Below are 57,671 nucleotides of genomic sequence, written 5' to 3' on the forward strand. Positions count from 1 at the left end.
GCAACACCTTTATCTAAATTACGTGCGTATGTTCCACCACCTATTGTGTAAGGTTCGGTTTGGTCACCAGTTTGATTACGATATGCTGTCACTAACGTTTGCACGAAAGGATCATTTTTATCCACATAGTGAGGTGTTTGGTTTTTACCTAATTCAATAGAAAATCCAAGTTGTTGAATCTCACCTTTAAAACGAGTCATGGCTTCTTCAAATTCAAAACCTTGCGGATATCTTAAGTTAATACCAAATCGGCCACCATTTTGATTATCGTATGAAATGATACCAATATTTGTAGTTACATCTCCCATGACATCTGTATGGAATTTCATCCCCATTTTTTCACCGAAATGAGAGTTGAATAAATACTGTTCACTAAATTGAGTGAAATTTTCAGCAGTTTTATCTAAATTTAATTTGGCTAAGAAATTCAATAAGTATAACCCTGCATTCACACCAATAGATGGATCCATACCATGTACAGCTTTACCATAAACCTTAAGTACTAATACACCGCTATCAACGATACTTTCACCATCAATATTATTATCAGATAAAAACTGTTCAAATTTTTGAATGACGTCAGTCATGTTTTCTTTAACTGCAAGTTTAGCAATTGCTTCATCAGGCACCATGTTATAGCGCTGACCGGATGCAAAAGAAATAAGTTCGTATTCTGGCTCATCTTTATCCTCTGCTTTGTCATTTTGAACCACATCAAATGTACTTATACCTTTTTCACCATGTATTGCTGGGAATTCAGCATCAGGTGCAAAGCCTAAAGTTGGCATTTCTTCAGTTTTAAAATAACGCTCTGTACATTGCCAATCTGACTCTTCATCAGTGCCTATAATGATATGTATACGTTTTTTCCAATTGACCTTCATATCGTTCAATATTTTCACTGCATAATATGCTGCTATTGTTGGCCCTTTATCATCAAGGGTACCTCTTGCAATAATCTTATCTTCAGTTACAACAGGATCGAAAGGATTAGAAACCCAACCATCGCCAGCCGGCACTACATCAACATGACATAAAATTCCCATAACATCTTCGCCTTCACCAACTTCAATACGTCCTGCAATATGTTCAACATCATGCGTGTTAAATCCATCACGTTCAGCAATACCATACATATAATCTAATGCCTTACGTGGTCCAGGTCCAACCGGATTTTCTGAAGAAATTTTATTATCGTCTCTCACACTTTCAATAGATAATAAGCCATTTAAATCGTTTATAATATCTGTTTCGTATTCTTTCACTTTATCTTTCCACATTTAGCATCAACTTCCTTTTTAATACTTATATATTTAATATTTTACATGAAGTAGTACAGAAACTACAGTGAGATGTGATTATTATTTTAAAAAAATTCACTGTATAATTAATTGAAAAACAGATTGAAGCCTTTCACATACATGTCTTTCAAAATCTGTATTAATATAAAAAAACCTAGTTCAAAACTATGAACTAGGTTAAAAAACTAAATTAATAATTGCTTATTTGTTTTTATTGTTTTTGAGTTCTTCTTCAGTAACGACGCGAAGATTATTTGAAGGATCAGCTGCACCTTCATCAGTAAATCTCGCTTCTTCAACATGTTCTTCTTCTTCAGATTCGCCTTTAAAACGATCTTTTTGTTCGTTAATGAAACCTTTAGGATCTTGTTTTACTTTTGAAGCATAACCTTTAGGGTCTTGTTTTACTTCATTATAAGTTTCATTGGCTTTTGAACTGATTTGACTAGCGATGTCTTTTGCGTTTTGCTTATAGGACTCAGGATTTGATTTATATTTACTATATTCATCCTTTAATTTATCTCTATTCTCTTTTTTAGAAAGAACAACTGCAGCAGCTGCGCCTCCAACACCTATAATTGCTTTTAATAATTTTGACATAATAACACCTCTTTATTATTTTAATCCTAATTGTTTAAAATCTATTTGAGTTAAGTGGCGATATTCACCCGGTTCTAAAGATTCATCCAGTTTTAGTTCACCAATGCTAATACGTTTCAATTCCAGAACTTCATTATCTATAGCATGAAACATACGCTTAACTTGATGATATCTTCCTTCATAAATTGTGACAAATGATTTATATGCCTCATCACTTTTTACTAAAGTTGCAGGCTTCGCCAAACCCTCATTGAATTCAATACCCATTTTAAATGATTTTATATCATTATTTGTAATATTTTTTTTAGAAATTACCTCATATGTTTTAGAAACATGCTTAGCAGGGCTCATTAGTTCATGATTAAAAGTTCCATCATTCGTAATTAATAACAAACCCTCAGTGTCTTTATCTAATCGCCCCACTGGAAAAACTTCTAAAAACCGATATGGTTCAACCAAGTCTACAACTGTTTGATGTTGGTCATCCTCTGTTGCAGATACATAGCCTTTAGGCTTATTTAACATTAGATAGACTTTATCTATATAATGAATCGTTTCATTGTTTTTTTGAACTACATCATTTTCTGGGTCTATTTGCTTTTTAGGAGATTTTTCTATTTTATTATTAACTGTAATCGTACCTTTTTTCAATAACTGTTTAACTTCTGTACGCGTTCCGACACCCATATTAGCTAAAAATTTATCTAATCTCATTTTATAAGACCTAATTTACGTCTAAGTTTATTTGGAATATCTCCTAAAAATTGATCGGCCAGTTTTGTCTTCATCGTAATTCCACCGTAAACAATCATACCTATAATGACACTAATAATTAAAATTGCTAAAGCGCCAAATTTAGTTTGTGGTGAAATAACCATTTGTAATAAAAATGATGATAATTCAACTACGACCATCATTAAGAAGCCGTATAAGAAAATTTTACCAAAATGTAGCCATGTTTCTGAGAAATCAAAATTAGCATATTTTTTAAGTATATAAAAATTACAGATAACAGCAAATAGCAATGCTATTGCCGTACTTAAAATTGCTCCGGCAGTATGGAAAGCCATAATCAATGGCGTGTTTAGTATTACTTTTAATACTACTGCCGCTAAAATTACAAACACTGTTAATTTTTGTTTATCAATGCCTTGTAGCATAGATGCTGTCACACTCAATAATCCTATTAAAATTGCCACAGGTGCATAATAAAATAACAATTGACTACCATCGACATTGTAACTATAAAAGACAGTATATAATGGTAAAGCTAAGGCCATAATACCCAGACTTGCTGGGACTGTAATATACATTAGAACCCCTAAAGATGTTCTGATTTGTCTGTGCATTTCTTTTAATTCACCCGATTCATACGTCTTAGTGATAAATGGGATTAAACTCACTGCAAAACCAGCAGATAAAGACGTTGGAATCATCACTATTTTATTTGTCGTCATGTTTAAAATGGTAAAGAAATAGTCATGTAAACGGCTTGGTACACCAGCCAAATCTAAGGCACCGTTATGTGTAAACTGATCTACTAGATTAAACAGTGGGAAATTCAAACTAACAATTACAAATGGGATACTATAAGAAATAATTTCTTTATACATTTTTCCATAGGAAACTGTGATATCTGAAGTATCCGTTGCTACCATTTTTTCAATGTTAGGTTTTCTCTTTCTCCAGTAATACCATAATGTAAATATCCCTGCTATCGCACCTATTGCAGCAGCAAATGTTGCTATACCGTTGGCTTGTAGCACACTTCCACCAAAGACATTAAGTACTAAATAACTTCCTACTAAAATAAATAATATACGTGCGATTTGTTCTATGACTTCTGAGACCGCAGTTGGCCCCATTGATTTATAACCTTGGAACACACCACGCCACGTAGCAAGTAATGGTATGAATATGACCACCATACTGATTATTCTAATAATCCATGTAATATCAGCTACTGACCAACCACCTTTAGTACCAGATTCATGTGCTAAAGTAATTGTGGCGATACTTGGTGCTAATAAATATAAAATGAAAAATCCAATAAATCCTGTTATAGTCATAACTATAAAGCTAGATTTATATAACTTTTCACTTACTTTATAAGCGCCTAAAGCATTATATTTAGACACATATTTAGACGCCGCTAATGGCACACCAGCAGTTGCGACTGCAATGGCAATATTATACGGCGTATATGCATAGTTAAAAGGTGCCAATTTTTCTTCTCCACCAATAATGGAGTAAAAAGGAATAATATATATAACACCCAAGACTTTAGTAATCAATATACTAAGGGTGATTAAAAAGGTACCCCTAACTAATTCTTTACTTTCACTCATTCAGATCTTCCTATCTCAAATTAAATTTTTACAATCATAACTTTAATCATAACGTTATAAACACTTTTTTTCAAAACTATATTACTATAAACTATAAAATAACACTATTTAGTAAAGTGAGGCAATCAAATGTACCAAACAATTATTATTGGCGGTGGCCCTAGCGGTTTAATGGCGGCTGCTGCCGCAAGTCAACATAGCGATAAAGTCCTTCTCATAGAAAAGAAAAAAGGACTCGGTCGCAAATTAAAAATCTCTGGTGGCGGACGTTGCAACGTCACAAACCGTTTACCATATGAAGAGATAATTAAAAATATACCAGGAAATGGAAAATTTTTATATAGTCCTTTTTCCGTATTTGATAATGAATCTATTATTCGCTTTTTTGAATCACGTGGTGTTGCACTTAAAGAAGAAGACCATGGACGTATGTTTCCTGTTTCTAATAAAGCACAGGATGTTGTAGATGCATTAATTCGTACAATTGATAAGAATAATGTAACTGTAAAACAAGAAACTTCAGTGCATGCTATTGAACATACACCACAACAGACTTTCAAAGTATTTTTAGATAATCAACAAACTGTTGAAGGTCATAGTTTGATTATCGCTACAGGTGGTACGAGTGTGCCAAAGACTGGATCAACTGGTGATGGTTACAAATTTGCTGAACACTTGGGACATACAATTACAGAACTTTTCCCGACTGAAGTCCCAATTACGTCATCCGAACCTTTTATAAATAATAAAAGATTAAAAGGATTGAGCTTAAAAAATGTTGCACTATCTGTATTAAAGAAAAATGGTAAAAAACGTGTTACACATCAAATGGATATGATATTCACTCATTTCGGAATCAGTGGCCCTGCCGCTTTAAGATGTAGCCAATTTGTATATAAGGAACAAAAAAATCAAAAACGCCAAGATATTGATATGCAATTAGACGCTTTTCCAGAACTAAGCTTTGCACAATTAGAAGATAAAGTAAGTGAATTATTAAAGAATACACCAGATAAATATGTAAAAAATAGCTTACATGGTTTAATCGAAGAACGTTATTTATTATATATGTTAGAATTAGCAAATATTTCAGAAACATTAACAGCACATCATATGTCTAATGAACAATTTAATAAATTGATTACTTTATTTAAAGGCTTTACGTTTACAGTTAATGGAACTTTATCAATTGAAAAAGCTTTCGTAACTGGAGGAGGCGTTTCTCTTAAAGAAATCGAACCCAAAACGATGATGTCAAAATTAACTCCGGGATTATTTATGTGTGGCGAACTGCTAGATATCCATGGTTATACTGGTGGCTATAATATTACCAGTGCTTTAGTTACAGGTCATATATCAGGAACAAATGCAAGTAAATTTCAACGTTAAACATATCAATTTATATAATTTGTCACCTATTAGATCCACTACTTACGTTTAAAACAAATTCACTATTTATCAATTTTAATGATTGATACTTTCTATGCGAGTGACACACGTAATGTTATAATATTTAAGTCGCCTACTCTCAGGCGTCAATAGACGTAGGGAGGAGGTGTATTTTGTGATTGATATCTTTGTTCATATTATGACTACTGTCATCAGTGGTTGTATCGTTACGTTATTTGCGTACTGGCTGCGCAATCGTAATGACAAGTAAAATAGGCGACACTTAGCTAACACCAAAAAACCCCCTCACTACTCGCAATAGTGAGGGGGTTTGGTGTATCTGTATTGATATCTTTGTTAAACGTATTATAACACTATATTTGCATAAAATGCAAAATCATCGGCTTATTTTCACTCTGTCTAAAGATTAAATACTTTTAATTTCTAAACCTTCATCTCCCCATGCATCCATGCCACCTTCAACATTGACTGCATGAACGCCATTACGTTCTAAATACTGAACGACTTGTGCACTTCTGCCACCAACTTTACAAATAATATAATACGTATCTTCTGAGTTGAAGTGATTTAAATTATCAGGAATTTTATCCATAGGTATCGTTTCCGCTTCTGGTATCACGCCCATTGCTGTTTCTTCATCGGTTCTCACATCTACGATATGAATAGGATTAGAATTTAAAATTTTTGATTTCAATTCATCTATAGTAATAGTTTCCATAATATAAACGCCCCTTTTGTGTTATTTGGCAACAATATTAACAAGTTTTTGAGGTACCGCAATCACTTTTTTAATATCTTTGCCTTCTATTTCAGCTTTAATATTTTCATTACCTAATGCTGCTGTTTCCATTTCTTCTTTTGAAATATCTTTAGAAACATTGATTTTGGCACGCACTTTGCCATTTACTTGAACGACAATTTCCACTTCATCATCGACTAATAATGTTTCATCATATGATGGCCAAGGTTGATAAGTAATTGTCTCTTCATGTCCTAAGCGCGCCCATAATTCTTCACCTATATGTGGTGCAATTGGCGCTAACATTTTAATAAACCCTTCAATATATGGTTTATAAATCTCATCAACTTTATAACAATCATTAATGAAGACCATCAATTGACTAATTGCCGTATTGAAGTTTAATGTTTCAAAGTCTTCCGAAACTTTTTTCACAGTTTGGTGGTAACTTTTATCTAAAGCTTTATTATTAGTATTGACTACTTTATCTGTGATTAAACCGTCTTCTGTAATTAAAAGTCTCCAAATTCTATCTAAGAAACGTCTTGAACCATCTAATCCTTTATCACTCCAAGCAATTGCAGCATCTAGAGGACCCATGAACATTTCATATAGTCTTAAAGTGTCAGCACCATGCGATTTGATAATATCATCTGGATTGATAACATTACCTTTAGATTTACTCATTTTTTCATTACCTTCACCTAAAATCATACCTTGGTTAAATAATTTTTGGAATGGTTCTTTGGTAGGTACTACACCTAAATCATACAAGACTTTGTGCCAAAATCTAGCGTATAACAAGTGTAACACTGCATGTTCAACGCCACCAATATATAAATCTACAGGCAACCAATGTTTTAACTTTTCTGGGTCAGCTAACATCTGTTCATTATCTGGATCAATAAAGCGTAAATAATACCAACAACTGCCTGCCCATTGTGGCATTGTATTTGTTTCACGACGACCTTTCATTCCAGTTTCTTTATCCACGACATTAACAAATGCATCTATATTAGCTAATGGTGATTCACCTGTACCTGAAGGCTTAATTTCGTCAGTTTCCGGTAGGAGTAATGGCAATTCATCTTCGGGAACAGTCGTCATAGTCCCATCTTCCCAATGAATTACAGGAATAGGTTCACCCCAATAACGTTGACGACTAAATAACCAATCTCTCAGTTTATAATTAACTTTTCTAGTTCCAGCATTGTTTTGTTCTAATAATGTAATTGCTTTTTCAATCGCTTCATTATTATATAGACCATTTAACTCTCCTGAATTAATATGAGGTCCATCGCCGTCATAAGCTGCTTCAGATATGTCTCCACCTTCAATGATTTCTATAATTGGTAAATCAAAAGTTTTTGCAAATTCATAGTCTCTTTGGTCTCCACTAGGGACAGCCATAACTGCTCCTGTGCCATAAGAAGATAAGACATAATCTGCTATCCAAATTGGCGTTTTCTCACCAGATAAAGGATTAATTGCATACGCTCCAGTAAAAACTCCAGATTTTTCTTTAGCTAGTCCAGTACGTTCTAAATCTGATTTCATCGCCGCTTCTTGTTGGTATTTCTCAATACTTTCTTGATGTTCTGATGTAGTGATTTTGTTAACGAGTTCATGTTCAGGGCTCAACACTAGGAATGTAGTACCATAAATAGTATCAGGACGTGTTGTAAACACTTCTATTTGATCATTAATATCTTCTACATTAAATGTTATAGATGCACCTTCTGAACGTCCAATCCAATTTCGTTGCATATCTTTTAAAGATTCAGGCCAATCTAAGTCATCTAAATCTTCAAGTAATCTGTCAGCATATTCAGTAATTCTAAGTACCCATTGTTTCATCGGTCTTCTATAAACAGGGTGTCCGCCACGTTCAGAAACACCGTCGACAACTTCTTCATTTGACAATACAGTGCCTAAGGCAGGACACCAGTTCACTGCTACTTCATCTATATAAGCAAGCCCTTTATTATATAATTGGATAAATATCCATTGTGTCCATTTATAATATTCTGGGTCTGTTGTATTAACTTCTCGATCCCAATCATAACTAAATCCTAACTCTTTAATTTGACGTTTAAACGTTTGGATATTTTGTTTAGTGAATTCACGAGGATCATTCCCTGTATCTAGCGCATATTGTTCAGCTGGTAAACCAAATGCGTCCCAACCCATAGGATGTAATACATTATATCCTTGCATACGTTTGTATCTTGAAATAATATCAGTAGCTGTGTAACCCTCAGGGTGTCCTACATGTAATCCTGCTCCAGATGGATAAGGGAACATATCAAGTGCATAAAATTTTTTTTGGCCTAAATTATCTTCAGTTTTAAATGTTTTATAGTCTTCCCAATAATCCTGCCATTTTTTTTCAACTTCATTATGATTGTAATTCACTTCATTTCCTCCTGTTCAATAATAAAAAGACACCTCAAACTATTATATAATAGGGACGATTTTTCACCGCGGTACCACCCTGTTTCACTTAATGTGCACTCATTTTAATTAATAGTAAGAGATGTCATTCATTCATTTTAAGTCCTGGTAAGTTCACTAGATGCTTCACGCTAAGTTCCACCAACCTTAGCTCTCTGTGGAAAAGCTTTCAAGTTACTACTCCTATACTCTTCTTATGATATTTGAAAAAGCCCTTTATTTCAAGTATAAAGTTGATTTTCAAGCTTCATCTTAATGCATATATAAATTTATTAAAATAATACGTAAAAATATTGTTAATTCAATAAGCATCACTTGCTGAATTAACAATACTTGTCCTTTTTATCATATAACAACAATTATCTGGGTTTAAAAGTTAACTAAATCTACTATTGTTGACTACAATATTGCCACAATTTTATGCTAAATATCTTTTGGTAATTTGTGATCATAGAATGTTAAAAATACGAGTGATAAAACTAACAATGAAATCATGCTTAAAAACATAATTTGCATGTTAAACATATCAACAACTACGCCACCAATAAGTGGTCCGAATGCTTTACCTACTGTCGCTGCAGAATTTACATAACCTTGAAATGAACCTTCTTTCCCATTAGGCGCAAGTTGATTTGCGATAGTTGGAACAGCTGGCCAAACAAACATTTCTCCCAATGTTAATATAATCATACCTACCATAAATACAGAAAATTGTTCAGCAAAACTTGTGACAAAAAAAGATATGATAAAAATACCTATTCCAACATACATTTGATGTTTCAGATTACCTTTTAATAATCTGATTATCGGAATGATTAATGGTTGTGCTACTAATATCATGATACCATTGACAGTCCATAATAAACTGTATTGGCTCATAGAGATATTTAGCTCTTGTGTAAATGAAGCTATTGTACTTTCCCATTGAATATAAGCAATCCAGCAAATACTAAACATCACGCATAACAATGTTAATGCAATGAATTGAGGTCTATACGCTTTATCTAATAAACTCATGGCATCATTTGATTTTACTTTAACGTCCAATTTAATATTAAATTGACTAATTGCAACTATGCCAAATGCAATATACATGAGCAAATTAGCAATAAATATATAATTAAAACTTAATTCCGCCACAAAACCGCCAGAAGCTGCGCCAATCGCCACCCCTAGATTTTGAGCTAAATATATCGCATTAAAAGTTTGTCTACCACCTTGCGGCCAAATTGCACCGGCTAGTGCGTAAATTGCTGGTACAATCATGCCACCACCAAAGCCAAGACAAACCAACCAAACTGCATACCATGGCCATCCGTGAAAAAAATTTAACAAGGTAGTACTACTTAAGCAGATCACTGTACCAATCATAATTGTTCGATAGCCACCCAATTTATCAAATAGATTACCACCTAGTAAATTCCCTATGACCATGCCAAATGAATTAATCATCAAAACTAACCCGGCCATAGTTAAACTTTTATCTAATTCTTCATTCATATATATTGTATTTAATGGCCATAAAAAACTTGAGCCTGTGATATTTAATGCCATACCAATAACCAACCACCACACTGATTTTGGCATATTCATAACCATAAGCTCCCTTCTTTTTTTAAATTTCTGTTTTTACTCTAAACACTATATCATTAAAATATGTTAAAATCTTTAACTAGAATGAATTTAGAAAGGAAAATGTTATATGGGACAATTCTTCCCTTACGCATTCGAGAATAAACGATATCATACTTGGAATTATCATTTAAAAAATAAATTTGGACAAAAAATCTTTAAAGTTGCAATTGACGGAGGATTTGATTGTCCAAATAGAGATGGCACGGTTGCACATGGTGGCTGTACATTTTGTTCTGCAGCAGGAAGTGGAGATTTTGCAGGAAATCGTGTAGATCCGATAGATGTTCAATTTCAACAAATCAAAGATAGAATGCATGAAAAATGGCATGAAGGTCAGTATATTGCTTATTTCCAAGCATTTACTAATACACATGCACCAGTAGAAGTATTAAGAGAAAAATACGAAACTGCATTAAAAGAACCCGGCGTTGTCGGATTATCTATTGGAACGCGGCCTGATTGCTTACCGGATGATGTTGTAGAATATTTAGCTGAATTAAATGAACGTACTTATTTATGGGTTGAATTAGGTCTACAGACAGTACACCAAAAAACTTCAGATTTGATCAATCGTGCACATGACATGAAAACGTATTATGAAGGAGTGGCCAAGCTACGAAAACATAATATAAATGTATGTACACATATTATTAATGGGCTTCCTGAAGAAGATTATGACATGATGATGGAAACAGCTAAAGAAGTAGCACAAATGGACGTCCAAGGTATTAAAATACACTTATTGCATCTCCTTAAAGGCACACCAATGGTAAAACAATACGAAAAAGGTATGCTAGAATTCATGTCACAAGATGATTATACAAATTTAGTTTGTGATCAGCTAGAAATTTTACCAAAAGAAATGATCGTTCATCGAATTACTGGTGATGGTCCGATTGACTTGATGGTTGGACCAATGTGGAGTGTCAACAAATGGGAAGTGCTTAACGAAATTGATGAGGAATTAGCACGAAGAAATTCTTATCAAGGAAAATACTATGAAACGACGGTTAAATCATGAAACTAGAACGTATTTTACCATTTTCCAAAACGCTACTACAGCAACACATCAACAAGGATAGTATTGTTATTGATGCCACATGTGGTAATGGTAATGATACCGAATTTCTAGCACAACAAGTACCAAATGGTAAAGTCTACGCTTTTGATATTCAAGAAATTGCAATTCAAAATACAAGCAAAAAGACAGACGCATTTAAAAATGTACGCTTAATTCAAGATAGTCATGCTAAAGTAAAGCAATATATACAAAGTAACGAAATTGGACAAATTGATGCAGCCATTTTTAATTTAGGGTATTTGCCTAAGGGTGACAAATCAATTGTAACAAACTCTAGTAGTACATTAGCAGCGATAGACGAAATATTTGATATATTAGCGACAGAAGGTATTATAGTACTAGTTATATATCATGGGCATGATGAAGGTAAAATCGAACGTGATGCATTATTAAATTATCTACAACATTTTGACCAAAACAAAGCGCACATATTACAATATCAATTTATTAACCAAAAAAACAATGCACCATTTATCTGTGCAATTGAAAAAAGATAATATATATAATAAAAATGCATCTCCTTTTAAGCGGAGATGCATTTTTATTTTAGTATAGATATTAACTACCTATTACTATTTTGAGTCTAACTTGTCATTTTGTAACTATAATTATTCCCTATAATTTTAAGATAGATTTAAGACTAGATTGTATAGTAGATGATTTTTCGTTTATTTCCGCTTTAAAACAATTTAAAAGTTCTTCCCTTTGATCTTTTAAATCCTCATTGAAATGTATAATTACTGTACGTTCGTCATTAACGGGTCTTTCTTTAATAATCCATGCTTTCTCAACTAAATCGTTATATGTTCTTGTACGTTTATATGATTTAATTTTCACATAATTATCCATTTCTTTAAGCGTCATTGATCCTTCTTCCCAAAGTGTTAAAAGAATTAATATTTCTTCTTTTGACATTTTATATTGTTTCTGTACTTTTCCAAAGATATCTTCAATATCTTTAAGTACATGTTCCAATCTAAGGACACTATCTACCATATCAGCAATTGTCTTCCCCATAGAAATATCCCCCAATCATAATATAAAGTTAAACATGTAAAATTAATTTACCAAAAAATCATTCAAAGCAAAATTTATTCATATCAGAATAAATTTTGATATTTTCAATAAAATTAATCTTATATACAGTTTAAAATTAAATTATGAATTATGCAATTAGTTGTTTGATTTTATTTTGCATATCTTTCAAAATTATGGCAGAATTTTCAAACTTTTCACTTTCTTCACTATTTAATTGCGTTTCATATACTTTAATTGCGCCATTTCTATTAATTAATGTTGGAACTCCAATATAAATATCATTTTGATTATACTCACCTTCTAAGTAACTTGAAACAGGTAATACTACATTTTGGTTTTTTAAAATAGCTTGTGTTATACGAACTAAGCCCATTGCTATACCATAATACGTTGCACCTTTTGATTGGATAATATCATATGCAGCATCTCTTGTGTTAGTAAATATTTCATCTATTCTATGTTGTTTATCAGGGTTATCTTTCAATGCATGGTATATTGGTTGACCAGCAATATTAGCTTGTGACCATACTGCTAATTCAGAATCGCCATGTTCACCAATAATTTGTGCGTCCACACTCCAAGGTGACACACCAAATTCTTGTGCTAGTTCAAATTTAAATCGTGCAGTATCTAGTATCGTACCAGATCCAATAACTTGTGATTTCGGTAAGCCTGAAACTTTTTGTGTTACATATGATAATACATCTACTGGATTAGTTGCTATAAGAAAAATACCATTAAATCCTGTGTTCATAATTTTTGTGACAATGTCTTTAAATATTTTTGTGTTTTTTTCTACTAAATCTAATCTAGTTTCACCTGGCTTTTGCGCAGCTCCTGCAGTAATAACAATTAAATCAGCATTACCACAATCTTCATAATTACCAGCTTTTACTTTAACAGGTGAATCACCATATGGTGCACTATGATTTAAATCTGCAACATCGCCTTTAACTTTCGCTTCATCTAAATCAATAATTACTAATTCATCAGCTAAGCCTTGTGCAACTAATGCAAATGCATAACTTGATCCAACTGCTCCATCACCTATTAAAACTACTTTATTCCCTTTTTCAAATTTCATGTTAAATCGCTCCTTTTATTTCAAAGTAAATATTTCTAAAATTTAATGTGATTTTTTTCACAATATAAATATAACAATTATTATTTTAAAAATCAATGTTTATTGTGATTTTTTTCACATTATTTCTTAATAATAAAAAGAGTGTGAATAAAATCAACGTTAGATCACATTTATACACTCTTTTTATAAGCAATTATTTAGTCATAATTTGAATAAATTAGATTTAAGTTAACTTACTTGTTTCCATAAAATGATATTCATCATTTATTAAACGAATTATGACGGTTCATTTTCATCATGTACAATAAAACCAATGTTACTGGCACTATTATTAAGAAATGCTAGAATATAGCGCATTACTTCATCTCTTTCAGGTTCATTATGTATTTCATGATTTAATCCTTTCCAGGCTTTAAAATACAGTTCTTCTGTTGCAATTTTTTCTTTAATTAAATACATCGTAGAAACATCTGAAACTTTATCTTCAAGTCCATACATTAATAATAAAGGAAGTGGTTTAATATCTTTTAAATGTGTAACGGTCTCTTTCATGATTTCTATGACTTGTTTATACCAATGATAAGTAACTTTCTGCAGCATCAGTTGATCCTCTTTTGCTTCTTCAATAACTTCTTCATTTCGTGTTAAATCTTCAATCGTAATACCTATTTTAAACCTTGTATCTTTTGTTAATTTCCCGACATTCGATACAATTTTATCTTTTCTAGTTTTATTACTTTTCTTAAATTCTAACAATGGAGAAATCAACATTATTCCTTCAATAGGCACATCCACTTTTTCAAGTAAATTTAAAATGATAAGCCCACCAAGGCCCACACCTAAAACATAAGTCGGCAGTTTATACTCATTAGCTATTCTAATCCACTCAAGGACATGCTCATGATATACTTCAAAGTTTGATATTTGTCCTTTATTCGCACGCGTCGTTTGACCTTGACCAGGCAAATCACCCATGATTACATGATAACCATTTCTACGTAGCATTGTTATAACATATGCATACCTACCTGTATGTTCGAGCATGTTATGGGCAATTACAATGACGCCCTTTGCTTCATTTTCTGTTTCCCATTTCCACATATTCCATACTTCCCCTTCTACAATAATTTCAATAACTACATTGTATCAAAATATGATGTACTTTTTCCATTTTTAACGTATAAATCTTACCGTTATATGTTACTTCAACTTTATCATTAAATGTCGTATCTAAAGCGTGAGTCAATGTTATCGTGTAGTATATAATATTTAGTGTAATAAATTTTATTGTAAACGATTTCATTACTATTCGATTCATGCTACACTATTATTGAAAGAACAGCTATTAGCAGAATGGGAGGAATTAATATGCCAATTGTGAAAAATTTTTTTATAGGATTATCTAACAATCCTTTTTTAAATAAAACAGCTAAGGAAATAGGACCTATGTTCGGCGCTAGAAAAGTAGTCGCAGGGAATACTATTCCAGAATTAGTTGACACAATTGAACGTTTAAATAACAAAGGAATTACTGTCACAGTAGATTGTCTCGGTGAATTTGTTTTAAATGAAGGTGAAGCAATACAATCAAAAGATCAAATATTAGAAGTGATGTATGCTATCTACAATCATAATTTAGATGGTCACATGTCTATTAAAATCAGCCAATTAGGTTCTGAATTTGACCTTGATCTTGCTTATCGCAATTTACGTGAAATATTACTTAAAGCTAACGAATTTGGTAATATGCATATTAATATAGACACTGAAAAATATGATAGCTTATTTGATATTACTCAAGTTTTAGACCGATTAAAAGGCGAATTTAAAAATGTGGGAACTGTTATACAAGGATATTTATATAAAGCAGATGCACTCGTTGATAAATATCCAGAATTACGATTACGTATGGTTAAAGGTGCATACAAAGAAAATGAAAACATCGCTTATCAAACTAAAGAAGAAATTGACGATAATTACATACGCTTAATTAAAAAGCGACTGTTAAATGCGAAAAATGTCACTTCTATTGCTACACATGATGATGCTATCATCACACATATTAAACAATTCATTAAAGACAACAATATTGAAAAGGATAGCTATGAATTTCAAATGTTATATGGTTTCCGCTCAGAATTAGCAGAATCATTAGCGCGAGAAGGCAACCATTTCTGTATCTATGTGCCATATGGTGATGATTGGTTTAGTTATTTTATGAGAAGATTAGCAGAGCGTCCTCAAAATTTAAATCTGATGTTTTTAGAACTTATGAAACCTGAAGTGTTGAAAAAAGCTGGGATAGTAGTTGGAGCATTATCAACTATTGGAGCAATTAGTGGATTGTTATACAAAAAATTTAAAAACTAACAAATTTTCAAATTAAAAAGTATGTAATTAAAATCGTTTTAAACATTATTTTAGATTAATGAAATGTAACACCAAGACTGTGAATAAAAGATTACAAACACGTACTAAGTAAATCTTATCCACAGAAATGCATATAAGAACAAAAACATAAAATATTAAGCTAAAAGAGAGCTCACCCGTAGAGGTAAGCTCTCTTATTTTGAGCATAAATAATTATATTTCATACTATGTCATATTTTTAAAATTTTAAATTGTACTATTTCTATAACTACTGCAAACATTAAATTTCTTTCAATAAATTCGCCATTTCTATAGCACTTACCGCTGCTTCAGAACCTTTGTTGCCTGCTTTTGTACCTGCACGTTCTACAGCTTGCTCGATATTCTCAGTAGTTAAAATTCCAAAAATAACTGGTGTATCCGAAACATCATTCGCTTTTGAAACACCCTTTGCAACTTCATTACATACATAATCATAATGTGACGTTGAACCTCTTATCACACATCCTAAAGTAATTACTGCATCATAATCACTTTTTTGAGCTAATTTTTTAGCTACTAATGGAATTTCAAAAGCACCAGGAACATATGCAACATCAATATTTTCTGCTGGTACTTCATGTCTAACTAAGGTATCTTTAGCACCGTCTAACAAACGATTCGTAATGAAATCGTTAAATCTACTTACTACAATCGCTACTTTTAAATCTGATCCTATTAATTTACCTTCAAAATTCATGTTTTTTCCTCCTATATTAAATGACCCATTTTCTCTTTTTTTGTTTGCATATACGCTTGGTTATATTGATTTGTAGGTATCACTAATTCAATTCTTTTAGCGATATCAATACCGTAATTTTCTAAACTTCCAAATTTTTTAGGATTATTACTTAATAAATTTACACGTTTGATACCTAAATATTTTAAAATTTCTGCAGCATATCGATACTCTCTTAAGTCTTCATCAAAACCGAGCGCAATATTTGCTGTAACAGTATCATAACCTTGTTCTATCAATTCATAGGCTCTTAATTTATTAATTAAGCCGATTCCTCTACCTTCTTGTGGCAAATAAAGGATAACGCCTCCATGTTCATTAATATATTCCATAGATGCAGCAAGCTGTTCACCGCAATCACATCTTTGACTATGGAATATATCTCCAGTTAAACAAGCAGAATGTATGCGTACATTCTCTGTTTCATTAATTTCACCATTCGCGATTGCTACAATTTCCTCGTTATCATTCGTTCTAAAACCATACATGTCAAAATCGCCAAATTCAGTAGGCATCTTTATTTTCGCTTTAGCTTCAATAGACGAAACAGATTGCTTTCTATATTTTTCTAAATCTTCGATAGATATCATTACCAAATTATGTTTACTTTTAAATGCTTCTAAATCGTCACCTTTTGCCATTGTGCCATCATCATTCATTATTTCACAAATGAGTGCTGCAGGTTGTGCGCCAGTTAGATTAGCTAAGTCGACAGAGGCTTCAGTATGACCACGTCTAGCCAACACACCATCATCTTGAGCTATTAATGGAAATAGATGGCCTGGCTTATTAAAATCTTCTGCTGTTGTACTATCATCGATTAACGCCTTCGCAGTGAGCATTCTTTCATCAGCACTGATACCTGTTGTTGTTTTAACATGATCGATACTTACAGTAAATTGAGTACCATAAACATCTGAATTATGATTAACCATTGAATGAAGTTCTAAATCTTCAGCTATTTTTTTACTAATAGGCGCACAAATTAACCCTCTACCATATTTAGCCATAAAATTAACTGTATTATCATACATCCATTCTGTAACTGCTACTAAATCGCCTTCATTTTCTCTATTTTCATCATCTACTACAATGATACTTTTACCTTCTTTAAGTGATTCAAGTGCTAATTCTATACTATCTAATTGCATTTTACCCCTCCTAGAATCCAAAAGCGCTTAGTTTTTCTAAACTTAAACCTTTTTCGCTATTGCCAACTATTTTTTCCACATATTTAAACAACATGTCTGTCTCAATATGTACAGGATCACCCACACGTTTTTGATTTAAAATAGTTGATCTTCTTGTTTCTGGTATAAGATGAATATCAAATTCTGTATCTCTTAATTGAAACACTGTCAAACTTACGCCATCTACAGTAATTGAACCTTGTTGTACCATTTGATTTATAATAGAAGTAGATGGTTTAATAGTTACAATTTTAGAATTATCTGAGTTTTGTATTTTAGTGATTCTAGCTACTTCATCTGTGTGGCCGAGTACAAAATGGCCACCAAATCTTCCCGTACCACTCATTGCTCGTTCTAAATTTACCTCAGTAGCTTGATTTAATTGATTCAGATAGGTTTTATTCTCAGTGCCTTTAATTACTTGGACTGAAAATGACTGATTATCAAATTGTATTACAGTTAAACATACACCGTTTACACTAATAGAATCACCAATATGCATGTCAGATAAAATTGTCTTACAATCAATTGTTAAATTAACAACGGATTGTTGTGTTGCAACTTTTTTTATAGTGCCTATTTCTTCGACAATACCAGTAAACATAGTTATTCACTTCTTTCGCAATTCTAATTTAATATTTTGCTCAAGCATTTTGGAATTTACAATTTCAAATTGAGGTACGTCTGATAAATTAAAGACATTTTCTGTTTTGAAAAATTGATAATCACCAGAACCACCTATTATTTTCGGGGCATAATATAAGATGAGTTCATTCGTATAGTTAGATTGAAGAAATTCTGAAGTAATCGTAGGGCCTGCTTCAACCAAAGCACTTCCAATCCCATATTGATATAACTGTTTTAAAATATTTTCAATCGTGCAATTCGAACAATATATAATTTCTATATTTGTATCTTCACTTTTTAAATTTTTATTTTCTGTAAAAATCCATATTGGTGTCACCGGTTGTTTAAATATGTCTAAGGTAAAATCTACCTGGCCAGATTTTGAAAGTATCACACGTATCGGTTGCTTACCTTCTTCAATCCTTGTAGTATATTGCGGATTGTCTGCATTTAAAGTACCAGTACCAGTGATAACTGCATCATGTTTATGTCTGAGCATAAATACATCTTGTTTAACAGTTTTGTTAGTAATCCATTTACTTTCACCATGATCAGTAGCTTGTTTACCATCTAAACTACAAGAAACTTTTACAGTAACTTCAGGGACGCCTTGTCGTTTAGTAATAAAAAAGTCTTTATACAATGCTTCAGCCTCTGGCTTATGATGAAACTCAACTTTTATTCCAGCATTGTGCAAAATATCGTCACCTTTAGTCGATAATGTCGTATCTTTAACAGCATAAACAACTTTTGAAATACCAAATTCAATAATTTTGTTTACACATGGTGGTGTTGAACCATAATGTGAGCAAGGTTCTAAAGATATATAAATTGTTGCTCCATTTGCAGCTTCTTTAGCCATATCTAAAGCTTGCACTTCAGCATGTTTATCACCTTTTCGTAAATGTGCACCGATGCCAACGATTCTACCTTGATTTACTACAACTGCACCTACTGGCGGATTTACACCTGTCTGGCCATCAACCATTTGTGCCAATTGGATTGCATAGTTTAAATATTGACTCATATAATCACCTCTTAATAATAAAAAAACACCTGAAATTGATTTCAGGTGTGGGATGTATTTAGATATAACATAAATTACTTAAATTTGAATACACTTCTCCAATTTTCAGAAAAATGTATGTTAAATAAACACTAAAAAAGTGCTTTTTTTGTTATACTTCATTCTTTCTCCCATCCAGACTATACTGTCGGCTCTAGAATTTCACTAGATCAGCCACACTTGTCAAAAACAAATGCAGGTCGCAGGCTTAATTTACTGCCGGTTGGGAATTTCACCCTGCCCCGAAAGAATATTTATGAAATTGTAATTGATGATTGAGTCAAAGTAACTTTATGAAAGTTACATCGTTATCGTACTATATATTTATACAAAAAACAATTCATATTATCTAAGTCGGCTTTATTTATAAACAACCACTTTCTTATATCCTTTGATTAGCAATGCTTATAAGCAATTTTTACAAAACCATTTTTAAAATATATTTTTCCAAATGATTTCCTAAATAATTAACCGTTAAAACAATTTAAATGATTTCGTTTTTAGTTTGAATTATAAAAATAACCGCTTATCCAGCTATATAAAATCGATAGTCTTACTTCATAATGTATGCATATTTATATTCACTTAAAAACATATTTCACTTACGGCTTAATTATGTAAGCAATGTTCGTTTGAATGCTACACTACAAAATTAATCATGCTTAGTGTTTAATAATTTTTCTACTACACTAACGGCTTGTTTTACTATCATCATAACGCCGTTACGTGATTGGTTAATCCCATTTGTAACTTGGCCTAAAGCAAACATGTTCTGTAAAGTACCGTAACGCGGACTTATAATTTGATTTGTTTCTGGAATGATTTGAATACCACCAAGTGGGTGTGCTTGGACAACTTGTCTATTTTCTAAATTTAGAATTAGTTGATCATCTTGATCTAAATCTGATAAATGTGATTTTGAACCAGTAGCATTAATAACAATATCAAATTTATCGATCGCTTTAAAATCATCCTCATATTTAAAACAAAACTGCTGTCCGTCATGTTTTACATCTTCCAACCCTTTTTTGATTTCAATTTGCCCATTTTCAATATGGTCGATAATTAGTTTTGCTGTACGTGGGGGCATTGGATTTGAATTTTCTTTTAATATAGATTGGTATTTTTCTAAAAATATCTTCTGATCCTGTCTACTGAAACTATTCCAAATCCAATTAAGATTTTCTTTTGTTAATTCTAAAATACTTTGAAATTTCCCTAGCTCATCGGCATGTTGTAAATCATATGTTAAATCTAAAATTGGATCACCTTGTCTTCTGTGGACTAATTTCTCTACTGGAATATCATAATATTCACAGTCCTTTTTAAATAATGCTAATGCTTCCTCCAAAGGTACATTCCCAAAATATTCTTTTTTGATTTCATTAAAATTTTCTGGTGTAAGATATTTAAATTGAATTTCTGGCATATCTCCCCTAACACTAGGTAAATGACCTTTACGACTCGTCACAGTAATAGGTAAATTTGGATGATGTGCCGTTACAAATCGAATTACATCTAAACTTGCTAGTCCTGTTCCAATGATAGCAATTCTATCAGTACTATCAACCTCATTTAATGTGTCATATGTTGGGTAAGGTGTTTTTATGTAACCTGGTGTTCCTTTTAAATGATATGGGTCATGATAAGACATCGTACCAATCGTTAAAAATACGATATCATAACGTCGGCGTTTCTCTAGATTTTCAGAAGTACAAACAACATATTTAACATGCGTATCACCAATATTAGATTCTATAAACACTTCCAAAACCTCTTCTTTGATCATATGAATATTATTATAGCGATTATGATAAGTTTCCAAATAGTCTTTCATATAATGTCCAAAAATAAATCTAGGTAGATACTCTGGGTTAGAAAATTTAAATATGGATTGTTCTTGATACCATTCATAAAATTCCCGTTCATTATTCAAATTTAAGGACATTTGACTTGCGGGCAAATTGATTAATAATTGGTCGCTGTCATTTTGAAACGGCACGCCTTGTCCCATATTTTTAGGATTATCATAAACGTCTACTTCCATTTGTTTGAATTCCTTATATTTTACCAATTCTTTCAACAAACTAACACCTGCAGTGCCCATACCAATGATAGCTAAACGCATTTCACTCATCCTTACTTTAATTAATTTATACTTAGTATATCAAGTATCGAATTAATATTACATATTAATGGATTATGCCACCATTATACAAAATTAATAAATATGTTAATATAAAAATGTTGTATCAAAAAATATTTCTAAAACATATAAGGGGTTAAAATATGAAATTTTTTAAAAGAATAATCTATTTATTGATTGCAAGTTCACTTTTATTAGCAAGTTGTGATTTACCTGGTTTAGGTGGCGGTCAATCTAAAAACTCAGTTAAAATTTCTGCTTTAGCTACGAGTGAATCTCAAATCATGGCTTATATGCTCAAAGATTTAATTGAACATGATACAAAAGGGAAAACTACTGGCTCCATTATTAACAATTTAGGTTCAGCTACAATTCAGCATAATGCATTGCTCCGTGGAGATGCTGATATATCAAGCACTCGCTATACTGGCACTGATTTGGTTGGAGCTTTAGAACAACAACCCATTACAGATACTAAAAAAGCAATGTCTGTTACTCAAAAATTATTTAACCAAAAATTTAACCAAACGTTTTTCGACTCTTATGGATTTGAAAATACTTTTGCTTTTATGGTTACTAAAGAAACCGCAAAAAAATATGATTTACATACTGTTTCAGATTTAAAAAAAGTAAAAGACAAAGTTAGAGTTGGTACGGATACTACATGGATTAAGCGAGGCGGCGATGGTTATGCACCATTCCGTGAACATTATGGGTTTGGATTTAATGATTTAAAACCTATGCAAATTGGACTTGTTTATGACGCATTAAAAAATAACAAACTTGATGTTGCACTTGGTTACACAACAGATGGAAGAATTGCAGCATATGATTTAGTTGTACTTAAAGATGATAAAAACTTTTTCCCACCATATGATGCTAGCGCCGTTGCACCAAATGAATTACTACAAAAAAATCCACAAATTAAAAAATCCATTGCTAAGTTAAATGGTAAAATTAGTACTGAACAAATGCAAAAGCTCAACTATGAAGCAGATGGAGAGGGTAAAGAACCAGCAATTGTAGCCAAAAGATTTTTAGAAAAACATAATTATTTCGAAGATGAAAACTAAATTTAAACATTGCTTTTTATGTGATATTAATCAATTAATGTTACTATAGTTACATAGTTAAGGAAGTGATTAAATGAAATTCATTTTAAAAGTCATATTATCGACAATCTTACTTTTTATATTATATGGACAGAAAAACAAAGCAAAATAATGTTAAGCACTCTAGTGGTCTATGTCCTCAATGAATAATGCATTCACATTGTGCTTAAGTATACTTATATATTTTTAAAATATAACTGCGCTATTAATCCAATATCTAAATCAATAATTAAAGCATTCAAAAAGGACTAATCCATTTTTCAACGGATTAGTCCTTCATTTGTTTGAATAACAAAATTAATCTTTAATTATTATTTTTTATGTTTATTGTCATCTTTATATACAAAATATTTATAATATTTACCTTCTGTTTTCATATCTTTATAAAAGTTTGACATTAGACTTGCGTTACTTTCAGCCCATTTAATATCTGTAGCATATTGATGTTCACCAGGATTTTTAGGATTCCAGCGCATGCTATACAATGTGTTCTGATCTTTATTTGATAAAAAATGTTCATGTATAAAATTAGCGCCACCAGTAATTGCTTTTTCTGGCGTATCCCAACCGTGTTTTTTAGCATATTCGGCACCAGTTTTCACTGGATCTTCATCTAGTGCGCCAACTCCAAAAAAGTTATAATATTTCTTACCATCAATTTCAACACCACTAGATAACTCACTTTTAGCTGAGCCTGTTTCAAGTAATGCATGTGATATTAAGTATACTTCGTTTACATGCTTTTCTTTCGCTGCTTTTATGAAATCATCTGAATGTTCTAATAATATTGGATTATCAATTAACATTCTTTTTATTCTATTTTCATCAATACCTTGATATTTATCTAATTCTAAAAATTGGTATTTTTGCGTATCACTTTCGATAAATTCTTTACTATCCATCGCTGCTTTAATCTCTGTTGAAGATGCATCTCTCCACGAATCATTATTTTTATTTGAAATTTGTTGGCTAGTATAATTATCGATTTGTTTTTTTGATGCTTTATTTAAAGAAATATTGAGCTGTTCTACTTTTTCTTGTTGATTAACTTTTTTAAAAAAGATTTGATCTGAAATCATTGAAAATACAACGATAACAGCTATCACTAACACTACCAATAAGCCAATAATCGATAGTATTGAGCCTTTCTTATGCTTCGTCATGTCCACACCTCATAGGTAATAATAAGAATATTAAGTTCTCTATTTATACAAATATATTATAAGAGACTATCTAAATTTAAATTCTAACACTAAATAGTTTAACGTACAATTTAATATGTTTGTTGTTACATATTCATAAAAAAAGTAATGAAATTTTAATTTCATTACTCTTGACTTTTATTATATTCCATCATTACAAAGCTTACTGCTTGAGATCTGTTTTTATAATAATAACGATTTAAATCAATTGTTCCTTCAATTTCACCATCACGGTACATCATTTCTTTTGTTAGATTATTTATCATAACAAAATCTGATTTATCTTTAATCATATCTAAATCATCATGTCTTGCAAAAAAATGTTCTAAATTTAAATGTGCGTAATCCATATAAACCTCCTGATTTGTTGTCCGAAGATAATACTAAAACTCTAAAGTGTTATATCTTTAAGTTGAATACGCGTTGATGTTATAAAACTTAAATTTTATCTATCTTATTAACTCTATTTAACACCTATTATCATTATTTAGCAAATGAAAATTACTATAATTTAAAATAAAATGATTTCATCCGGAAATCAAAGTTATATATATAACATTGGAGCTACAGCATGTCTTTCGAACAAACTTATTTTCAATTCAAACATATTATTTTTGTGTTATTAAAAAAATATCGTATTGAATATAATCGAGAAGAATATACTCAATTACTCACTATCAAAATGTGGGAATTAACACAGAAATATTCACCACATCATTCTACAACGCTACAACAATTTCTATTCTTTCGTTTAAATTTCTATTTGATTGATTTGTTTCGCAGTCAAAAACAAACAGAAATCACAATACATTCTCAATATTTAATAGAACAGCAAATTAATGTGATTGATCATAGTAACTATCAACTCATGTATGAACAGTTTTTACAACTATTAACTACTAACGAAAAAAACTGGCTTAGATTAAAATTGCTTGGTTATAAACAATTTGAGATTGCTTCGATGTTAAACTGCTCTATTTCTACAATAAAAAATTATCGAAAAAAGGTTCAAGTAAAATACATTAAATATTACGGACTAAATCAAAAATAGGAGTTGGAAAATGACACAGTTTACAAAATTATTATACTTAAAATCAGTTGCTGGAAATGAAATCATAACAATAGGACAATATACCACACATCAATTTCACTATCCTACTTCAATAATGCCTACAATTACTTATCTACTTGAAACCTATGGCTTATCTCTTTCTTATCAAACAAAACAGGCTAAACAAATTTTAAAAATAAGAAAGATGGTCCCCATATTTATTACTCCACAAATCACTTTATTTCCTCTTAAAGCGAGGCGTGCGCCCTTGCAATACTACATTAATGCAAATGCGATTGTTGGCATTAAATCAAATAATGATCAAACAACGATTTATTTTGAAAATGCTACATTCATCATCGTTGATGCTCCCTACACTTTTGTATATAAAAAATGGCAAGAAAGTATTACACTTTCTCACCTTTTAATTTAACGCATCATAATGCCCTATTGTGTTTATATTCTAATAGTTTTTTCGTAAAATAACCTGTTACTACCTTAATTAAATACAGACTAATTATCAATAATAATACTGCACCAATAAGTGTCAATATAACTATAACACTAGATAAATCAACTTCTGGTTTAATAAAAAATTGGACTGATGACAAACTTGTCAATAAAGCAAATAAGAATAATCCTAATAAAATAATATATGTAAATAAAATACTAATTAATAACATGAAGAAATACGTTGATGACACTACTTTTTCTTCAAAGATATAATTTTTCAAAAATTGATTGGAAAACGCAATCGGTCGATTGAGTTCTTCTTCATGGTGTTTATCCAAGACATTTGTTAATACTTGGTCTAGTTGATGTTTTTCTTTTTTATTTAAAAACCATAAATGCTTTTTAACTTTCTGTTTAAAAATATTTGCCTTCATTAAAGTTTCTCCTTAAATGTATAACACTTATACTATCATTATAAAGGATAAGTTATTTATCTCATGGTTTCAATGAAATTATAAAATTTTTTTAATCAAATTACATTTTCTTAATCTAAGTGGACTATCCAATAATTTTTGTTTCCATTGTGACCAGAAAACTCAATTAACTCAAATCAACTCAACAATGTATTATTTAATACAACTTTTCTGTGCACTCATCGTCATTATTTCAACAAACGGACTTTAAATTTTACAGTGTGTCAGCAATGTTGATAAAAATTAAAACACTTCCGTATCAATTCATTAAGCGATGAATTCTACGAAAGTGTTTTTCTCTTAGATTAGCATTAACCCAGAAATGAACTTACTGAGCTTACGATTATAAAATAGAAAGTCCAGAACTTTGGATGTCTTTCGCAAAGCCTTTGACTGTATCTACTGATAATTCGTTAACGTCACGTCCTAAATTATTATTCACTTTTTTAACTACATCTGCAGGACATGTAATAATATCAGCACCAATTTCATCAGCTTGGATAACGTTGATGACTTCACGACAACTTGCCCATAATAATTTCACACCTTTTTTACTGTGTGTAACCTCAACCGCTTCTTTCATCAATGGAATTGGGTCTACACCTGTATCTGCAATACGTCCAGCAAATACAGAAACATAAGTTGGCACACCTTCAGTTACAGCGTCAGTAATTTCTTTAACTTGATCTAATGTATAAACAGCAGTAATGTTTAAACGAACATTGTTTGCTGATAATTTTTTAATTAGAGAAATAGTTGATTCGCCTTTAGTGTTTACAATTGGAATTTTAACAAAAACATTATCTCCATATTGTTTTAAAATTTCTGCTTCTTTTTCCATTGTTTCTAAATCATCTGCAAATACTTCAAATGAAATTGAAGCATCAGGAATTTCACGCACAGCTTCTTCAGCAAATGCTTTATAATCTGTTACACCTGCTTTTGCCATTAAACTTGGGTTTGTAGTAAACCCATCTACTTGTTTATTTTTATAAGCAGCTTTCATTTCTTCAATATCTGCACCATCTGCAAACACTTCAACATTTAAATTTGCCATTACTAATTCCTCCTGACTAAAATAAATAATTCTATAAAGAATTATTTTTTTAACGGTTTAAACCATACACTTTATTTATACCACCTTTATTTCATAAATTCTATTTTTCTGCTTATAGATGATGGCTTATTAAAAATACAATAATTGATAATTTCTCTAGATTCACTATAGACAGGCCTTATAAGCTATATTATTATTCATTAATTTTTTTTCTTATTGTAAATTTAGTTAACTTTAAGTTAATTTATGGTATTATTACATAATGAATTGCATTAGGAGGTTATTATGGCACGTTCAAAACTTTATTTTTATTTATCATGCATTTTAATTATTATTAGCTTTTATTTTAATACTAGAAACCCTCTATTAAATATGCACTTTAATTCAATGATTAAACTTATTTTTGTTTGTAGTATTATCAATGCTATTATTTTAATAATTGCTATTATCTTTTCTGATAAATCTATTAAGCATTTACATGAAGATTCAGGCTGGATTCGACCAGTTAGTAAAATTTTACCTTATATCATATTAATTGTGATCGCAATTCATATTATAGCTTCTCTTTCAACATTTGGTATTATTTTCTAATTTTTACTACAAAAGTTATACTACTTTTGTAGTTTATTTTTTTGAAAGGAAGAAATCATCGTGCAATATTTATATATTTTTATTGGCGGTGCCCTTGGTGCATTCATTCGTTATCTATTATCTTTTTTAAATACTACTAATGGATTTCCATCTGGCACGTTTATTGCAAATATTATAGGTGCATTTTTAATGGGCTTGTTAGGTTCCTTAGCGATACAGTATTTTAGAAACAGTCCACTACTTAAAAAAGGAATGACTTCTGGGTTTCTTGGTGCGCTTACCACTTTTTCAACGTTTCAATTCGAGCTTGTCGGCATATTACAACAACAAGCATATGTAATGTTCATAACCTATGCTTTACTCAGTTACATCATAGGTATATGGGTTTGTTATGTCGGAGTTAAAATGGGGGAACGTTTATCATGAGTCAAATATTTTTAATTATGTTAGGTGGCGGAATAGGCGCAGTTATTCGTGCTGTTGTTACTAACTTCTTTAACAATAAAATTGATAGTACATTACCTATTGCAACACCTGTCGTAAATATTTTAGGTAGTTTTTTGATTGGTTTGCTCATGGGACTTACTTTAAATATTTCTTGGATTAACGCATTTTTAATTGTTGGCGTTCTAGGTGGACTAACAACTTTTTCAACTTTGTCATCAGAGTTAGTTCAAATGTTAACAGTAAACAAGCACGTATTTCACTTTATTGTTTATTCAATTTTACAATATGTAGTGTCCTTCGTCGCATGTTTATTAGGATATTTAATGATTTAACTCACATACTTACATAACAAAAGACCGTAGATATAGGTATAAACCACTATACTTACGGTCTTTTTCAATATTTTATTTCTGATTTTAATGGCCACTATATTCTGAAGGATTTGGGCCTATTCTTTTATCTTCGTTTAAACTATCTAATCGCTCTATGTGTGCTTTAGTTAACTCAAAATCAAATACATTTAAATTTTCTTCAATTCTAGTTGGTGTGACAGATTTAGGTATCACCACTACATCATGTTCAATATTCCATCTAATTATAACTTGTGCAGGTGTTTTATTAATTTCTGATGCTATCGCCTTAACTGTATCATCTTCTAAAATCTGTGCATTCATTAATGGTGACCATGATTCTGCATGTATATTCTGAACTTCTAAATATCTTCTCAATTCTGACTGAGTGAGATAAGGATGAAATTCAACTTGATTAATTACAGGCTTAATCGAAACTTGAGCTAATAATGCTTCTAAATGTTCTGCATTGAAATTACTAACACCAATATTTTTAACTTTATCATTTTTATACAAATCTTCCATACCTTGCCAAGTATCTATCATTAATGCTTCATCTAGACCTGGCCAATGCATTAAATATAAATCTAAATAATCTAATCCAAGTTTACTTAAACTAGTCTCATAAGCTTCAGCTACATTATTACGACCGTAATCATCGAGCCATAATTTAGATGTAATAAAAAGATCGCTTCTATCTAAACCTGTAGAAGCTAATCCTTCTGCAATACCCTGTCCAACCATTTCTTCATTTTCGTATATCATTGCAGTATCAATATGTCTATATCCATTTTCAATTGCATGTTTAACTGCCTTCTTACATTCATCATTATTTTCAACTCGGAAAGTACCTAAACCTATGATAGGCATTTCATTACCATTATAAAAAGTTACAAATTCCAAATTTGAGCTCCCCTTTACTATTAAACTAACTATAATAATAATCAAAATTGGCAAACTATTAAATTAAAATGCCTAAATTTTAATTAATTTGTTTAAAATAGTTATTTATGTCATTAATTTTCGACTAAAACTTAAAAAATATAGACTTAAAAGACTAAAATATCTTTAATCACTTTACTTAAACAAAAACACCTTAAAAATTTAGTTTAAGCACATTTATTCTAAGATTCATGCCTCTATGGTGTTGTACATAATTAGAATAACATTAATAAATAGTGTATTGGATACACTACTACTGTTACGCAAGTAAAACTGAAACACGATAAATTGAAGCTTGTGTTAAAGAAATACAAGCTAATACGTATGAAATTTTGATATAAAAAAAGCCCATAAATAAATTTTCAAAAAATTCATTTATGAGCCTATTGTATCTAGATTTATATTCTTGATACTTTATTAGTTAAATGTTTCAATTTCATCCATCACACGTTGTAAATCTTCAACATTGTACTGGATACGACCATGAAAAACAAACTTATTAAAGTATTCATCAAGTTGTTCTGGTCCAACTAACACTTTAGAATTGGTACTTTGTGCATAATTTGAAATAGTCACAGCACCTTCATCTTTAGGGTTGAAATATAGGATTGATGTCGGTGTGAACTTCAAGTTTAACTCTGTTTGTAATTCACCAGCTAGTTTTTCAATTTCATTTAAATAATTTGTATAATTCACAAATGATAAAGAATCTTTATCATCATTTTGATCCATTACTAATGTTTGTGCCGTTTGTTTATCAAGGTTTAACGTGTCAAACACTTGTTCCATCATCGGTTGTTCTTTGAATTGGTTAGCATTAATGCCATTAAACACATGACCTTTTAACAACTGAGAATCAATGAGATATAGTCCTGTACGCGTAAGTACTAAATGACTTATACGACGTATATCACTGAAGTTATTTTTAGGTAAGAAAATATTTGCCATGATATGCATATCTTCTGGTCGAATGCGTTTCTCATTAACTAGACGCTCACGAATACCAATTAATCTCATATCCGTTACGTACTCACTTTTATTTTTAGAGAAAAGTTTCAATGCATCTATTTCTTGATCTTTCGCATTTACTGTAGCTTCGTAGTCCTCTTTTTGTTTAGTAACTTGCTTTTTATTTTCAATTCTTTCTTTTTCTAACTCTTCATCATGTTCATCGCTAAGTTTTTGTTCTCTTGATTTATATTGCTCCTCGATGGTTTGCTGTGCTTTTTTCTTACTTTTCAAAGCAACTAAAAATAGGATTAAACAAATAACTGCTACGACTATTGCCACGATTAAACCTATTTCTATCGGGCCAAATGAATTCATAACAACAACGCTCCTTTATGTGTTCAGTAACTTAATTATAATAGATATGAGCTCATCATTCGATAGTAAAGTTAAAAAATAAATACTTCGCGCTTATATTTCTACGCTATCTTTTAATAAATTAACTTTATCTAATTTTTCCCATGGTAACAGTATATCTGTTCGTCCAAAGTGGCCATACGCAGCCGTTTGTTTATAAATTGGATGTTTTAAATCTAACATTTTAATAATGCCTGCTGGTCTTAAATCAAAGTGTTCTCTAACAGCCTCTACTAGTTCTGTTTCACTTACCTTTCCTGTTCCAAAAGTATCTATCGCAATCGAAACTGGTTCCGCTACACCAATTGCATAAGCGAGTTGAACTTCACATTTATCAGCTAAATCAGCAGCAACAATATTTTTGGCTACGTAACGAGCAGCATAAGTTGCTGAGCGATCTACTTTTGTAGGGTCTTTCCCGCTAAAACAACCTCCTCCATGACGTGCATAACCACCGTATGTATCTACGATAATCTTACGACCTGTTAAACCAACATCACCTTGGGGTCCGCCGATTACAAATCGTCCAGTCGGATTAATATAAAATCTTGTATTTTCATCGATTAATCCTTCAGGTACTGTTGGATATATAACATGTTCTTTGATATCAGCTTGAATTTGTTCTAAAGTAGTATCTTCTGCATGTTGAGCTGAAACGACAATTGTATCTATACGATGTGGTTTATCTTGCTCATCATATTCCACTGTTACTTGAACTTTTCCATCTGGGCGCAAATATTTTAAAATATTATCTTTTCGCACATCTGATAATCGTTTAGCTAATTGATGCGATAAAAATATTGGTAACGGCATATAAGTATCCGTTTCATTCGTCGCATAACCAAACATTAAACCTTGGTCACCAGCACCAGTTGCTTCAATTTCTTCTTCTGATAAATTGTCACGATATTCTAAAGCATTATCGACACCTTGTGCAATATCAGGTGATTGCTCATCAATTGCTGTTAATATAGCCATCGTTTGGCTATCATATCCATATTTCGCACGTGTATATCCGATATTTTTAATTGTTTCTCTTACAACTTTAGGTATATCTACATAAGTAGCAGTAGAAATCTCTCCGGAAATTAATGCCATACCTGTAGTTACCATTGTTTCACAAGCAACCCGCGCATTAGGATCGTCTTTCAAAATTTCATCTAAAATTGCATCAGACACTTGGTCAGCGATTTTATCTGGATGCCCTTCTGTAACCGATTCTGAAGTAAATAATCTTCTATTATAAGTCATAAATTAACTTGCTCCTTTGTCTTTGATTACGAAAATTCTCTTTGATTGAGCTCATTAAAAAAAGCCTTCTTCACTATATGAATAGAGAGAAGGCCCTTATACGTCCATTCGCTCTTATCGTTCAGACGCTATTTGTCCGCAAACGGTTTGGCACCTTTCTTCATTGTAAGAAGAGGTTGCTGGGCTTCATTGGGTCCATGTCCCTCCGCCACTCAGGATAAGAGAATCCGTTAATCACTATAGTACCGAAACTAAGTAGTAATGTCAATTTGATATTTATTTAATTTCCTTTAAAAATGGTGTGGACTAATCAATCATATGTGTTATACTCTGTAATTGTAAAGGCTTACATTAATTTAATAGCGTTGGAGGGATTTAGTATGGCGGTAGATACATACACTTACACAAAAAAAGTCCAAAATATTTTGGACAAGAAGTCTTCATTATTTCAACAATCCACAACACAGTTGTATAAGAAAATTCTTAATAACAATGAAGGAGAATTAACTGAACTAGGTGCAATTAACGCTAAAACAGGTAAATACACTGGTCGTTCACCGAAAGATAAGTTTATTGTTAATGAACCATCATACAGAGATGACATTGATTGGGGAAATATCAATCAACCTATTGAAGAGGACACATTTTTAAAGTTATATGATAAGGTATTAAATTATCTAAATGAAAAAGATGAATTATATGTATTTAAAGGATATGCCGGTAGTGATCAAGATTCACAACTTAAACTAACAGTTGTAAATGAATTGGCTTGGCATAATCTATTCGCACAAAATATGTTTATTCGTCCTGAAACAAAAGAAGAAGCAGAAGAAATCAAATCTGACTTTACTATTGTATCGGCACCATATTTTAAAGCTGATCCAAGTAAAGATGGTACAAATTCAGAAACATTTATTATTACTTCATTTAAACACAAAGTCATTTTAATCGGTGGAACAGAATACGCTGGTGAAATGAAAAAAGGTATCTTCTCCGTAATGAACTACTTACTACCTAAAGATAATATTATGAGTATGCACTGCTCCGCAAACGTTGGTGAAAAAGGTGACGTAGCTCTATTCTTTGGACTTTCTGGAACAGGTAAAACCACGCTTTCAGCAGATTCAACTCGAAAGTTAATTGGTGATGATGAACACGGATGGAATGAAAATGGTATTTTTAATATCGAAGGTGGCTGTTACGCAAAAGCAATCAACCTTTCTTACAAAAAGGAACCTCAAATTTATGAAGCAATTAAATACGGTACGATTTTAGAAAACGTTGTTGTAGATGAAGAAGGCGATGTCGACTTTGATGATAACTATTATACTGAAAATACGAGAGCCGCTTATCCAATCAATCATATAGATAATATCGTTACACCTTCCAAAGCAGCACATCCAAATACGATTATTTTCTTAACTGCTGACGCTTTTGGTGTGTTACCACCTATCTCAAAACTCAGCAAAGATCAAGCAATGTATCACTTTTTAAGTGGATTCACAGCTAAACTTGCAGGAACAGAAAGAGGTATAACTGAACCTGAACCATCTTTCTCAACATGTTTCGGTTCACCTTTCTTACCATTACACGCAAAAGTTTATGCAGACTTGCTAGGCAACTTAATAGATAAACACGATGTAGATGTATACTTAGTAAATACCGGTTGGACTGGTGGTAAATATGGCACAGGACGCCGTATTAGCTTAAATTATACGAGACAAATGGTTAATCAGGCAATTACTGGTCAGTTAAGAGATACAGAGTATATTCAAGATGACATGTTTGGATTAAATATACCAGTGGAAGTTGATGATGTACCTCAAACATTACTAAATCCTATAAATGCTTGGAGTAAGCCAGAGGCATATAGAGAACAAGCGCAAGATTTAAAAGACAGATTTAAACATAATTTCGAAAAATTTGGCGATGAAGTTTCTGATTTAGCACAAAACGGCGGATTTTAAATAAAATACTAAATAAAGCACATGGACCACATTACAATTGTGGTCCATGTGCTTTATTAGTGACTGTTTTATTTTTTTCCACTTTTACCATCCATTGTTTAACTGTAGATAATGCTTTTTTCATCGCAAATGGCCTTGGTACATGGCCTTCATCCATTTGATAAAATGTTTGATAAGTTGTGCCAATATGTTTCAATTGTGTTTCCAAATAATAGGCTTGGTGAATCCCAACTTGTTTATCTTTCCCTCCATGTACTATAAGTATCGGAGGACTATCGGCATGTATATTAATTAACGCATCTCTTTGCTTATATGCTTTTTCTTTTTTCTTTGGATGTCCAACCATCCTTCTCAACATACCTCTTAAATCTATTCTTTCCTCGTACATGAGACGAATATCGGACACACCACCCCAAATAATATAACTAGCTATAGGCAAATCCTGAAATGTAAGTAACCCCTGTAATCCACCTCTAGAAAAGCCTATCATATGAATATAAGCTTCTGGATAAAGTGTATTTAATATTCGAATAGCAACCGTAACATCATTTAAATCTCTACCATAAAATTCATCTTTGCCTTCACTACCATTGTTACCTCTATAATACGGTCCAAATACAAGTGTTTGCGCATCTGAAAATTGCATTAGTCGCCCTGCTCTTACTTTACCGACTTGCCCTTTACCACCTCGCAAATATACAACAATTCGCTTTACACTTTTATGTGGTTGCATTAATAAACCTCTAACATTAATGCCATCTACTTTATAAGTGACTTCTTCAAAAATATGGTCAGGTACTTCTATAGGCATTCTTTTTTTATGCATAAAATCCAAGCTCGATCACTCTCTCTAAACATTGTAAGATTGCAGTATCCTTCAATAAATAACTTTTACGTTCTTCTGCAATGTCTGAAATACTATTGAAAATTAATGGTCCGTCAGTTTCTAAATAATCATTTTTGGTTTGTAATCGATCTACTTTAACCATAAAAACATCTTTTGTGAACGGTATACCATTTTGACGATTAACACAATATTGAGCAATATAATGTTTGTCTTTAATATTTATAAGCGCCCCTGTTTCTTCAAACAATTCCCTTTCACACGCTTGTTCACTCGATTCTCCTTCTTCTCTTTTGCCTCCTGGAAATTCTATGCCCCTTAATTTATGTTTGGTGAAAAGCAATTGTCCTTGATATATAGGAATAACCAAGACATGATCACCATCTGGGATGTCATTTTCATCCTTAAATGATAAATAGACATCATCATTTTCTTTATCTTTAAACTTCACAAACATCAAACTCCCTTTATATATGTTAAACTATCATTGCTATGTAAATTGTTGGAGGCAAAATTTTATGAAAAAAATCTTTCTAGGACTTATCTATATATATCAACATTTCATTTCTCCGATGACCCCGGCTACTTGTCGTTTTTACCCCACTTGTTCTGAATATACTAGAGAAGCCATAGAAGTTTTCGGACCCATCAAAGGTACTTGGTTAGGTGTTAAACGTATTTCAAAATGTCATCCACTCCATAAAGGTGGATTTGATCCAGTACCTTTAAAAAAAGATAAAAAGCATAAACATTAATTAATCTGAGTTAAATTAAACTTGTTTACAAAAGGAGGTTCAAAATAAATTGAGCCTCTTTTTAATATGCCCGAATGCGCTACAATATCATTTTCAAAATAAAATCCGTGTGGTGTAATATCGCTTGGATAAGTAGCATACCGTGCTAATAAAGCTGTAAAATAACGACTTAATCCATATTCATACATACCACCAATGACAAATTTCACATGTTTTTGTTCTAATATTTCAATTATTTCCAAGACTTTATCAATGCCACCTAGTCTGAATGGTTTTAATACCACAACATCAATTTTATAATTTTCAACATAATATAAAATTGCTTTCAATGATACTGCCTTCTCATCAATAGCTATAGGAGGTAATTCAGAATCTTTAAAATCATTTACTTTTTCTATATCTTTAAAAGGTTCTTCTAAATAAAGTATATCGCTGCTTGAAAGGAGGATAACTTTCTCAACTTCACTATTTTTAACCGATTCATTAGCGTCAATGACGATCTGAGGTTTAAATGGCAATCTCTTCAATTGTTTTACATCTTCTAAAATATTTTCAGACCATTTTATTTTTATGCGATGTGGTTGTGTGACTTTTAAGTTGAAAATATGCTTATATGTTAGACCACTAACTGTTGCACCATAGGGTACATTAAACGTTTCTAATTCGTAAAAAGCCTGATAACAGGCCATCACAATCATACTTCGTGTAGCAGGATATATCTCCAAACATTGAAGTGCATTTTGTACATCCGAAAAGCGTTCAAACTCATGGTTTTTAAATGTTTCAAACCACTTTATTGCTTGGTCATAAACTACTTCTATCGTTTCATCTGCATACCAATCTGTTTCAAAAGCGTTACACTCTCCAAAATAATGTATATGTTTATCAGTTATAAACTCAACAAAAAGTGCTTTACGCTTGTCCATTTTTACTTTAGGAGTAACGATTGCATGCTTAAAATAATTATTACAAATATAAAGTTTCATTTCGCTCAATTTCATAATTGCTCACGCCTAATTTCTTAAATGTTTTCGTTGCAATTTACCTGTTGATGTATAAGGTAATTCTGTTACATGTTTAAAATATTTGGGGATTTTATACTTCGCTATATGCGTTTTAAAATGTGCCAATAATTCTTCATTTGATAATTCTGTTTTTGAAACATAATATAAATAAGGTACTTCTCCCCATGTACTGTCATGTTCCCCAATACACATTGCATCAATAATTGATGCATGAAGTTTTGCCACAGATTCTATTTGATATGGATATATATTTTCGCCACCGCTAATGATTAAATCTTTTCGTCTGTCATAAATCATTACATAACCATCTTCATCAATTTCTGCAATATCTCCCGTTTTAAAATAGCCATTTTCAAAAGTATCCATTAAATTCTCAGGATATAGATACCCATTCATAACATTTTCACCCTTGATAAGCAGTTCTCCATGTCCTTGATTGTTAGGGTCTTTTATTTTAACAAAAACATTTTCACTTGGTTTTCCGACAGTATCATATCGCTTAGCTAACATATTTGGTGATGCTGTTAAAAATTGAGAGCACGTTTCAGTCATTCCGAATGAATTATAAATCGGCAATTCTGATTTCAAAGCATTTTCAATTAATGTACTAGAAAGTTTAGACCCACCCAACAATATCTTTTGTATATTAAATGGTTGATCCAAACCTTCATCAATTAACCATTTTAAAGTTTGCGGAACCAATGACACATGTGTCGGTAATTCTTTTTGGATTATTTCAAGAATTACTTGTGAATTGAACTTCGCTGCAATACGTACTGTAAAACCTTCCATAAGCGCTCTTAGTATGACACTTAAACCAGATATATGGTAAATAGGTAACACAGATAACCATTTTGTGTCTTGATCAAATCCTAAACTTTCTTTACAGCCAACTGCACTTGCATAATGATTGCTAAATGTTTGAGGAACTGCTTTTTGTGGTCCAGTTGTTCCAGATGTAAACATAATTGAAGCAATTCGATCCAAATTGAATATAGCCTCATACGTGTTGTCAGAAACCTCTTTTTTTAATTCATTAAAGTCAATTATGGCTATATCTTGTAACATTAAATTGTTAGTAGTAATAACTGTATCGGTTTCAATAGAGTATAACTGATTTTGCATTTCTTCTTTGGTTAAACGCGTGTTTAGCATCACTATTTCTACACCTGCTAGCCACAACGCATTAATCAAAGTAATAGATTCAATTTGATTTTCTATATATATACCTATACGTTTTTTTTTCAATTGTTTTATTTGATAAGCTAATCTACTTGCCTCGTAATACATTGAAGCAAAGGTAATTTTATTGGTACCATCATCAATAAATATTTTATCTCCATTTTGTTTTGCTTGTGTTTTCAACCAAAATTCCAATCTGTCATTCCTCCATCTCATTGACTATTATAACGTTTTTACTCTGTTTTAACAGTGTTGATGCATCTTCTTGTGTGTTTAACCTAAATTGTAGTGAACGAATTATAAGCTATTAAAATTTATAAATTCAAATAAATACTTAGTAGTGAGCTTAAAGCATAAACAAAAGTTAACGAAAAAGTAACTTATTTTATCGTATAAGCAAAAAAAATAACAAAACATAAAATTGAGCTATATACAAAAAAGCAAAATCTTAAAAATTGAATAAGTGCATGACTATGAGAAGCCAAAAATTCGTGTTTTGTAACCTACTGATAATACAAAACTAATATTCACACTAATTGATATCAAATCATGTATAAAATTGTGATAATTTATATTGTATACCACAAATTATGATGATATGATAATGAAAACGAATTCATTTTCAGATAATAACAAATGCTTAAACATAACTTTCTCTACGAAAGCACTTTTCAATATCTTATTGCAATCATCCATTGTGGGTTCGAATCCCTCACTCTCCGTTTACTTAAATCTTGTTAAATGAAAAGGAAAAGTAAGCGTTTTTAATTTTATATATGATGAAGGAGTTAAAATAAAATGAAATTTATTAAATACGAAATTGAGCAAGGCTTATATTATGACTTAATAACAATATATGCAAAAACAAACAAAAATACCCCGTTTCATTTCACTTTTTCAGAGAGCCATACTCTAAAAGAAGTAAAAGATAAATTAGAAGACATTGCAATTAAAATTGATAAACCATAATACTTGGTATCATTAATCATCTAATAAAGAAACGGCACTCCCCTTTTTGAAAAAAGAACGTGGCTAAACAACGATTTATAATCTATCAATAACAAAATAATAATACTAGAAGGCCTTGCGCCACATGTAATACAGCGTTTATTGGTCAACGCTTTGGTTAGTGGCGTAGTATTGTATTTTTTGTGGTCATCTTGACCATGAAATGGCCAAAATATTAGTAGCCTATGCAAAATAAAAACACCGTAACCCTAATATATCAAAGGTTACGGTGTTTTAGAAAAACTCAAATTATGTAATTAACGGAGAGTGAGGGATTCGAACCCTCGAGACGCTTGTGGCGCCTACACACTTTCCAGGCGTGCTCCTTCGGCCAACTCGGACAACTCTCCAATATAGAATTAAAAAAACAGAAGCGATATTTCACTTCTGTTTGTATGACCCCGACGGGACTCGAACCCGTGTTACCGCCGTGAAAGGGCGGTGTCTTAACCGCTTGACCACGGGGCCATGGCTCCACAGGTAGGACTCGAACCTACGACCGATCGGTTAACAGCCGATAGCTCTACCACTGAGCTACTGTGGATTAATTTGAATGGAGCGGGTGATGGGAATCGAACCCACAACATCAGCTTGGAAGGCTGAGGTTTTGCCATTAAACTACACCCGCTTGTTAACGATTATGGGGCGGTTGATGGGAATCGAACCCACGAATGTCGGAACCACAATCCGATGCGTTAACCACTTCGCCACAACCGCCAAAAATAAAATGGTTCAGGACAGAGTCGAACTGCCGACACATGGAGCTTCAATCCATTGCTCTACCAACTGAGCTACTGAACCCTAATGATAAAATCATAATGGCGGTCTCGACGGGAATCGAACCCGCGATCTCCTGCGTGACAGGCAGGCGTGTTAACCGCTACACTACGAGACCAAATTATGTAATTGCGGGAGGCGGATTCGAACCACCGACCTTCGGGTTATGAGCCCGACGAGCTACCGAACTGCTCCATCCCGCGTTAATATTATTAATGACGCCTACCAAATAAATATACCATAATGTCATTACAAAATCAACATTATTTTAAAATTAATTTACAAATAATTAATTGTTAATTAAAAATTAAATGTCATAATTGGTGGTTAAGCCCACCTCATTTCTGAATACTTATTTAGTATATAAACTTTTATTACTTTCGTCAATGCTTTCACTAAAGTATTTTGTGTAAAAATGGAATATAACTATAATATTATAATTTTAGTTGAGAAATGACACAAATTTATTTATTTTTATAGCTTGCCGAAGTTTATTCACCAGAATTGTTGGCAAGCTATAAAGAGTTATTCACTTTATAATTAAAATATGGAAATTATTTTTCTTGCTCTATGCGCGATGTTTATCACTATCCAATCTATTTACTCATAATACCCATCATTTTACTTTGCAAGTTTGTAAATGTAGTGAAACCGTCATCTTCCATGAAGTGTCCTCCAAAATCAGTGACTTTACACTTGCCATCTAACGCGTCCATTAAACGCTTTGTTTCTTTGTAAGAAACATGTTTATCATCTTTTGCACACAAACCATAAAATTCATTCACTTTTTCTTTAACTTTATCATAGTCGATTATTTTATCATCTAATTTTAACGACTCATCAATCTCTTGTGCATCCTCTTTAAACCCTGAAATACTAAATAAGCCTTCTATATTGCTTAAGTTTTTACTTTGGATAAATTCAAGTGATGCAATTGTACCAAAACCATGAGTTACAAAATAAGTATCTTGTTTACGGATATGAATTTGTTCATTCATAACATTAATCCATTTACGTATATCACTATTTTGTTCTTCAGGAATATTAAAAAGTGTAACTACATAACCTTCCAAGGTAAGATTATTTGCTAACCATTCATACCAGTGATTCGTTGAATCACCTAACTTTGAGTGTACTATTACTATATCTGTCATAAATCAGTCCCCCACTTTACAAATATTACTATTAAAGTATCTCATATATTTCACATGTATTGTAATTTTCATCTTAATAAAAAAAGCCATTTCTACAATAATTAAAAATTCTCAAGTAGAAAATGACTTTTTATTATTTATTTAAATTTCATTTAAAATCTCTTCCATTGCATCTTTACCTTGTTTTATGCAATCAGGTAACCCTACAGCTTCAAATGATGCACCGGTAATACGTAATTTAGGATAATTATTTCTAATATGTGATTGTATCGCTTTAATTTGTTCAATATGTCCTACTTGATATTGCGGCATACTTTTTGGCAAACGATTTACAATACTGAAATCAGGTGCACCTTTAAAGGTCATCATTTTACTCAAATCTTTTTTTACGATTTTCACGATTTCTTCGTCTGTGTGATCGTCAACTACAGTATCACCTGGTTTACCAACATAAGCTCTAATTAACACTTTACCTTCAGGTGTTGTAAATGGCCATTTCTTACTTGTCCATGTACAAGCTGTAATATTGGTATCACTTGTACGAGCAATAACGAATCCTGTGCCATCATAGTTATTGATAATATTTGTTTCGTCAAATGCAAGTACAACTGTTGCTACTGTAGTAGAATTCATGTTTTTAAAATAATCGAAAGCAGGATCATTACCAAACCATTGTAAGAATTTTTGATGTGGCGTTGTAACTAAAACACTATCATAAATATGCTTTTCGTTGTCTGTTTTTATTTCATATTTTTTCTGTGAAGCAGTAATATCGCGAACAGCGGTTTGATACTTAATATTAACACCTTTTGCTTCCAAATCGTCTTTTAAATGTTCTATAAATGAACTCAATCCATGTCTAAACTGTTTAAATTGTCCCTTAGGTGCACCTGGATAAAGTTCACGTTGTTTGATTCTTTGAGCTTTCTCATATCGCATTCCTTTAATAAGGCTTCCAAATTGTTCTTCTCTCTCTTTAAATTCAGGAAAAGTACTCATTAAACTGAGCTCATCGATATTTGTACCATAAATACCACCCATCAATGGTTCTATTAGATTTTCTAACACTTCGTCACCTAATCGTGTTCTAAAAAACTTACCTACCGACATATCGCTATTCATGTCTACTGTTTTTTTAAACAAATCCATTCCAGCTCTTAATTTACCCAACGGAGAAATTAATTTGGTTTTTAGAAATGGTTTGATGTCAGTCGGTATTCCTAATATGGAACCTCCAGGAATCGGATAGAGCTTGTTTTTGGCATATATATACGATTGCCCAGTTTTATTAGTAATGAGTTGATCTTCAAGCCCTATGTCTTTGGCTATATCTGTCATAATTTGTTTGCGTCCTAAATAGGATTCTGGACCTAATTCAATGGTATAACCTTCATTTCGGTATGTTTGAATTTTCCCGCCTACTCTATTAGAAGATTCATAAATTGTGACATCGATATCAGGTCGTTTAGATTTTATAAAATAAGCACTAGATAGACCAGTGATGCCTGCCCCAATAATTGCGATACGCTTAGTCAATGTAATTCACGCTTCCTTTAATAAACATTTTTTATTTCATCAACGATTGCACCAATAAATAGTGGATCTGTATTAGGCATTGCTGGACGGAAGTAATTAACTCCTAATTCATCACAAATTATTTTACATTCGTAATCATTATCGTATAGTACTTCCAAATGTTCACATACAAAGCCTACAGGTGTATAAATAAAGTTTTTATAATTATATTTTTCGTATAAATTTCTTGTTAAATCTTGAACATCAGGTCCTAACCAAGGTGTACCTGTATTACCTTCCGATTGCCATCCTTCAGCTACATGAGCGATGTTTGATTTAGCTTTTAATAATTCAGCAGTATCATGCAATTCGTTTGGATATGGGTCGTTATTTTTTTCTATAAGACCTTTGGGTAAACTGTGTGCTGATACAACTAAAACTGTCTCATCATGTTCCTCTTTTGGTATTTGCTCTAAAGTTTCATTTACCTTTTCAGTCCAATATTGGATAAATTTAGGTTGTTGGTAATAATGTTCAACATGTTTTAAAGTAATACCATATTTATCTGCTTCTTCTTGTGCACGTTTGTTATAAGCGCCCACTGAAAAACTAGAATAATGTGGTGCGAGTACTACAGTAACCGCTTCTTCTATGCCTTCTTTGTTCATAGCTTTTACAGCATCTTCGATAAATGGATGTATGTGTTTCAAGCCTATATATAACTTGAAATTAACATCTGTATACTGATTATTCAGCTCTGAACATAAAGCCTCAGCTTGTCGATTCGTAGTGCCTGCGAGCGGTGATAAACCACCAATAAATTTATATCTATCTTTTAAATCTTGTAATTCTGCTTCTGTAGGTTTTTTTCCATGTCTAATATCTGTGTAATAAGCTTCTATATCACTTTCTTTATAAGGTGTACCATAAGCCATTACTAATAAGCCTACTGTTTTTGCCATTTTAAAATCATCCTTTTATTTAAATTTTTTAGATGTAGATGACATAATTAATTGTAAATCTTGCTCACTATATTTATGTCTAACTATCTTTGTGTATATTCGTGAACAAATGTAGTAATTCTTTTTAAAGTTTCAGGTTTAACTTGTGGAAAAACACCATGACCTAAATTAAATATATGTTTACCATGAGCTAAACCTTGATCTAAAATAGGTTTTAATCTTGCTTCTATAACTTCCCAAGGTGCTAACAGTAAAGAAGGATCTAAATTTCCTTGTAAGGTTTTAGTTATATTTAAATCATTAGCTTCCTTAATAGATAGTCTCCAATCTAAACCTAATACATCTATTGGTAAATCATTCCATTCATGTACTAAATGACTTGCACCTACACCAAATAAAATAACTGGCACATCATGTTTCGCTTTAATTCCATTAATCAACTTTTTCATTGCTGGCTTTATATAATATCTATAATCATGTACGTTTAATGCACCAACCCAAGAATCAAATACTTGGATAATTTCTGCACCAGCTTCTATTTGGGCAGTCGTATAAGTGATGGACATATCAACTAAATGATCCATAAGTGCGAACCATGTTGCTTCATCACTATACATCATCGCCTTTGTAAAATTATAATTCTTAGAAGGACCACCTTCAATCATATAGCTTGCTAATGTAAATGGAGCACCTGTAAAACCTATCAATGGCACATTTAATTTTTCTTCAGTTAACAATTTTATTGTATCTAATACATATGGAACGTCTCGTTTTGGATCAATTTCCCCTAATTTTTCAACATCTTGAATAGTTTTAATCGGATTATGAATTACTGGACCTATCCCAGACTTAATTTCTACATCAACGCCTATCGGTTGCAACGGTGTCATGATGTCTTTATATAAAACCGCGGCATCCGTATTATAGTTATCTACTGGTAAATGTGTTACATATGCACATAATTCTGGTTGATGTGTAATTTCAAATAAAGAGTATTGCTCTTTCAATTTTCTATATTCAGGCTGAGACCTACCAGCTTGACGCATAAACCACACAGGTGTGTGTTTAACTTCTTTGCCCTTAATCATATCTAGGATTGTATTATTTTTATTATGCACCTTGTAATCCTCCTACATTATAATCATTCTTATTAATATTACCATATCCATTAATTTACCGTATTCAATGTATAGAAATGTCATAAAAATGACAAAGTGTGTCACTTTATGATCTTAATTATTTGACTATTGTTTTCTATCAGAAATCAATTATAATACTGTTAAAGTCTATTTTACATTTATTTGAAATATTAGAAGTATATATAGTAAATTATAATAGTTATCCAATGTTTCTTAAACAATTCAAGGGGGAAAATTTATGAAAATATACGCATCTTACGGTACATTTGGTTATTTGAATCAAATTAAGCTAAATAATCCGACACATAATCTATTACAATTTTCAGCTTCTGACTCTTCAGTCATTATAGAAGAAACAGAAGGTGAAACTGTTTTAAAACATCCGTTAGCTTATGACATCATTAAATCTGAAGGGAACTTAGATGAAAATTACTTCTATTCTGTTATTTTCATACCAACATCAGAAGATCATGCTTATCAATTAGAAAAGAAATTAGAAAATGTAACAACTGATTTTAAACAATTTGCAGGTTACAGAAGTTATCGTTTTTTAAAACCAAATCAAGGGTTAACATACAAAATTTATTTTGGCTTTAATAGTCGTACAGACTATGAAGATTTCAAAGCCTCTACTGTCTTCCAAGACAACTTTGATAAACTTGCACTAAGTCAATTCTTTGGTTCTAGTGGTCAACATTCTAGTTATTTTGAAAGATATTTATTCCCAATTGATGACTATTAAATAAAAATCGCTACTCAAAATTAGCATTAAGCTAAAACTTGAGTAGCGATTTTTTAATCTGTTAGCAAACTTTCTTGATATTTTAGTTTTTTAGTTATATTTCTAATCGTCAACCACCCTACAAGAAAGAATATCAATCCAAAGAAACTATATTGTGGGAGAATAATAGCAAAAGTAACAATAAATACCACGCCTATAAAACACATTAATCTATTTAAAAATTGTTCATACCCTTTTATCACTTTACTATCAGATACCGGCCAAACTTGAGGCCATAAACCATATGCTTGTTGTGTATAAAATTGAGACATTTGTAACAAAATAATATACATAAACAGGCTACCAATTAATAAAATTACGATGACTTGATGTAACCATATCATCATAACTAAAGCTATAATAATCAAGCGTAATATAATATTAAATGCGTCTTTACCTCTAGCAAAACTTCTAATAAATAAATAAAGATACATATAGTTGTCATTAAATTTTTTAGGTTTCGGTTTCCACAATAACGGATCTAAATAACTTCTCCTTACTGCTTTCTCTTCTAATTGTTTTACATCCGTAAACATATTTACAAATTTATAATAATTCATATGATGTTGTTGTTCTGTATTAATCATATGCTCCCATGGGAACAAATAGTCTTTGTTTAAATATCTTATTAACAGAGTAAGAGCAACAAGTATAATAACTGAAAAAATACTTGAGATATTTTTAGGATCTAAGGCTACATAATAACCAGATGTAAATATCACAAACAAAATGCTAAATAATGACCAACGTTCAAGTCGAAATTTATACCACTGCCATTTTAATAATAAACCTAGGAGCGGGAATATAATTGCTAGTCCAGCAAAGATAATATAAAATCCAAACGTTTGGTTATTAAGCACATAAAATAATGGAAATAATATAATAATTAATAATATTTGTATAGGTAATCTAGTAACAAAACTATACATCAAACTTTTTTTCATATATTCAAACATATGTTTTTCAAATGGCAAGAGAAATAATTTATCTGCATCTTTCAATAAAGTCCTAATTGGGAACATAGAAGTAATGGCTGTGATTATACTAGCAATTAATGGATAATTAATATGTTTAGGTATTGATTTCAACCAATCTCCATAGCCTAAAATAAATGCACCTAATAAAATCACAAGAAATACGGAAAAATGACCATTAAATATAAACTTATTATAATAACTTTTCTCCTTTGTAATTTCTTGTTTCCTTAAATCAAATAATTGTTTAGCTTCATGTCTCATGAGTTCTGGCCACCTTGAGTAACATGTATATAGATTTCATCTAAAGTTTTACCACTTAGCCCTGTTTGTTCTCTTAATTCATCTATATTACCGAATGCCACGATTTGACCTTTGTCCATTATTAAAAATCTGTCACAATATTTTTCAGCAGTTGCCAAAATATGTGTACTCATCAATACAGTTCTATTTTCTTCTTTTTTTTCAACCATTAAATCAAGCATAGATTGAATACCTAAAGGATCTAAACCTAAAAATGGTTCATCAATGATATATAGTTCTGGATCTACAATAAATGCACAAATAATCATTACTTTTTGTTTCATACCTTTAGAAAAATGACTTGGAAATATATCTAACTCATTTTCTAACCTAAATGTTTTTAATAATGGATTTGCTCTTTTCATAGCTTCTTCTTTATCAATATTATACGCCATTGCAGTCATGTTAATATGTTCTTGTAACGTTAATTCATCGTATATTACTGGTGCTTCTGGAATATATGATAATTTTCGTCTATAAGTTTCTACGTCTTTTTTGATATTAATATCTGAAATTGTTAACTGCCCTTCCATAGGCGTTAATAAACCTAACATATGTTTAATAGTAGTACTCTTCCCAGCACCATTTAAACCTATCAAACCAACAATTTCTCCTTTTCTCAATTCAAAATTTATATCTTTAATCACAGGTCTTTTGCCATATCCACCTGTTAAATGCTCTACTTTTACTGTCATAAGGCACCTCCACAAATAGTATTGTATCAAAAATCAAACATTGTTCATAAAGTTACTGCAAAAAATGACGGAAATTAATCAGTAATGCTATAATGGTTATTAAATATCTGACAAGGAGTGAAGATTTATGTCTGAAACAATCTTTAGTAAAATAATAAATGGTGAGATTCCTAGTTATAAAGTATATGAAGATGAATATGTTTATGCATTTTTAGACATCTCTCAAGTGACTAAAGGTCATACTTTATTAGTTCCTAAAAAAATCTCTGCAAATATCTTTGAAACAGATAGTGAAACAATGAAACATATAGGTGTTGCTTTACCTAAAGTAGCAAACGCAATTAAAAACGCATTTAACCCTGATGGTCTAAATATTATACAAAATAATGGTGAATTTGCCGATCAATCTGTCTTCCATTTACATTTCCACTTATTACCAAGATATGAAAATGAAGTAGATGGTTTTGGTTATAAATGGGAAACACATGAAGAAAGCATAGACGATGATCAGAAGAAAAAAATTGCACAAGAAATTGCAGCTCAATTTAATTAATTATGCTTAGCTGATATGATTTAGGGTATATTAAAATTATTAATGGCTCAGAAATTTTAGAAATGAGGAGAATTTTTATGAAAACAGCTCAATTATTACTAGGTCTTGGTGCTGGTGTTGCAACTGGAATTGGTGTTGCATTAATGAATCGTGATAAGAAAAATTCAAACCAATACGTGACAGAAGCGCGTAAGCCTACAGGTGCTGAATCTGAATTTGATAGAGAAATCAATACAATAAAACAAAACGTCAATGATATTGTAAATTACATTGCTCAAATCAAGTCCGAAAGTACTGAAATTGGAAGCACTATCGGTGATGAAGTAAAAACGATGATTGGCGATTTCAAATCTGATATCGATCCTAATATTGAAAATTTGCAATCTCATATTGAGAATTTACAAAATCGTGGCGAAGAAATTTCAAAAGCCTTTGAAAAAGATAAATAATAAGTTTGGTTAAATAAGAGTTATGACTTAGTTTTCAAAAGAGTTATAACTCTTTTATTTTTTATAATAGATTCTTTAAGCATTTGAAATAATACTAATTCATAACTAAATTTTTAGTCTCATAAGTTTCTTTGCTCAAGTACTATAATGTTCAACCAGTGTGTTTCTAAATAATCTTTCAAACTCTAAAACTAGCATAAAGTTAAACTTGACGATTGTAGTAATACGTTAGATAATACGAAAGTATATTCAATATATTTTAAAAGGAGTATGATTGCGTAATGTATTTATGTACACGTCAAATAGATATTAACGCTCGTTTTGGCATACCTAGAATTGCTTTCCTTAGTTTTGCTACTACAATTATTACATTTTTAATTGCATACGAACTATTATACTTCTTTTCAAATACCAAGTTAACAGATGATCACTTTTTGATATTTTTAATTTTAGTGGTACTTTTGTACCCATTGCATAAATTAATCCATTTATTATTTTTCTATCCCTATCGTAAATCATTTAAAAAATATAAATTAGTAAAACGTAAACCTGTGCCATTTTATAATGTGTATGTAAATACACCAGTTAATAAATATTACTTTTGTTTTGATTTAATCACGCCTGCTTTATTTATTACAATTATCTGTGGTTATATAAGTACTTTAATTCCGCAATATGGTCATTATTTGATGTTTTTAATTGCTTTAAATTTAGGCTATTCGGTCATGGATTTTCTTTATTTAAAAATTATATTATTTTCAAATGAAGGCGCTTATGTTGAAGAACATCAAACAGGTATTAATATTTTAAATAAAGTATCCCCACAATGGAATAATGAACTTGATTAAGCAAACAGCAATGTTTGCTTTTCAGACTGTCGTCAAAGTATCCGACTTTGTTGGCAGTTTTTTTATGCACGCTTTCCACATAAAAAGCTTACAACTATAGTCGTATATATTGGGTTTCTAATTGGTGAAAACGACTTTATATGTTATATTTACGTTGTTATTCTTACAAAAGGAGTTCCCAAACATGAAAACATTTAAAAAAGTTATAATTCCTGTTACTGCCAGTGCATTACTATTAGGTGCTTGTGGTAATAGTGCTACAGATTCTAAAGAAGATACAATCATTTCATCAAAAGCTGGCGATGTTAAAGTTGAAGATGTAATGAATAAAATGGGCGATGAGCAAGTTGCAAATACGTCTTTTTCAATTTTATTAAATAAATTGTTAGCAGATAAGTATAAAGATAAAATAGATACTAAAGATATTGATAAAGAGGTTGAGAAAGAACAGAAGCAATATGGTGGTAAAGATCAATTTGAAAGTATGTTGAAACAACAAAAAATGTCACTTAGTGACTATAAAGAGCAGAAAAAATTACAATCTTATCAAAAAGCACTACTAAATGATAAAGTGGATATTTCTGATAAAGAAATCAAAGAATCTACGAAAAAAGGTTCACATATCTTAATTAAAGTTAAAGAGAATAAAGATGACAAAGAAGGTTTATCAGATAAAGATGCGAAAGCAAAAGCAGAAAAAATCCAAAAACAAGTATCAGAAAATCCTGATAAGTTTGGAGAAATTGCCAAAAAAGAATCCATGGATAAATCTTCAGCTAAAAAAGATGGTAGCTTAGGCTATGTTATCAAAGGACAAATGGAAAAAGATTTTGAAAAAGCACTATTCAAACTTAAAGAAGGCGACGTTTCAAAAGTAGTTAAAACGGATTATGGTTATCATATTATTAAAGCAGATAAAGAAAATGACTTTGATAAAGAAAAAGGTAAGCTAAAATCACAATTAATCCAACAAAAAGTACAAAAAAGTCCTAAATTATTAACAGACGCTTATAAAGAATTGTTAGATGAATACAAAGTAGATTATAAAGATCGAGATATCAAAAAAGCTATCGAAGATTCCATTCTAGATCCAGATAAAATCAAACAACAACAACAGCAGCAACAACAACAGCAAGCGATGCAACAAGGTGGAGCTGGTATGACCTCTGGACAATAAAATCATATCTCAAAACATAGATAAGGCAAATGCTATTATAGATAGCATTTGCCTTATTTTTTCAATGAAACGTACTCATATTTCTTAATTAGGTACATAATTGATACGATAGTATTTTATTTTTTGTATTAATATTCAACATATGATAAATACATGTTTAAACTACTGAGGCTAAGCCAAATTATCCCATGAATAAAAAACTGTTGACTCATCCCTACTACAATAAGTTACATGTAAGTTTTCACGGTCTGAACCGAATGAGTTTACATGTAAAAAGGACTAGTCCATGCAAAATTGGATTAGTCCTTTTTAAGAATTTATTTTTTTAACGTATATTATTTTTTGTTTAATCCAATGATGTTGGATTGTAAAATTGTCTACCCTCAAGTCCAAATATACGTTCAGTAAATTGACCTTTTGGTGTTTTTTTATATGCTTTTTCAAACATATTCATTTTTGCATCAATATTATCGATGAAATATAAAATTTCCGCTTCTTTCATATGTGGTAGTTTTGGAGAGCCAAATTCCATTTTTCCATGATGCGCTAATATCATATGACGTAGTAATAATACCTCTTCGCCTTCTATTTTTAATTCTCGAGCAGCATCTGCTACTTCATCACTTGCTATAGAAATGTGACCTAATAAATTGCCTTCAACTGTATATGTTGTTGCAACAGGGCCACTTAATTCTTTAACTTTACCAAGGTCATGTAAAATAATAGAACTATATAACAAACTACGGTTTAACAGTGGATATATATCACAAATAGATTTTGCGACACGTAACATTGTTAATACGTGATAACTTAACCCACTTGAAAAATTATGATGATGTGTACTTGCTGCAGGGAATGTAAAAAATTCCGTTTGATATTTGCGCAATAAATGTCTTGTAATACGTTGTAAATTTGCATTTTCAATTTCCAAAATATAATGTGAGACTTCTTCTTTGATTTCTTCTGGTGTCAGCGGGGCGCCATCTACGAAATCATGTATGTTTAAATCTGCTTCATCTGAAGCTAATTTAATTTTATTAATTTTCATCTGTTTACGCCCACGATAATTTATAACATCACCAATTACGTGTACAATTTTTTCTGGTTCTAGCACGCGCATATCTTCCTTAGTAGCAGTCCATAATTTGGCTTCTATGTCTCCACTTTTATCTTGAAGATATATCGTCATATAGTCTTTCCCTTGAGCAGTCACACCTTGTGTCGCTTTATGAATCAAGAAATAGTGATCAACTGAATCTCCAGGATTTAATTTTTCTACATTTCTCATTATTTACCGCCTTCCTCAGGTTTATTCAAAGTAATAATTTGTTTTGAAGGCACACTTGTATCCTTGACACATGTAAAGTATAAAATTTGATAATCATTAGGCATTTGTCTTAGATAATTCATCATCGTTTCTTTTCTATGTTTATCAAAATGTACAAATGCATCATCAATAATTACAGGGAATGGATAGTAAGGTTTTAATGTTTTAATTAAACTTAAACGCAATGCGATATATAGTATTTCTTTAGTAGACTGGCTTAATTCAATTGGTTCGTACATTTGACCATTCACTTGTTTTACCATTAAATCTTCATTCGCATAAGTAACTTGTACATAATTTCCATTTGTCAAATGTGCAAAGATCTCTGTTGCTTCATTTATCACTTGTGGTAAACGCTTGTCTTTAATTTGTTTAATATGTCCTTCCACTAAAGATTGTAAGTAGCTGAGACTTGCCCAATCTTTCGCTTCATCGTTCACTCTATTTTTCAAAATATGGAACTTATGACGTAAATCCGCTAGTGTCTTATCTGTTTCCATATCCGTGATTTTAGCGTTTAAATCACTGACTTCTGATTGCATTTCTAAATATTGGTCATTATAATTATCTACTTGTCTTTCCAACACTTCATCTTCTTCAGATAATTGTGCATATGTTTTTTGGCTTAACATGGAACTAGCTTCGTAATTATAATTTTGGTTTTCCAGATATTTTGTTAAATCATTAAAACGATTTAATTGTTGGTGATAAGCTCGGTATTGTGCATGTTGATAATAATATGATTCTTCATCATTTGCACTTACAAAGTTAAATAATTGTGAAATCACATTACTATTCTCATTTAAACGATGTTTAAGTTGTGATAATTCACTTTCTATTAAAGCGATTTGTTCTTGATTCCTATTCCATTTATCTAAATTCGTTGTTTCTTCTTTTAACCATTGATTTACATCATGAAATAAAGATAGCGTGTTAAAAGTCGTAAATTGATTTTGAGTTACTGCTTTGGCATGTTCATAAAATGTATTTAATGCTTGTTGTAACTCAATTTTTTGATCGTTCAATTCAACCGTATGATTGTCATAATCCTTAATTTTATTCATCGTCGCAATACTATCAATAATGAGTTCGTCTGAAATTTTATCAGATAAATGTAATTCATCTTTAATTTGGTTAATCTCATTATCTGATTTTGAATATTGGTGCTGAGCCGCTTCTAAATTAGAAGATAAATAATTTGCTTTTTTATCTAAAGCTTCTTTCGTTTTAATAGCATTATGAAATTGTTCGCGAATCCTATTTTGATCATCTAAATCAAAATCCAAATTATAATTAGCTTCTAAATCATTTATTTGGTGTTGCAAATCTTCAATTTCATTAGAAAATGTTTCACTATGTCCAATCTCTTTTGATTTAACTAAAAATATTCCTACGATAAATATAAGAGAAAGTATTGCAAATACAATACCAAAGACTAAATTAGCAGAAATAAATGAAAAGACTGTTAATCCAATACCAACAACCGCTAATATAATCAAAGCAAATCGGAAAATATTCTGCTTGCGTTCATTTTCTTGTTGTTCTTTATCAAACGCTTCTTTCATTTTTTGATATAAATTATTCTTCTCTTGAAGTTCAAACACACGATTGTTATATTGCTTTTTCTTTTCATAATTTTCATCAGACACAATATCTTTTTCTAATGCATCCATCTCAGTTTGATTTGTTTCTTTATCAATTTTATTTTCTTCAATATTGCGTTCTAATTGTTGAATAAAAGCAGTCTGTTCTTGTTTATTTTTAATTTGATTACTTACGTGACTCTTCATTGCCTCTGAACTGTCTACTTCATGGTATACATCTTGCCATCCAATATTAGACTTTAAGCCTGATTTTTCACGTTCTTTATCTTGAATTTCTTTTTCAACTGATTTTAATTCGTATTCTTTTTGTTTAATTTCATTTTCTTGTTGCTGTATATGGTTAAAAGCATCTAAATCAGATTGCTTAGGGACATTGATTTTTTCGTTTTCACTTTTCAAGTGTGCTAATCGCTCTTCTCTTAAACCAATATCTCTTTTTAAATTTTGCGTTTGAATTTTTGCAGATTCATAGCGATCAATACCTTGTTCAGGAAATGTGACAGGTTCGATATTTAATTGCGTTTCTAGCGTTTTCCACTCTTGTGTTTGTTCATGTAAAGCTAATTCTTTTTGTTTACGGTCATGCATTTTAGACAGTTGATTTAAATTTTGTTTCAAATTTTCTAAACGTCGATCAGCTTTATCTTTATCATCTACTAAGCGTTTATAAGAGGATAGCTTTTCTTCTTCTTCTCGAATTTGACGCTCTAATGACTTCAATTCTTCAAGTTGTTGATTAATCATTGGATTTCTACCATTTTTCTTATACAACATTTCTTTTTTATCATTCAAAATTTCACGCATGCTAGTAAATTCTGTTGATCCTAATGCACCAGCCTGAAGTAAATAGTTTTGTAATTGCGTTTCATCCATATTTTTATGAATATTTTGTAGACCTAATACATCAAATGAAAATATACCTTGGTATGTACGTTTTGAGATAAAATTAAGTTCTTTTTTTAACCAGCTTTCATCTTTGATGGCGCCGTTTGGTAGATAAACTTTAACGTCTCCAGTTGCTGCACCTTTGATACGTTCAATTTCTATCAAAGAACCATCATCTTGAATCAATGTAAGTTTTCCGCCATATTGATTACCTAAACGTGGTTCTAGTCGTGGTTCATTTTCTTTCTTAGTTGGAAAACCGAATAGGATAGAATGTATAAATGCCTGTATCGTAGACTTTCCTGACTCATTTTCTCCATATATTTCTGTGAAATGTTCATCAAATTGAATGGTTCTTTGAATAAATCTACCATAACCATATATATCTAATGATTTAATCTTCATTTTATTCCCCCCTCATATCTGATTTTAATAATAATTCCGCTCGCTTAATTAATTCACGACGATCAAAATCATCATAATTTTCTAGGTATTTGGAAGCTTTTGGATTAAGATATAAATCATTCATAGCTTGCTCATAAACTGAATTATCTTCAATCAAATCTGGTGAAAATTCTTTAACAAGAGTCGTTTTATCATCATCTTTATTCTTTATTTTTAAATCTTCTATAAACACAAAATTATGCTCATTTTCTTCATATTCGCTAATCATTTCATGTACTTGCATTAAATCTTGATCAGAAATAATTTCGTCTGAATTGACATGTACTACTAATTGATAAATTGCTTTACCGTGAGCTCTAACTTGTGATTTAAAGTCTTGTATTGCGTCAAACAAACCTTGTTTTGAAGTCATGTCTGTATCTATTTCAGCTTTCTCAAAACGAATAAACTGGGTTGGCACAAATTTAGCATTTAGATGTAAATCATCTCCCTCTATTAATAGGCAGCCTTTTTCTCCAGTTTCTTTGAAATGACGACCTTGAATATTACCAGGATAATGAATTTGAGGCATATCACTTAGTTGTTGTCGCTCGTGTATATGACCAAGTGCCCAATAATGATAAAGTTTATTGTTTAAATCTTCCAATCTAAATTCCGTATAACGGTCTTTTGTGTTCGTTTTGCTATATGTACCATGTAAAATACCTATATGGATACCTTTTTGGCCTTGGCTTGATGGATAAGCATCAAGCTTATTTTCGTAACTCGCTTCATTTTGATAGCTGAAACCGTGTAAATATATTTCTTCGCCATTTTTGGTAATTGTTTGATATGTTTCTACATTTTCAGAAAAAACAGAAACGTTCTCTGGCCATTCAGTACCTATAGATGAAGAAAGCGGATCATGATTACCATGACAAAGATAAACAAATATTTGTTCTTTTGATAGTCGTTCAAATTGCTCTTTTAAGAACACTTCAGCACGGAGTGTTCTATTATGACTATCAAATAAATCCCCTGCTATAATCATAAAATCTACTTCTTCATTTAACGCTAAATCCACGATTTTTTTAAAACTTTCATATGCGCTTTTTTGCATATCTTCAAATATCGATTGACTTAAGTAGCTTCTAGACTTAAATGGACTATCTAAATGTAAATCTGCACAATGAATAAATTTAACCATATAGTTATAGTTCTCCTTTATTTAAAGGTTTTTATAAAAAGCATGAAAACTAGGCATTTATTTTGAGATTTAAAAAACTCTACTAATACCTATGTACATGCTAATACCTTGTATCTCTTTATTTTACCACACCGACTATTGTACAGTCGATAAAACAAAAAAGCTGAAACATAAATAAATGTCTCAGCTTGAAATTCAATATTAACCATGGTTCATTGAATAAAAAATGAACTATTATCCAGCAATTAAAGAACTCATTTATCGGAATCAATTCTTTTGTATATCACTTCTCAATATATTGAGTTTATCATACATATGCTTGAATAAAAGTTCATATATTTCTTTCAATTATGGTTGTGGCCATGTATTGATTTCAAAAATCAATTTTTACATAGCAACACATTAAATATTTTTAACTTTTTATAAAAACTTTAGATTATTTTTAAAAATAAACATTCTGATTAATTAGTCAGCGTAAATTTCATCTAAAGGTTTAACAATGATTTGATTAATTTCTTGGAATACTTGGCTCATGTTTTGCTCAGCAGCCATTAATTCTGAAATGTTAGAATCATTTTCGATTTTTTGTGCTTGTTCTTGAGCTTTTTGTAATTCCTCTTCACCAATTTCTTCACCTTGCATTTGTTTTTGTTGGAAGTTTAATTGTGTTTCACGGAATTCATCAAAAAGTGCTTTTGATTCATCATTTTCTTTTACTTTAGCATAAGCTTTTTGAATTGCTTGATATTCATCACTTTCTCTTAAAGCTTGTTCTAATTGATTTGCATGATCGTATAAATTTACTGCCACTGTGCTTCACTCCTTTATTTGTATATGTGTTATAACCACATCGATATTACAATAACATAATTTAATATGTTATACAAAAATTGCAATCACACCTTGTAATAAACCTATGATGCCGCCTAATAAAAAGCCTAAAAGCATAATTAATTTCAACTCTTTATTTGCGATATCTATGATTAAGCGTTCAATATATGCTAAATCAAATGAATTTATCTGTTCTTCAACCATTTGTCTTAGGTTGATTTTTTTCATGATTGGAGAAATATGTTTAGAACCTTTATCAATAATCAATTCTGTAAGTTGTTTTGAAATTTTTGTTTCTAAGAATGTTATAAATTCTGGCATTACTTCTTTCAGTGGTCGATTCGATATATTATCTATGTTTGCATAGTTCATAAGTAAATCAGCAACCGTTACCTTAAGCGAATCGAATTGATCTTCATTGATGATTTCTACTAACGTTTTTGATTTAAATGTTGCGTATTCATTTTCAATAATCTGCTTTGCAATTGCTTTAGCTTTAGGATGATTTGTTAATCTAATCAATTCATGTTGTATTCGATCTGCAATGCTTTCTCTAGTCATAAACATCTGTAGCAAACCTACGATTTTACCTTTCTCATTAAAGAAAGTATCTAACATTGATGCTATATCAGCTGTGCCTTTTTCTGATTTAAGATAGACGCGTGCACGTTCAAACAATAATTCAGGTACTCCATCTACCTTTGCATCAATATTTTTTTCAATATCTGAAGGAATCATTTGTTTTATAGGAGTTTCTTTATGTTCAGCATAATATTGTTCTAATTTATTATTGATAACCGAATACATTTTATCATTAGTAACCTGTACAACATCAACATCTAAACTTTTCGTCAACGATTGAATCGTCACATGGTCTGTTTTTAATTTTTGAATCTGTTTTAAGATTAATGATTCGATTGCTTCTCTTGATTTAGGTGCATTTAATTTTGACTTAATTAATGTTTCAGTCAATAGGTGTTCTTCAATAACTTGTCCAATTTTATCTGCAATTTCTGCTCTTCTTTTAGGTATTAACCCAGGTGTAAAAGGAATACGTTTATTAAAAATATAGTAAGTTTTAAACGGATGAAATAACATTCTTACAGCAATTACATTTGTGACGCCACCTATTATTGCTCCAATAATCATCATCGCTATAATTAT

56 protein-coding genes, 8 tRNA genes and 2 riboswitches (2 of these 66 only partly in view) are annotated in these 57,671 nt (G+C 31.2%); of the genes, 19 read left to right on the plus strand and 45 right to left on the minus strand.

Annotated features, from left to right (window positions below; genetic code table 11):
* The 4 genes from pepV to KA873_RS07465 all read right to left on the minus strand — a co-directional run.
* A protein-coding gene (gene pepV / locus KA873_RS07450; protein ID WP_107504712.1) for a dipeptidase PepV crosses the window boundary here: on the minus strand, positions 1–1,280 show its 5' portion. It extends 130 nt beyond the left edge of the window; only the first 1,280 of its 1,410 coding nucleotides appear in the window; it begins with the start codon at positions 1,278–1,280; its stop codon lies beyond the left edge, outside the window.
* Positions 1,281–1,502: 222 nt separating this feature from the next.
* A complete protein-coding gene (locus tag KA873_RS07455; RefSeq protein ID WP_107385125.1) occupies positions 1,503–1,901 on the minus strand; it encodes a YtxH domain-containing protein in 399 nt (132 codons plus the stop codon).
* A gap of 15 nt (positions 1,902–1,916) precedes the next feature.
* A complete protein-coding gene (locus KA873_RS07460; protein WP_210140203.1) occupies positions 1,917–2,615 on the minus strand; it encodes a pseudouridine synthase in 699 nt (232 codons plus the stop codon).
* Entirely contained in the window at positions 2,612–4,249 is a 1,638-nt protein-coding gene (locus tag KA873_RS07465) for a putative polysaccharide biosynthesis protein (protein ID WP_107385127.1), read from the minus strand. The genes KA873_RS07460 and KA873_RS07465 overlap by 4 nt, the downstream gene beginning before the upstream one ends.
* Before the next feature lie 129 nt (positions 4,250–4,378).
* Between KA873_RS07465 and KA873_RS07470 the strand changes: the two genes are divergently transcribed.
* Positions 4,379–5,638 carry a BaiN/RdsA family NAD(P)/FAD-dependent oxidoreductase gene (locus KA873_RS07470; RefSeq protein WP_107505194.1) on the plus strand — a complete coding sequence of 420 codons (1,260 nt, stop codon included), beginning with the start codon at positions 4,379–4,381 and terminating at the stop codon, positions 5,636–5,638.
* Positions 5,639–5,813: 175 nt separating this feature from the next.
* On the plus strand, positions 5,814–5,909 hold the full coding sequence (locus KA873_RS07475) for a type I toxin-antitoxin system Fst family toxin (RefSeq protein WP_107385129.1): 96 nt from the start codon (positions 5,814–5,816) through the stop codon (positions 5,907–5,909).
* Between the two features lie 156 nt (positions 5,910–6,065).
* Here KA873_RS07475 and KA873_RS07480 read toward each other — a convergent pair whose 3' ends face one another.
* The 3 genes from KA873_RS07480 to KA873_RS07490 all read right to left on the minus strand — a co-directional run bounded on the left by KA873_RS07480 (position 6,066) and on the right by KA873_RS07490 (position 10,445).
* Entirely contained in the window at positions 6,066–6,377 is a 312-nt protein-coding gene (locus KA873_RS07480; protein ID WP_019467829.1) for a rhodanese-like domain-containing protein, read from the minus strand.
* A gap of 21 nt (positions 6,378–6,398) precedes the next feature.
* Positions 6,399–8,813, minus strand: a complete 2,415-nt coding sequence (leuS, locus tag KA873_RS07485; protein ID WP_107505195.1) for a leucine--tRNA ligase — start codon at positions 8,811–8,813, stop codon at positions 6,399–6,401.
* A 462-nt stretch (positions 8,814–9,275) separates the two neighbouring features.
* A complete protein-coding gene (locus tag KA873_RS07490) occupies positions 9,276–10,445 on the minus strand; it encodes an MDR family MFS transporter (RefSeq protein WP_107505196.1) in 1,170 nt (389 codons plus the stop codon).
* A gap of 109 nt (positions 10,446–10,554) precedes the next feature.
* Here KA873_RS07490 and mnmL point away from each other — a divergent pair, with 109 nt between their 5' ends.
* Complete coding sequence (mnmL, locus tag KA873_RS07495) at positions 10,555–11,508, plus strand: tRNA modification radical SAM protein MnmL/YtqA (protein WP_107384741.1); 954 nt, start codon at positions 10,555–10,557, stop codon at positions 11,506–11,508.
* A complete protein-coding gene (gene mnmM, locus KA873_RS07500; protein WP_107505197.1) occupies positions 11,505–12,065 on the plus strand; it encodes a tRNA 5-(aminomethyl)-2-thiouridylate-methyltransferase MnmM in 561 nt (186 codons plus the stop codon). The genes mnmL and mnmM overlap by 4 nt, the downstream gene beginning before the upstream one ends.
* Positions 12,066–12,183: 118 nt before the next feature.
* Here mnmM and KA873_RS07505 read toward each other — a convergent pair whose 3' ends face one another.
* The 3 genes from KA873_RS07505 to KA873_RS07515 form a co-directional block, all read right to left on the minus strand.
* Positions 12,184–12,585, minus strand: coding sequence for a transcriptional regulator, SarA/Rot family (locus KA873_RS07505; RefSeq protein ID WP_019467834.1), 402 nt, complete (start codon positions 12,583–12,585; stop codon positions 12,184–12,186).
* A 148-nt stretch (positions 12,586–12,733) separates the two neighbouring features.
* Positions 12,734–13,690: an L-lactate dehydrogenase gene (locus KA873_RS07510; protein WP_107384743.1), complete on the minus strand. Its 957-nt coding sequence runs from the start codon at positions 13,688–13,690 to the stop codon at positions 12,734–12,736.
* Between the two features lie 276 nt (positions 13,691–13,966).
* Positions 13,967–14,791, minus strand: coding sequence for an alpha/beta fold hydrolase (locus KA873_RS07515; RefSeq protein WP_107505253.1), 825 nt, complete (start codon positions 14,789–14,791; stop codon positions 13,967–13,969).
* Between the two features lie 267 nt (positions 14,792–15,058).
* On the opposite strand from KA873_RS07515, the gene KA873_RS07520 reads away from it, so the two are divergent.
* Complete coding sequence (locus KA873_RS07520; protein WP_107505254.1) at positions 15,059–16,060, plus strand: proline dehydrogenase family protein; 1,002 nt, start codon at positions 15,059–15,061, stop codon at positions 16,058–16,060.
* A 280-nt stretch (positions 16,061–16,340) separates the two neighbouring features.
* On the opposite strand, the gene ribH is transcribed toward KA873_RS07520, so the two are convergent.
* The 5 genes from ribH to KA873_RS07545 all read right to left on the minus strand — a co-directional run bounded on the left by ribH (position 16,341) and on the right by KA873_RS07545 (position 21,849).
* Positions 16,341–16,799 carry a 6,7-dimethyl-8-ribityllumazine synthase gene (ribH, locus tag KA873_RS07525; RefSeq protein ID WP_107384746.1) on the minus strand — a complete coding sequence of 153 codons (459 nt, stop codon included), beginning with the start codon at positions 16,797–16,799 and terminating at the stop codon, positions 16,341–16,343.
* An 11-nt stretch (positions 16,800–16,810) separates the two neighbouring features.
* Positions 16,811–17,989, minus strand: a complete 1,179-nt coding sequence (ribB, locus tag KA873_RS07530; RefSeq protein WP_107505255.1) for a 3,4-dihydroxy-2-butanone-4-phosphate synthase — start codon at positions 17,987–17,989, stop codon at positions 16,811–16,813.
* Between the two features lie 10 nt (positions 17,990–17,999).
* On the minus strand, positions 18,000–18,632 hold the full coding sequence (gene ribE, locus KA873_RS07535; RefSeq protein ID WP_107384748.1) for a riboflavin synthase: 633 nt from the start codon (positions 18,630–18,632) through the stop codon (positions 18,000–18,002).
* 6 nt (positions 18,633–18,638) lie between these two features.
* The gene (ribD, locus tag KA873_RS07540; protein ID WP_107505256.1) at positions 18,639–19,682 is read right to left on the minus strand and encodes a bifunctional diaminohydroxyphosphoribosylaminopyrimidine deaminase/5-amino-6-(5-phosphoribosylamino)uracil reductase RibD; all 1,044 of its coding nucleotides are present in this window, start codon (positions 19,680–19,682) and stop codon (positions 18,639–18,641) included.
* Between the two features lie 158 nt (positions 19,683–19,840).
* Positions 19,841–19,975: riboswitch (FMN riboswitch) on the minus strand.
* A 398-nt stretch (positions 19,976–20,373) separates the two neighbouring features.
* On the minus strand, positions 20,374–21,849 hold the full coding sequence (locus KA873_RS07545; protein ID WP_107384750.1) for an FAD/NAD(P)-binding protein: 1,476 nt from the start codon (positions 21,847–21,849) through the stop codon (positions 20,374–20,376).
* A 161-nt stretch (positions 21,850–22,010) separates the two neighbouring features.
* On the opposite strand from KA873_RS07545, the gene KA873_RS07550 reads away from it, so the two are divergent.
* Complete coding sequence (locus KA873_RS07550) at positions 22,011–22,940, plus strand: osmoprotectant ABC transporter substrate-binding protein (RefSeq protein WP_107384751.1); 930 nt, start codon at positions 22,011–22,013, stop codon at positions 22,938–22,940.
* Positions 22,941–23,290: 350 nt separating this feature from the next.
* Here KA873_RS07550 and sagB read toward each other — a convergent pair whose 3' ends face one another.
* Positions 23,291–24,142 carry a peptidoglycan release complex glucosaminidase SagB gene (sagB, locus tag KA873_RS07555; protein ID WP_107521424.1) on the minus strand — a complete coding sequence of 284 codons (852 nt, stop codon included), beginning with the start codon at positions 24,140–24,142 and terminating at the stop codon, positions 23,291–23,293.
* 164 nt (positions 24,143–24,306) lie between these two features.
* A complete protein-coding gene (locus KA873_RS07560) occupies positions 24,307–24,531 on the minus strand; it encodes a hypothetical protein (protein WP_019468074.1) in 225 nt (74 codons plus the stop codon).
* 221 nt (positions 24,532–24,752) lie between these two features.
* On the opposite strand from KA873_RS07560, the gene KA873_RS07565 reads away from it, so the two are divergent.
* Positions 24,753–25,232 (plus strand): sigma-70 RNA polymerase sigma factor region 4 domain-containing protein, encoded by a 480-nt coding sequence (locus KA873_RS07565; RefSeq protein WP_107521422.1) that lies wholly within the window; start codon positions 24,753–24,755, stop codon positions 25,230–25,232.
* Between the two features lie 10 nt (positions 25,233–25,242).
* Entirely contained in the window at positions 25,243–25,665 is a 423-nt protein-coding gene (locus KA873_RS07570) for a competence protein ComK (RefSeq protein WP_107505405.1), read from the plus strand.
* A 4-nt stretch (positions 25,666–25,669) separates the two neighbouring features.
* Here KA873_RS07570 and KA873_RS07575 read toward each other — a convergent pair whose 3' ends face one another.
* Both KA873_RS07575 and KA873_RS07580 read right to left on the minus strand, forming a co-directional pair.
* Entirely contained in the window at positions 25,670–26,119 is a 450-nt protein-coding gene (locus KA873_RS07575; protein ID WP_107384754.1) for a hypothetical protein, read from the minus strand.
* A gap of 382 nt (positions 26,120–26,501) precedes the next feature.
* Complete coding sequence (locus KA873_RS07580) at positions 26,502–27,215, minus strand: transaldolase (RefSeq protein WP_107384755.1); 714 nt, start codon at positions 27,213–27,215, stop codon at positions 26,502–26,504.
* Positions 27,216–27,500: 285 nt separating this feature from the next.
* On the opposite strand from KA873_RS07580, the gene KA873_RS07585 reads away from it, so the two are divergent.
* The 3 genes from KA873_RS07585 to KA873_RS07595 are packed head-to-tail and all read left to right on the plus strand — an operon-like array spanning position 27,501 to position 28,585.
* Positions 27,501–27,806, plus strand: coding sequence for a hypothetical protein (locus tag KA873_RS07585; protein WP_107521381.1), 306 nt, complete (start codon positions 27,501–27,503; stop codon positions 27,804–27,806).
* A gap of 60 nt (positions 27,807–27,866) precedes the next feature.
* Positions 27,867–28,232: a fluoride efflux transporter CrcB gene (gene crcB, locus KA873_RS07590; RefSeq protein ID WP_107521382.1), complete on the plus strand. Its 366-nt coding sequence runs from the start codon at positions 27,867–27,869 to the stop codon at positions 28,230–28,232.
* Positions 28,229–28,585, plus strand: coding sequence for a fluoride efflux transporter FluC (locus KA873_RS07595; protein ID WP_107505420.1), 357 nt, complete (start codon positions 28,229–28,231; stop codon positions 28,583–28,585). The genes crcB and KA873_RS07595 overlap by 4 nt, the downstream gene beginning before the upstream one ends.
* An 84-nt stretch (positions 28,586–28,669) precedes the next feature.
* Here KA873_RS07595 and KA873_RS07600 read toward each other — a convergent pair whose 3' ends face one another.
* From KA873_RS07600 to metK, 3 genes are all read right to left on the minus strand, one after another.
* Positions 28,670–29,506, minus strand: a complete 837-nt coding sequence (locus KA873_RS07600) for an aldo/keto reductase (RefSeq protein WP_107385361.1) — start codon at positions 29,504–29,506, stop codon at positions 28,670–28,672.
* A 456-nt stretch (positions 29,507–29,962) separates the two neighbouring features.
* Positions 29,963–30,871, minus strand: a complete 909-nt coding sequence (locus KA873_RS07605) for a nuclease-related domain-containing protein (RefSeq protein WP_019468065.1) — start codon at positions 30,869–30,871, stop codon at positions 29,963–29,965.
* 93 nt (positions 30,872–30,964) lie between these two features.
* Positions 30,965–32,161, minus strand: coding sequence for a methionine adenosyltransferase (gene metK, locus KA873_RS07610; protein ID WP_107505286.1), 1,197 nt, complete (start codon positions 32,159–32,161; stop codon positions 30,965–30,967).
* A gap of 111 nt (positions 32,162–32,272) precedes the next feature.
* Positions 32,273–32,385: riboswitch (SAM riboswitch) on the minus strand.
* 156 nt (positions 32,386–32,541) lie between these two features.
* Here metK and pckA point away from each other — a divergent pair.
* The gene (gene pckA / locus KA873_RS07615; RefSeq protein WP_107384997.1) at positions 32,542–34,128 is read left to right on the plus strand and encodes a phosphoenolpyruvate carboxykinase (ATP); all 1,587 of its coding nucleotides are present in this window, start codon (positions 32,542–32,544) and stop codon (positions 34,126–34,128) included.
* A gap of 31 nt (positions 34,129–34,159) precedes the next feature.
* Here pckA and KA873_RS07620 read toward each other — a convergent pair whose 3' ends face one another.
* Positions 34,160–34,963: an alpha/beta hydrolase family protein gene (locus tag KA873_RS07620; RefSeq protein ID WP_181187706.1), complete on the minus strand. Its 804-nt coding sequence runs from the start codon at positions 34,961–34,963 to the stop codon at positions 34,160–34,162.
* On the minus strand, positions 34,947–35,429 hold the full coding sequence (gene ytkD, locus KA873_RS07625; RefSeq protein WP_107384996.1) for an RNA deprotection pyrophosphohydrolase: 483 nt from the start codon (positions 35,427–35,429) through the stop codon (positions 34,947–34,949). The genes KA873_RS07620 and ytkD overlap by 17 nt, the downstream gene beginning before the upstream one ends.
* 61 nt (positions 35,430–35,490) lie before the next feature.
* On the opposite strand from ytkD, the gene yidD reads away from it, so the two are divergent.
* Positions 35,491–35,727: a membrane protein insertion efficiency factor YidD gene (gene yidD / locus KA873_RS07630; RefSeq protein WP_206748476.1), complete on the plus strand. Its 237-nt coding sequence runs from the start codon at positions 35,491–35,493 to the stop codon at positions 35,725–35,727.
* On the opposite strand, the gene menC is transcribed toward yidD, so the two are convergent.
* Both menC and menE read right to left on the minus strand, forming a co-directional pair.
* Positions 35,724–36,728, minus strand: a complete 1,005-nt coding sequence (gene menC / locus KA873_RS07635) for an o-succinylbenzoate synthase (protein WP_107505287.1) — start codon at positions 36,726–36,728, stop codon at positions 35,724–35,726. The genes yidD and menC overlap by 4 nt on opposite strands.
* 12 nt (positions 36,729–36,740) lie before the next feature.
* Positions 36,741–38,129: an o-succinylbenzoate--CoA ligase gene (menE, locus tag KA873_RS07640; protein WP_107505288.1), complete on the minus strand. Its 1,389-nt coding sequence runs from the start codon at positions 38,127–38,129 to the stop codon at positions 36,741–36,743.
* A gap of 603 nt (positions 38,130–38,732) precedes the next feature.
* Here menE and KA873_RS07645 point away from each other — a divergent pair.
* Positions 38,733–38,903: a hypothetical protein gene (locus tag KA873_RS07645; protein ID WP_181187705.1), complete on the plus strand. Its 171-nt coding sequence runs from the start codon at positions 38,733–38,735 to the stop codon at positions 38,901–38,903.
* Between the two features lie 300 nt (positions 38,904–39,203).
* On the opposite strand, the gene KA873_RS07650 is transcribed toward KA873_RS07645, so the two are convergent.
* From KA873_RS07650 to hemE, 12 genes are all read right to left on the minus strand, one after another.
* Positions 39,204–39,292, minus strand: a tRNA-Ser gene (locus KA873_RS07650).
* Between the two features lie 46 nt (positions 39,293–39,338).
* Positions 39,339–39,410, minus strand: a tRNA-Glu gene (locus KA873_RS07655).
* Between the two features lies 1 nt (position 39,411).
* Positions 39,412–39,486, minus strand: a tRNA-Asn gene (locus KA873_RS07660).
* Between the two features lie 10 nt (positions 39,487–39,496).
* Positions 39,497–39,570: transfer RNA gene (locus KA873_RS07665), tRNA-Gly, on the minus strand.
* Positions 39,571–39,583: 13 nt separating this feature from the next.
* Positions 39,584–39,659: transfer RNA gene (locus tag KA873_RS07670), tRNA-His, on the minus strand.
* 11 nt (positions 39,660–39,670) lie between these two features.
* Positions 39,671–39,743: transfer RNA gene (locus KA873_RS07675), tRNA-Phe, on the minus strand.
* 18 nt (positions 39,744–39,761) lie between these two features.
* Positions 39,762–39,837, minus strand: a tRNA-Asp gene (locus KA873_RS07680).
* An 11-nt stretch (positions 39,838–39,848) separates the two neighbouring features.
* Positions 39,849–39,922, minus strand: a tRNA-Met gene (locus KA873_RS07685).
* A 393-nt stretch (positions 39,923–40,315) separates the two neighbouring features.
* Positions 40,316–40,873: an alpha/beta hydrolase gene (locus KA873_RS07690; protein WP_107385218.1), complete on the minus strand. Its 558-nt coding sequence runs from the start codon at positions 40,871–40,873 to the stop codon at positions 40,316–40,318.
* A 141-nt stretch (positions 40,874–41,014) separates the two neighbouring features.
* A complete protein-coding gene (gene hemY / locus KA873_RS07695) occupies positions 41,015–42,409 on the minus strand; it encodes a protoporphyrinogen oxidase (RefSeq protein WP_210140204.1) in 1,395 nt (464 codons plus the stop codon).
* Between the two features lie 17 nt (positions 42,410–42,426).
* The gene (hemH, locus tag KA873_RS07700; RefSeq protein WP_107505345.1) at positions 42,427–43,350 is read right to left on the minus strand and encodes a ferrochelatase; all 924 of its coding nucleotides are present in this window, start codon (positions 43,348–43,350) and stop codon (positions 42,427–42,429) included.
* A gap of 83 nt (positions 43,351–43,433) precedes the next feature.
* A complete protein-coding gene (gene hemE / locus KA873_RS07705) occupies positions 43,434–44,468 on the minus strand; it encodes a uroporphyrinogen decarboxylase (RefSeq protein WP_107505344.1) in 1,035 nt (344 codons plus the stop codon).
* A gap of 259 nt (positions 44,469–44,727) precedes the next feature.
* Between hemE and KA873_RS07710 the strand changes: the two genes are divergently transcribed.
* Positions 44,728–45,231 carry a signal transduction protein TRAP gene (locus KA873_RS07710; RefSeq protein WP_107385222.1) on the plus strand — a complete coding sequence of 168 codons (504 nt, stop codon included), beginning with the start codon at positions 44,728–44,730 and terminating at the stop codon, positions 45,229–45,231.
* A 53-nt stretch (positions 45,232–45,284) separates the two neighbouring features.
* On the opposite strand, the gene ecsB is transcribed toward KA873_RS07710, so the two are convergent.
* Together ecsB and ecsA are read right to left on the minus strand one after the other, a co-directional pair.
* Positions 45,285–46,508, minus strand: a complete 1,224-nt coding sequence (gene ecsB, locus KA873_RS07715; RefSeq protein WP_107505313.1) for an ABC transporter permease EcsB — start codon at positions 46,506–46,508, stop codon at positions 45,285–45,287.
* Positions 46,505–47,242 (minus strand): ABC transporter ATP-binding protein EcsA, encoded by a 738-nt coding sequence (gene ecsA / locus KA873_RS07720; protein ID WP_107505312.1) that lies wholly within the window; start codon positions 47,240–47,242, stop codon positions 46,505–46,507. Before ecsA ends, ecsB begins: the two co-directional genes overlap by 4 nt.
* A 127-nt stretch (positions 47,243–47,369) precedes the next feature.
* Between ecsA and KA873_RS07725 the strand changes: the two genes are divergently transcribed.
* The 4 genes from KA873_RS07725 to prsA all read left to right on the plus strand — a co-directional run bounded on the left by KA873_RS07725 (position 47,370) and on the right by prsA (position 50,269).
* Positions 47,370–47,795 (plus strand): HIT family protein, encoded by a 426-nt coding sequence (locus KA873_RS07725; protein ID WP_119517911.1) that lies wholly within the window; start codon positions 47,370–47,372, stop codon positions 47,793–47,795.
* A 77-nt stretch (positions 47,796–47,872) separates the two neighbouring features.
* Positions 47,873–48,244 carry a YtxH domain-containing protein gene (locus tag KA873_RS07730; RefSeq protein WP_107505310.1) on the plus strand — a complete coding sequence of 124 codons (372 nt, stop codon included), beginning with the start codon at positions 47,873–47,875 and terminating at the stop codon, positions 48,242–48,244.
* A gap of 281 nt (positions 48,245–48,525) precedes the next feature.
* The gene (locus KA873_RS07735; protein ID WP_107505309.1) at positions 48,526–49,092 is read left to right on the plus strand and encodes a DUF3267 domain-containing protein; all 567 of its coding nucleotides are present in this window, start codon (positions 48,526–48,528) and stop codon (positions 49,090–49,092) included.
* A gap of 184 nt (positions 49,093–49,276) precedes the next feature.
* Positions 49,277–50,269, plus strand: a complete 993-nt coding sequence (gene prsA, locus KA873_RS07740; protein WP_019468046.1) for a peptidylprolyl isomerase PrsA — start codon at positions 49,277–49,279, stop codon at positions 50,267–50,269.
* Between the two features lie 346 nt (positions 50,270–50,615).
* Here the strand turns inward: prsA and yhaM are convergent, their stop codons facing one another.
* The 5 genes from yhaM to KA873_RS07765 form a co-directional block, all read right to left on the minus strand.
* Positions 50,616–51,557, minus strand: a complete 942-nt coding sequence (yhaM, locus tag KA873_RS07745; RefSeq protein ID WP_107385246.1) for a 3'-5' exoribonuclease YhaM — start codon at positions 51,555–51,557, stop codon at positions 50,616–50,618.
* On the minus strand, positions 51,557–54,490 hold the full coding sequence (locus KA873_RS07750) for an ATP-binding protein (RefSeq protein ID WP_107386061.1): 2,934 nt from the start codon (positions 54,488–54,490) through the stop codon (positions 51,557–51,559). Before KA873_RS07750 ends, yhaM begins: the two co-directional genes overlap by 1 nt.
* A 1-nt stretch (position 54,491) precedes the next feature.
* Positions 54,492–55,676 carry a metallophosphoesterase family protein gene (locus KA873_RS07755; protein ID WP_107385247.1) on the minus strand — a complete coding sequence of 395 codons (1,185 nt, stop codon included), beginning with the start codon at positions 55,674–55,676 and terminating at the stop codon, positions 54,492–54,494.
* Between the two features lie 465 nt (positions 55,677–56,141).
* Positions 56,142–56,486, minus strand: coding sequence for a YlbF/YmcA family competence regulator (locus KA873_RS07760; protein WP_019468127.1), 345 nt, complete (start codon positions 56,484–56,486; stop codon positions 56,142–56,144).
* Between the two features lie 69 nt (positions 56,487–56,555).
* A protein-coding gene (locus tag KA873_RS07765; protein WP_107505357.1) for a DUF445 domain-containing protein crosses the window boundary here: on the minus strand, positions 56,556–57,671 show its 3' portion. It continues 15 nt past the right edge of the window; the window shows 1,116 of its 1,131 coding nt (coding positions 16–1,131); the start codon falls outside the window, past its right edge — the gene reads right to left on this strand; its stop codon occupies positions 56,556–56,558.

It is taken from the genome of Staphylococcus sp. GDY8P45P, assembly GCF_017892745.1.
Lineage (GTDB): Bacteria > Bacillota > Bacilli > Staphylococcales > Staphylococcaceae > Staphylococcus > Staphylococcus cohnii.

Bases quoted from the DNA above. Each gene is read 5' to 3' on its own strand.
- KA873_RS07465 (WP_107385127.1), bottom strand. From the start codon at position 4,249: ATGAGTGAAAGTAAAGAATTAGTTAGGGGTACCTTTTTAATCACCCTT.
- ecsB (WP_107505313.1), bottom strand. From the start codon at position 46,508: ATGAGACATGAAGCTAAACAATTATTTGATTTAAGGAAACAAGAAATT.
- KA873_RS07545 (WP_107384750.1), bottom strand. From the start codon at position 21,849: ATGCGTTTAGCTATCATTGGTATGGGCACTGCAGGTGTTAGTTTGTTG.
- KA873_RS07585 (WP_107521381.1), top strand. From the start codon at position 27,501: ATGGCACGTTCAAAACTTTATTTTTATTTATCATGCATTTTAATTATT.
- KA873_RS07510 (WP_107384743.1), bottom strand. From the start codon at position 13,690: ATGAAATTTGAAAAAGGGAATAAAGTAGTTTTAATAGGTGATGGAGCA.
- ytkD (WP_107384996.1), bottom strand. From the start codon at position 35,429: ATGTTTGTGAAGTTTAAAGATAAAGAAAATGATGATGTCTATTTATCA.
- KA873_RS07755 (WP_107385247.1), bottom strand. From the start codon at position 55,676: ATGGTTAAATTTATTCATTGTGCAGATTTACATTTAGATAGTCCATTT.
- ribE (WP_107384748.1), bottom strand. From the start codon at position 18,632: ATGTTTACTGGTATTGTCGAAGAAATAGGCACTATAAAAAAAGTTGCA.
- KA873_RS07480 (WP_019467829.1), bottom strand. From the start codon at position 6,377: ATGGAAACTATTACTATAGATGAATTGAAATCAAAAATTTTAAATTCT.
- KA873_RS07750 (WP_107386061.1), bottom strand. From the start codon at position 54,490: ATGAAGATTAAATCATTAGATATATATGGTTATGGTAGATTTATTCAA.
- hemH (WP_107505345.1), bottom strand. From the start codon at position 43,350: ATGGCAAAAACAGTAGGCTTATTAGTAATGGCTTATGGTACACCTTAT.
- KA873_RS07690 (WP_107385218.1), bottom strand. From the start codon at position 40,873: ATGACAGATATAGTAATAGTACACTCAAAGTTAGGTGATTCAACGAAT.
- KA873_RS07730 (WP_107505310.1), top strand. From the start codon at position 47,873: ATGAAAACAGCTCAATTATTACTAGGTCTTGGTGCTGGTGTTGCAACT.
- KA873_RS07490 (WP_107505196.1), bottom strand. From the start codon at position 10,445: ATGAATATGCCAAAATCAGTGTGGTGGTTGGTTATTGGTATGGCATTA.
- mnmM (WP_107505197.1), top strand. From the start codon at position 11,505: ATGAAACTAGAACGTATTTTACCATTTTCCAAAACGCTACTACAGCAA.
- ecsA (WP_107505312.1), bottom strand. From the start codon at position 47,242: ATGACAGTAAAAGTAGAGCATTTAACAGGTGGATATGGCAAAAGACCT.
- KA873_RS07565 (WP_107521422.1), top strand. From the start codon at position 24,753: ATGTCTTTCGAACAAACTTATTTTCAATTCAAACATATTATTTTTGTG.
- KA873_RS07505 (WP_019467834.1), bottom strand. From the start codon at position 12,585: ATGGGGAAGACAATTGCTGATATGGTAGATAGTGTCCTTAGATTGGAA.
- ribD (WP_107505256.1), bottom strand. From the start codon at position 19,682: ATGAGTCAATATTTAAACTATGCAATCCAATTGGCACAAATGGTTGAT.
- KA873_RS07460 (WP_210140203.1), bottom strand. From the start codon at position 2,615: ATGAGATTAGATAAATTTTTAGCTAATATGGGTGTCGGAACGCGTACA.
- sagB (WP_107521424.1), bottom strand. From the start codon at position 24,142: ATGACGAAGCATAAGAAAGGCTCAATACTATCGATTATTGGCTTATTG.
- KA873_RS07595 (WP_107505420.1), top strand. From the start codon at position 28,229: ATGAGTCAAATATTTTTAATTATGTTAGGTGGCGGAATAGGCGCAGTT.
- KA873_RS07735 (WP_107505309.1), top strand. From the start codon at position 48,526: ATGTATTTATGTACACGTCAAATAGATATTAACGCTCGTTTTGGCATA.
- KA873_RS07520 (WP_107505254.1), top strand. From the start codon at position 15,059: ATGCCAATTGTGAAAAATTTTTTTATAGGATTATCTAACAATCCTTTT.
- KA873_RS07515 (WP_107505253.1), bottom strand. From the start codon at position 14,791: ATGTGGAAATGGGAAACAGAAAATGAAGCAAAGGGCGTCATTGTAATT.
- metK (WP_107505286.1), bottom strand. From the start codon at position 32,161: ATGACTTATAATAGAAGATTATTTACTTCAGAATCGGTTACAGAAGGG.
- menC (WP_107505287.1), bottom strand. From the start codon at position 36,728: ATGAAATTGAGCGAAATGAAACTTTATATTTGTAATAATTATTTTAAG.
- KA873_RS07710 (WP_107385222.1), top strand. From the start codon at position 44,728: ATGAAAATATACGCATCTTACGGTACATTTGGTTATTTGAATCAAATT.
- KA873_RS07550 (WP_107384751.1), top strand. From the start codon at position 22,011: ATGAAATTTTTTAAAAGAATAATCTATTTATTGATTGCAAGTTCACTT.
- KA873_RS07455 (WP_107385125.1), bottom strand. From the start codon at position 1,901: ATGTCAAAATTATTAAAAGCAATTATAGGTGTTGGAGGCGCAGCTGCT.
- KA873_RS07580 (WP_107384755.1), bottom strand. From the start codon at position 27,215: ATGGCAAATTTAAATGTTGAAGTGTTTGCAGATGGTGCAGATATTGAA.
- yidD (WP_206748476.1), top strand. From the start codon at position 35,491: ATGAAAAAAATCTTTCTAGGACTTATCTATATATATCAACATTTCATT.
- yhaM (WP_107385246.1), bottom strand. From the start codon at position 51,557: ATGAGAAATGTAGAAAAATTAAATCCTGGAGATTCAGTTGATCACTAT.
- ribB (WP_107505255.1), bottom strand. From the start codon at position 17,989: ATGCAATTAGATAGTATAGAATTAGCACTTGAATCACTTAAAGAAGGT.
- KA873_RS07725 (WP_119517911.1), top strand. From the start codon at position 47,370: ATGTCTGAAACAATCTTTAGTAAAATAATAAATGGTGAGATTCCTAGT.
- KA873_RS07570 (WP_107505405.1), top strand. From the start codon at position 25,243: ATGACACAGTTTACAAAATTATTATACTTAAAATCAGTTGCTGGAAAT.
- KA873_RS07645 (WP_181187705.1), top strand. From the start codon at position 38,733: ATGAAATTTATTAAATACGAAATTGAGCAAGGCTTATATTATGACTTA.
- KA873_RS07470 (WP_107505194.1), top strand. From the start codon at position 4,379: ATGTACCAAACAATTATTATTGGCGGTGGCCCTAGCGGTTTAATGGCG.
- KA873_RS07605 (WP_019468065.1), bottom strand. From the start codon at position 30,871: ATGAATTCATTTGGCCCGATAGAAATAGGTTTAATCGTGGCAATAGTC.
- mnmL (WP_107384741.1), top strand. From the start codon at position 10,555: ATGGGACAATTCTTCCCTTACGCATTCGAGAATAAACGATATCATACT.
- prsA (WP_019468046.1), top strand. From the start codon at position 49,277: ATGAAAACATTTAAAAAAGTTATAATTCCTGTTACTGCCAGTGCATTA.
- ribH (WP_107384746.1), bottom strand. From the start codon at position 16,799: ATGAATTTTGAAGGTAAATTAATAGGATCAGATTTAAAAGTAGCGATT.
- KA873_RS07560 (WP_019468074.1), bottom strand. From the start codon at position 24,531: ATGGATTACGCACATTTAAATTTAGAACATTTTTTTGCAAGACATGAT.
- KA873_RS07575 (WP_107384754.1), bottom strand. From the start codon at position 26,119: ATGAAGGCAAATATTTTTAAACAGAAAGTTAAAAAGCATTTATGGTTT.
- pckA (WP_107384997.1), top strand. From the start codon at position 32,542: ATGGCGGTAGATACATACACTTACACAAAAAAAGTCCAAAATATTTTG.